At 36.7% G+C, this 57671-nt stretch carries 52 protein-coding genes (2 of these 52 cut by a window edge); 17 read left to right on the top strand and 35 right to left on the bottom strand.

Features of this window, described 5'->3' with window-relative positions; translation table 11 throughout:
* The 5 genes from ACMA47_RS11625 to ACMA47_RS11605 all read right to left on the bottom strand — a co-directional run.
* Positions 1 to 1158, bottom strand: the 5' portion of a protein-coding gene (locus tag ACMA47_RS11625; RefSeq protein WP_413929912.1) for an MFS transporter. The gene continues 246 nt to the left of window position 1, outside the view; the window shows 1158 of its 1404 coding nt (coding positions 1–1158); its start codon is at positions 1156 to 1158; its stop codon lies beyond the left edge, outside the window.
* A 139-nt stretch (positions 1159 to 1297) separates the two neighbouring features.
* A complete protein-coding gene (locus ACMA47_RS11620) occupies positions 1298 to 2140 on the bottom strand; it encodes a hypothetical protein (RefSeq protein ID WP_034697012.1) in 843 nt (280 codons plus the stop codon).
* 265 nt (positions 2141 to 2405) lie between these two features.
* Positions 2406 to 4073 carry an asparagine synthase B gene (gene asnB / locus ACMA47_RS11615; RefSeq protein ID WP_413929911.1) on the bottom strand — a complete coding sequence of 556 codons (1668 nt, stop codon included), beginning with the start codon at positions 4071 to 4073 and terminating at the stop codon, positions 2406 to 2408.
* A 320-nt stretch (positions 4074 to 4393) separates the two neighbouring features.
* On the bottom strand, positions 4394 to 6061 hold the full coding sequence (locus ACMA47_RS11610; protein WP_413929910.1) for a GLPGLI family protein: 1668 nt from the start codon (positions 6059 to 6061) through the stop codon (positions 4394 to 4396).
* 188 nt (positions 6062 to 6249) lie between these two features.
* Complete coding sequence (locus tag ACMA47_RS11605; protein ID WP_413929909.1) at positions 6250 to 7455, bottom strand: RsmB/NOP family class I SAM-dependent RNA methyltransferase; 1206 nt, start codon at positions 7453 to 7455, stop codon at positions 6250 to 6252.
* Positions 7456 to 8062: 607 nt separating this feature from the next.
* Here ACMA47_RS11605 and ACMA47_RS11600 point away from each other — a divergent pair.
* Entirely contained in the window at positions 8063 to 8407 is a 345-nt protein-coding gene (locus ACMA47_RS11600; protein WP_034697018.1) for a zinc ribbon domain-containing protein YjdM, read from the top strand.
* 301 nt (positions 8408 to 8708) lie between these two features.
* Here ACMA47_RS11600 and ACMA47_RS11595 read toward each other — a convergent pair whose 3' ends face one another.
* Entirely contained in the window at positions 8709 to 9644 is a 936-nt protein-coding gene (locus tag ACMA47_RS11595) for a sulfate/molybdate ABC transporter ATP-binding protein (protein WP_413929908.1), read from the bottom strand.
* Between the two features lie 75 nt (positions 9645 to 9719).
* On the opposite strand from ACMA47_RS11595, the gene ACMA47_RS11590 reads away from it, so the two are divergent.
* Both ACMA47_RS11590 and pheS read left to right on the top strand, forming a co-directional pair.
* Complete coding sequence (locus ACMA47_RS11590; protein ID WP_034697022.1) at positions 9720 to 10379, top strand: YceI family protein; 660 nt, start codon at positions 9720 to 9722, stop codon at positions 10377 to 10379.
* Positions 10380 to 10505: 126 nt separating this feature from the next.
* The gene (pheS, locus tag ACMA47_RS11585; RefSeq protein WP_129041812.1) at positions 10506 to 11516 is read left to right on the top strand and encodes a phenylalanine--tRNA ligase subunit alpha; all 1011 of its coding nucleotides are present in this window, start codon (positions 10506 to 10508) and stop codon (positions 11514 to 11516) included.
* A 279-nt stretch (positions 11517 to 11795) separates the two neighbouring features.
* Here pheS and ACMA47_RS11580 read toward each other — a convergent pair whose 3' ends face one another.
* Positions 11796 to 12566: a DUF3108 domain-containing protein gene (locus ACMA47_RS11580; protein ID WP_120233515.1), complete on the bottom strand. Its 771-nt coding sequence runs from the start codon at positions 12564 to 12566 to the stop codon at positions 11796 to 11798.
* Between the two features lie 153 nt (positions 12567 to 12719).
* Between ACMA47_RS11580 and ACMA47_RS11575 the strand changes: the two genes are divergently transcribed.
* Both ACMA47_RS11575 and ACMA47_RS11570 read left to right on the top strand, forming a co-directional pair.
* A complete protein-coding gene (locus tag ACMA47_RS11575) occupies positions 12720 to 13775 on the top strand; it encodes an NAD(P)/FAD-dependent oxidoreductase (protein ID WP_034697025.1) in 1056 nt (351 codons plus the stop codon).
* Between the two features lie 12 nt (positions 13776 to 13787).
* Positions 13788 to 14117, top strand: a complete 330-nt coding sequence (locus ACMA47_RS11570; RefSeq protein ID WP_034697026.1) for a 2Fe-2S iron-sulfur cluster-binding protein — start codon at positions 13788 to 13790, stop codon at positions 14115 to 14117.
* A 76-nt stretch (positions 14118 to 14193) separates the two neighbouring features.
* Here the strand turns inward: ACMA47_RS11570 and ACMA47_RS11565 are convergent, their stop codons facing one another.
* From ACMA47_RS11565 to ACMA47_RS11550, 4 genes are all read right to left on the bottom strand, one after another.
* Positions 14194 to 14775 carry a TIGR00730 family Rossman fold protein gene (locus ACMA47_RS11565; RefSeq protein WP_413929907.1) on the bottom strand — a complete coding sequence of 194 codons (582 nt, stop codon included), beginning with the start codon at positions 14773 to 14775 and terminating at the stop codon, positions 14194 to 14196.
* 219 nt (positions 14776 to 14994) lie between these two features.
* Positions 14995 to 16437 (bottom strand): aminoacyl-histidine dipeptidase, encoded by a 1443-nt coding sequence (locus tag ACMA47_RS11560; RefSeq protein ID WP_413929906.1) that lies wholly within the window; start codon positions 16435 to 16437, stop codon positions 14995 to 14997.
* Positions 16438 to 16519: 82 nt separating this feature from the next.
* Positions 16520 to 17011 carry a hypothetical protein gene (locus ACMA47_RS11555; protein ID WP_413929905.1) on the bottom strand — a complete coding sequence of 164 codons (492 nt, stop codon included), beginning with the start codon at positions 17009 to 17011 and terminating at the stop codon, positions 16520 to 16522.
* A 23-nt stretch (positions 17012 to 17034) separates the two neighbouring features.
* Entirely contained in the window at positions 17035 to 17640 is a 606-nt protein-coding gene (locus ACMA47_RS11550) for a hypothetical protein (protein WP_034697031.1), read from the bottom strand.
* A gap of 238 nt (positions 17641 to 17878) precedes the next feature.
* On the opposite strand from ACMA47_RS11550, the gene recR reads away from it, so the two are divergent.
* The gene (gene recR, locus ACMA47_RS11545; protein WP_034697032.1) at positions 17879 to 18490 is read left to right on the top strand and encodes a recombination mediator RecR; all 612 of its coding nucleotides are present in this window, start codon (positions 17879 to 17881) and stop codon (positions 18488 to 18490) included.
* Positions 18486 to 19325, top strand: coding sequence for a glycosyltransferase family 2 protein (locus ACMA47_RS11540; protein WP_413930123.1), 840 nt, complete (start codon positions 18486 to 18488; stop codon positions 19323 to 19325). Before recR ends, ACMA47_RS11540 begins: the two co-directional genes overlap by 5 nt.
* A gap of 53 nt (positions 19326 to 19378) precedes the next feature.
* Here the strand turns inward: ACMA47_RS11540 and secG are convergent, their stop codons facing one another.
* From secG to ACMA47_RS11525, 3 genes are all read right to left on the bottom strand, one after another.
* Positions 19379 to 19729, bottom strand: coding sequence for a preprotein translocase subunit SecG (gene secG / locus ACMA47_RS11535; RefSeq protein ID WP_413929904.1), 351 nt, complete (start codon positions 19727 to 19729; stop codon positions 19379 to 19381).
* A 133-nt stretch (positions 19730 to 19862) separates the two neighbouring features.
* Positions 19863 to 21908, bottom strand: a complete 2046-nt coding sequence (locus ACMA47_RS11530; RefSeq protein WP_413929903.1) for a M16 family metallopeptidase — start codon at positions 21906 to 21908, stop codon at positions 19863 to 19865.
* A 52-nt stretch (positions 21909 to 21960) separates the two neighbouring features.
* Positions 21961 to 23274: a M16 family metallopeptidase gene (locus ACMA47_RS11525; protein WP_079240632.1), complete on the bottom strand. Its 1314-nt coding sequence runs from the start codon at positions 23272 to 23274 to the stop codon at positions 21961 to 21963.
* Positions 23275 to 23717: 443 nt separating this feature from the next.
* Between ACMA47_RS11525 and ACMA47_RS11520 the strand changes: the two genes are divergently transcribed.
* Positions 23718 to 26048 carry an ATP-dependent helicase gene (locus tag ACMA47_RS11520; RefSeq protein ID WP_413929902.1) on the top strand — a complete coding sequence of 777 codons (2331 nt, stop codon included), beginning with the start codon at positions 23718 to 23720 and terminating at the stop codon, positions 26046 to 26048.
* 328 nt (positions 26049 to 26376) lie between these two features.
* Here ACMA47_RS11520 and ACMA47_RS11515 read toward each other — a convergent pair whose 3' ends face one another.
* The gene (locus tag ACMA47_RS11515; RefSeq protein WP_413929901.1) at positions 26377 to 26592 is read right to left on the bottom strand and encodes a hypothetical protein; all 216 of its coding nucleotides are present in this window, start codon (positions 26590 to 26592) and stop codon (positions 26377 to 26379) included.
* Positions 26593 to 26909: 317 nt separating this feature from the next.
* Here ACMA47_RS11515 and ACMA47_RS11510 point away from each other — a divergent pair, with 317 nt between their 5' ends.
* On the top strand, positions 26910 to 29678 hold the full coding sequence (locus ACMA47_RS11510; protein WP_413929900.1) for a TonB-dependent receptor plug domain-containing protein: 2769 nt from the start codon (positions 26910 to 26912) through the stop codon (positions 29676 to 29678).
* Between the two features lie 225 nt (positions 29679 to 29903).
* Here ACMA47_RS11510 and ACMA47_RS11505 read toward each other — a convergent pair whose 3' ends face one another.
* The 5 genes from ACMA47_RS11505 to ACMA47_RS11485 form a co-directional block, all read right to left on the bottom strand.
* Entirely contained in the window at positions 29904 to 31745 is a 1842-nt protein-coding gene (locus ACMA47_RS11505; RefSeq protein ID WP_413929899.1) for a carbon starvation protein A, read from the bottom strand.
* A gap of 194 nt (positions 31746 to 31939) precedes the next feature.
* Positions 31940 to 32977, bottom strand: coding sequence for an alpha/beta hydrolase fold domain-containing protein (locus tag ACMA47_RS11500; protein ID WP_413929898.1), 1038 nt, complete (start codon positions 32975 to 32977; stop codon positions 31940 to 31942).
* 21 nt (positions 32978 to 32998) lie between these two features.
* Positions 32999 to 33382 carry a DUF3037 domain-containing protein gene (locus ACMA47_RS11495; RefSeq protein WP_034697434.1) on the bottom strand — a complete coding sequence of 128 codons (384 nt, stop codon included), beginning with the start codon at positions 33380 to 33382 and terminating at the stop codon, positions 32999 to 33001.
* Positions 33369 to 34142, bottom strand: coding sequence for a HipA family kinase (locus ACMA47_RS11490; protein ID WP_114820789.1), 774 nt, complete (start codon positions 34140 to 34142; stop codon positions 33369 to 33371). Before ACMA47_RS11490 ends, ACMA47_RS11495 begins: the two co-directional genes overlap by 14 nt.
* Before the next feature lie 15 nt (positions 34143 to 34157).
* Positions 34158 to 35414 carry a PKD domain-containing protein gene (locus tag ACMA47_RS11485; protein ID WP_413929897.1) on the bottom strand — a complete coding sequence of 419 codons (1257 nt, stop codon included), beginning with the start codon at positions 35412 to 35414 and terminating at the stop codon, positions 34158 to 34160.
* A gap of 61 nt (positions 35415 to 35475) precedes the next feature.
* On the opposite strand from ACMA47_RS11485, the gene ACMA47_RS11480 reads away from it, so the two are divergent.
* Entirely contained in the window at positions 35476 to 36318 is an 843-nt protein-coding gene (locus ACMA47_RS11480) for an alpha/beta hydrolase family protein (RefSeq protein ID WP_413929896.1), read from the top strand.
* Positions 36319 to 36366: 48 nt separating this feature from the next.
* Complete coding sequence (locus ACMA47_RS11475) at positions 36367 to 36876, top strand: hypothetical protein (RefSeq protein WP_413929895.1); 510 nt, start codon at positions 36367 to 36369, stop codon at positions 36874 to 36876.
* Between the two features lie 54 nt (positions 36877 to 36930).
* On the opposite strand, the gene ACMA47_RS11470 is transcribed toward ACMA47_RS11475, so the two are convergent.
* The 9 genes from ACMA47_RS11470 to ACMA47_RS11430 form a co-directional block, all read right to left on the bottom strand.
* Positions 36931 to 37530, bottom strand: coding sequence for a hypothetical protein (locus tag ACMA47_RS11470; protein ID WP_413929894.1), 600 nt, complete (start codon positions 37528 to 37530; stop codon positions 36931 to 36933).
* Between the two features lie 13 nt (positions 37531 to 37543).
* Positions 37544 to 38365: a flavin reductase family protein gene (locus tag ACMA47_RS11465; protein ID WP_123278851.1), complete on the bottom strand. Its 822-nt coding sequence runs from the start codon at positions 38363 to 38365 to the stop codon at positions 37544 to 37546.
* Between the two features lie 201 nt (positions 38366 to 38566).
* Positions 38567 to 39814, bottom strand: a complete 1248-nt coding sequence (gene fahA, locus ACMA47_RS11460) for a fumarylacetoacetase (protein WP_413929893.1) — start codon at positions 39812 to 39814, stop codon at positions 38567 to 38569.
* A 52-nt stretch (positions 39815 to 39866) separates the two neighbouring features.
* Positions 39867 to 40328: a hypothetical protein gene (locus ACMA47_RS11455; protein ID WP_413929892.1), complete on the bottom strand. Its 462-nt coding sequence runs from the start codon at positions 40326 to 40328 to the stop codon at positions 39867 to 39869.
* A gap of 71 nt (positions 40329 to 40399) precedes the next feature.
* Positions 40400 to 41530, bottom strand: a complete 1131-nt coding sequence (gene hppD, locus ACMA47_RS11450; protein WP_034697426.1) for a 4-hydroxyphenylpyruvate dioxygenase — start codon at positions 41528 to 41530, stop codon at positions 40400 to 40402.
* A 237-nt stretch (positions 41531 to 41767) separates the two neighbouring features.
* Positions 41768 to 42559: a hypothetical protein gene (locus ACMA47_RS11445; protein ID WP_413929891.1), complete on the bottom strand. Its 792-nt coding sequence runs from the start codon at positions 42557 to 42559 to the stop codon at positions 41768 to 41770.
* A gap of 140 nt (positions 42560 to 42699) precedes the next feature.
* Positions 42700 to 43974, bottom strand: a complete 1275-nt coding sequence (locus tag ACMA47_RS11440) for an acetyl-CoA hydrolase/transferase family protein (protein WP_079240644.1) — start codon at positions 43972 to 43974, stop codon at positions 42700 to 42702.
* 220 nt (positions 43975 to 44194) lie between these two features.
* Entirely contained in the window at positions 44195 to 45706 is a 1512-nt protein-coding gene (locus ACMA47_RS11435) for a succinate CoA transferase (RefSeq protein WP_413929890.1), read from the bottom strand.
* 172 nt (positions 45707 to 45878) lie between these two features.
* Positions 45879 to 47030, bottom strand: a complete 1152-nt coding sequence (locus ACMA47_RS11430) for a homogentisate 1,2-dioxygenase (protein WP_413929889.1) — start codon at positions 47028 to 47030, stop codon at positions 45879 to 45881.
* Between the two features lie 123 nt (positions 47031 to 47153).
* Between ACMA47_RS11430 and ACMA47_RS11425 the strand changes: the two genes are divergently transcribed.
* Positions 47154 to 49223 (top strand): TonB-dependent receptor plug domain-containing protein, encoded by a 2070-nt coding sequence (locus ACMA47_RS11425; RefSeq protein ID WP_413929888.1) that lies wholly within the window; start codon positions 47154 to 47156, stop codon positions 49221 to 49223.
* On the top strand, positions 49220 to 49681 hold the full coding sequence (locus ACMA47_RS11420) for a thioredoxin family protein (RefSeq protein WP_121490016.1): 462 nt from the start codon (positions 49220 to 49222) through the stop codon (positions 49679 to 49681). The genes ACMA47_RS11425 and ACMA47_RS11420 overlap by 4 nt, the downstream gene beginning before the upstream one ends.
* A gap of 484 nt (positions 49682 to 50165) precedes the next feature.
* On the opposite strand, the gene ACMA47_RS11415 is transcribed toward ACMA47_RS11420, so the two are convergent.
* Both ACMA47_RS11415 and ACMA47_RS11410 read right to left on the bottom strand, forming a co-directional pair.
* Complete coding sequence (locus tag ACMA47_RS11415; RefSeq protein ID WP_413929887.1) at positions 50166 to 50642, bottom strand: cupin domain-containing protein; 477 nt, start codon at positions 50640 to 50642, stop codon at positions 50166 to 50168.
* Positions 50643 to 50645: 3 nt separating this feature from the next.
* Positions 50646 to 51635, bottom strand: coding sequence for an NADP-dependent oxidoreductase (locus ACMA47_RS11410; RefSeq protein ID WP_413929886.1), 990 nt, complete (start codon positions 51633 to 51635; stop codon positions 50646 to 50648).
* A 92-nt stretch (positions 51636 to 51727) separates the two neighbouring features.
* On the opposite strand from ACMA47_RS11410, the gene ACMA47_RS11405 reads away from it, so the two are divergent.
* Positions 51728 to 52105 (top strand): winged helix-turn-helix transcriptional regulator, encoded by a 378-nt coding sequence (locus ACMA47_RS11405; protein ID WP_034697438.1) that lies wholly within the window; start codon positions 51728 to 51730, stop codon positions 52103 to 52105.
* A gap of 307 nt (positions 52106 to 52412) precedes the next feature.
* Here ACMA47_RS11405 and ACMA47_RS11400 read toward each other — a convergent pair whose 3' ends face one another.
* From ACMA47_RS11400 to ACMA47_RS11385, 4 genes are all read right to left on the bottom strand, one after another.
* Complete coding sequence (locus ACMA47_RS11400; RefSeq protein ID WP_413929885.1) at positions 52413 to 53267, bottom strand: glycine betaine ABC transporter substrate-binding protein; 855 nt, start codon at positions 53265 to 53267, stop codon at positions 52413 to 52415.
* 1 nt (position 53268) lies between these two features.
* Positions 53269 to 54096, bottom strand: coding sequence for an ABC transporter permease (locus tag ACMA47_RS11395; protein WP_110367868.1), 828 nt, complete (start codon positions 54094 to 54096; stop codon positions 53269 to 53271).
* 1 nt (position 54097) lies between these two features.
* Positions 54098 to 55348 (bottom strand): quaternary amine ABC transporter ATP-binding protein, encoded by a 1251-nt coding sequence (locus tag ACMA47_RS11390; RefSeq protein ID WP_413929884.1) that lies wholly within the window; start codon positions 55346 to 55348, stop codon positions 54098 to 54100.
* A 530-nt stretch (positions 55349 to 55878) separates the two neighbouring features.
* Positions 55879 to 56244, bottom strand: coding sequence for a DUF1304 domain-containing protein (locus tag ACMA47_RS11385; protein WP_047429381.1), 366 nt, complete (start codon positions 56242 to 56244; stop codon positions 55879 to 55881).
* A gap of 64 nt (positions 56245 to 56308) precedes the next feature.
* Here ACMA47_RS11385 and ACMA47_RS11380 point away from each other — a divergent pair, with 64 nt between their 5' ends.
* The 3 genes from ACMA47_RS11380 to ACMA47_RS11370 form a co-directional block, all read left to right on the top strand.
* Positions 56309 to 56881 carry a Crp/Fnr family transcriptional regulator gene (locus tag ACMA47_RS11380; RefSeq protein ID WP_413929883.1) on the top strand — a complete coding sequence of 191 codons (573 nt, stop codon included), beginning with the start codon at positions 56309 to 56311 and terminating at the stop codon, positions 56879 to 56881.
* A gap of 63 nt (positions 56882 to 56944) precedes the next feature.
* Entirely contained in the window at positions 56945 to 57379 is a 435-nt protein-coding gene (locus ACMA47_RS11375) for a DoxX family protein (protein ID WP_413929882.1), read from the top strand.
* A gap of 4 nt (positions 57380 to 57383) precedes the next feature.
* Positions 57384 to 57671, top strand: the 5' portion of a protein-coding gene (locus ACMA47_RS11370) for a carboxymuconolactone decarboxylase family protein (protein WP_062675364.1). The gene runs 156 nt beyond the window's last position; the window shows 288 of its 444 coding nt (coding positions 1–288); it begins with the start codon at positions 57384 to 57386; the stop codon falls past the right edge of the window.

Here is a 57671-nt window from a genome sequence, read left to right as displayed (position 1 = left end):
TCGAAGATCAGCAATAGAAATGGTGTTCATAGAGGTAAACTGTATCGAGTTGAAAAAACCTAATACAGCAATGATGGGAACAAACCAATATAGGGAAGTGTGAATGTTAGGAATGGCAAGAAGGCAGATCAGTGTTCCGATAATGAAGGTGTTCACCATTAAGGTCTGACGGTAGCCATATTTATCTAAAATCTTAATAACGGATGATTTCCCGAAGATAGCCGTCAAAGCCATTGGAGCAATGATCCAGCCTGAAGTTACTGCAGATTGTTTGTAAGCAATCTGAATCATCAGCGGAAGCAATAACGGAACAGAGCTGATTCCTAATCTGGTGGCCAGATTTCCCACAATACCTACTCTGAAAGTTCTTACCTGAAACAAGTTTAAAGGAAAAATAGGATGTCCTCCTTTTTTTGCATGTTTGTAGTAATAATAAAGGAATAAGAACCCAAGGATAAAGACCACAAGAACCGGCGTAATATTCTGCATATCACCAAAAAGTTCCAGGGAAACGGAAAGTAGGAGAGAGGCTGCTGCAAAAATCAAGAAGCCTTTTAAATCAAAATCAACATCATCGGATTTATAATTGGGCATAAATTTTAATCCTAAAAGAATTCCCAGAACTCCAATAGGAATATTGATCAGGAATATCCAGTGCCATGAAAGATAATCTACCATATAACCTCCTACCAAAGGCCCGAGTACTGGCCCGATAAGAGCAGGAATGATGGCAAAGTTCATCGCTTTGAGCAGTTCATTTTTGTCAAATGTTTTAATGAGTGCTAGTTTTCCGACTGGGGTCATCAGACTTCCTCCCACTCCCTGAACGACTCTTGAAATAACGAGATGGGTAAGGTTCTGGGATAAAGAACAAAACAGCGAGCCCAGACTGAACAATACCAGAGAAAATATAAATATTTTTTTTGTTCCAAACCGGTCTGCCAGAAATCCACTGGCGGGCATAAAAACAGCTAATGTCAGAACATAACTGATAATGGCGTTCTGCATATTAAGCGGAGACTCTTTCAGGTCTTTTGCAATGGAAGGCAGGGAAGTGTTCAGAATGGTTGAATCCAGCATCTGCATGAAAATAGCAGTGGCCAGAATTAAGGGAAGTATTTTCTTTATGGAGGTCTGTTGTGGGCTTGTTTCTGTCATTTTGTATAGGCTGGACATAGAAAATATCCAGGCTTATTTTTATTTGAAGAACTTGCTTGCTTTAAGCGGTCTGATCCTTAGATCATGAAATCCATATAAAATTAAAAAAGTCCTGCGAGATTTCACAGGACTTTTTGATTTATTTTCTAGGTTTTTCTACTCCTTTCCATTCATCGCCGGCTTTTCTATACTGGCTTAAGGTGAAAGTTTTGAAATCCTTCGTTTTATATTCGATGTTATCGGTATTCTGTTCAAACGGCATGATGTAGTAGTATTCAATATCCGTTTTATCAGATTTGTTCCCTTTTTTTACAGAAGGAACGTATTTTGAGAATTTATAGCTTGGAAGATACTGTTTCAATCTTGTGTAGAAAGCTTTGTCTTCTTTTTCGCTAGGAATGATATCTACAATATTCAGATCATCTTTTTTCTTGTCAATCCAAAGATAATACGTCTTTTCTTCTCCTATATTTCTGTTGAATGAGTTGAAAGCAAATAATTCCTTCGGTACAAGTTCCTTGATTTTCTCCGGATCAACCTTCGTATAATACTGACCTTTTGAAGGATCTACATACGTTTCAAGGTTATACATTAAAACAGAATTGTTCTCGAATTTTTTATTTTTAAAATATTGATTTAAAGATAATTCTGCAGTTGCTCTCAGCTCTTTACCTCTTGCATCCAGTTTTTTTGTAGGATTCTGTGGGTTTACATATTTTACAAATTCATATAAAACAACAGGTTTAATGTCTTTAAGGTGAGGATAAGTTTTCAGTTGCTCTGCCTTTACAAGCCAATAGAATTGTTGATAATAGTCATCCTTATCTTGGTCTTTCACACTCTTATAAGCCAAAGCAAGCTTCTTTGAATTCAGATATTTGCCATATTTTCCTTGTCCAAAAGCAAAACTTATGGCTAATAAGGCAAATAAAACAGTAAGGTTTCTTCTCATTTTTTTATAATTGATATTTTCGTTTTCCAAATATAATTATTTATTAGATATTATTTTGGATTGTGAGTTAAATTATGCCATATTGTTATTGTTAATTCAAGAAAAAATCCTGTATTGCTACAGGATTGATAAATTATAACTGAGGGAGTTATATGTTTGAATGAAAAAAATATACATGTCATTAGTGAATTTTGCTTCGCAAGTGAATAATAAACCTGTAATCCCGTAACCCGAATCCCGCAACAAATTGACAAGCGAAACGAATTGACGATTGACTATTCATCAATATCCCTTTCTAGTACGAAGTCTCATGTACCTTCACAGCTCTTCCGCTCGGATCATTCATTTTTTTGAACGCTTCATCCCATTCCAGAGCAATAGGAGTGGAGCAGGCAACTGATGGAACCGATGGAACGGTAGCAGCTGCGGTCTCACTTGGGAAATGTTCTTCAAAAATAGTTCTGTATCGGTATTCTTCTTTGTTCTGAGGTGTGTTTAGCGGGAATCTGAATCTTGCGTTAGTCATCATTTCGTCTGTCACTTCTTTTTCAGCCACCTCTTTTAAAGTGTCAATCCATGAATAGCCTACACCATCCGAGAACTGTTCTTTCTGTCTCCATACAATTGAATCAGGAAGTAAGTCTTCAAAAGCTTTTCTCAATACCCATTTTTCAATTTTCCCTTCAGCAGTGTTAATCATTTTATCCTGAGGGTTAACAGTCATAGCAATATCCATGAATTCTTTGTCAAGGAAAGGGACTCTACCTTCAATTCCCCAGCTCATCAACGCTTTGTTGGCTCTTAAACAGTCATAAAGGTGAAGTTTGCCCAGTTTTCTCACAGTTTCATCGTGGAATTCTTTTGCGTTAGGAGCTTTATGGAAATATAAATAACCTCCGAACAATTCATCGGAACCTTCTCCTGAAAGAACCATTTTAATCCCCATCGATTTGATGACTCTTGCTAAAAGATACATCGGGGTGGATGCTCTGATAGTGGTTACATCATAGGTTTCAAGATGATAAATGACGTCACGTACAGCATCCAGTCCTTCCTGAACAGTGAAGTTAACTTCGTGGTGAACAGAACCGATGTGCTCTGCTGCCTTTTGTGCAGCTGCCAGATCCGGAGAGCCAACCAATCCTACTGCGAAACTGTGAAGTCTTGGATACCATGCTTCCTGAGTATCGCCACTTTCAATTCTCTGGCGGGCAAATTTTGCCGTGATTGCTGAAATAACGGATGAATCTAGTCCTCCTGAAAGAAGTACTCCATAAGGAACATCACTCATCAGTTGTCTGTGAACGGCATCTTCAAGACCTTTTCTCAGTTTTGAGATATCGGTTTCATTTTCCTTTACATGATCAAAGCTGTCCCATTCCCTTGTATACCATTGCTGAAGTTCGGCTCCGTCCGGGCTGTACATCAGATGCCCTGGTAAGAAAGTTTCTATTTTTTTGCAGATTCCTTCAAGAGCTTTTAATTCAGAAGCAACATAGTAGTTTCCGTTTTTATCCCAACCCTGATAAAGCGGGCAGATTCCCATATGATCGCGGGCAATAAGATAAATATCGTTTTCGGTGTCGTATAAAGCGAATGCAAAAATTCCGTTAAGTTTCTCTACGAAATCTTTTCCGTATTTTCTGTAAAGTGCAAGAATCACCTCACAGTCCGACTGAGTCTGAAACTCATAATCCGGAAATTCTTCTTTAAGTTCTCTATGGTTATAGATTTCACCGTTCACCGCTAATACTACTTTTCCATCTTTAGTAAATAGAGGCTGTTTTCCAGAAGTAGGATCTACAATGGCAAGTCTTTCATGAGAAAAAATTACTTTCTCGTCCTGAAAAACTCCACTCCAATCCGGTCCTCTGTGACGGATTTTTTTTGACATTTCCAATACCTGAGGTCTTAATACTTCAGTTTTTTGCTTGGCGTCGAATAAACATACAATTCCACACATGATTTTTATTATTTATGGAACAAAAGTAGAAGGGATGTTTATAAATAACAATGAAAAATATTTAAAAACGAAAATTTTTAATCAATTAATATTTTAAAGTTAAAAATTTTAACTATTTATTGAAATTGGCATGTTTTTGATTAATTTTTTTCGTTGAGCCGAAATGAATGTGATTTCCATACGAAATAAAAATGACATATTTATTAATCTATGGTAATTAATTATATGAATTTTACCCCTTACTTTGTGGCTCGAAATAATTTTTTTTCATCATTTGTGTTTTTACCTTCTTGCAATTCTCATGCAAGAAGGTTTTGTTTTTATTGTACTCCCAGTAATGTTCCAGAAACATTCCATGAGCTGAAACTTGTTCCTTCTGTAGGTCCCTGCGGAATTTTTACCTGTATCGTGTGTTTACCTGCTTTCAAATCTCCCAGAGGAATGAAGTTAGGATTGGTAACCGTTCCCGGGCACCAGTTTGATCTGCTGAGGTCTGAGGATGAAAGCCCATCCTGGAAATTTCCAGAGGCAGGATTGTATAAACGGTAGGAGCCACAATCTGTTCTCCAGGGTACAAATGAAAATACAGCATTTCCATCCATGAATATAGAATTCGCTTTAGGAACAAATTCATCACCATTTTCCCAACCGCCGTGTCCTGTTGTGGTATATCTTAGCTGTGCATTTTTCAGATCTTTATCCAAAGTGAAAGTAACAAGAAGCCCTTTATCCTGATTGAACATGGTAGAGTAATCCTGTCCTGCCATTTCCATAATATTTAACGTATTGAATAAAGGAATAGCGATATTGTTTTTATTAACGGTCTGATCACTTTTATGAATCGTAATATCAAGGCTCACTTTATGTCCTCCTTTATCATAATTGCCGATAAATGTACCTATCCAAAGTTCTTTTCCTGATAAAGCTGGTTTCAATTCTGTGATATCCTGTCGGTAAGGACTGCTGGTCTGCCAGTCTTTTCCTTTAAGCTGAATATGATTGAATTTCTGGATGCCAAAAGCAGTAAAGAATCTCATCATTTCCATGGCAGGACTATAATTGTTGGTAGCGGTTACTCCGTAATATTGCTTTCCATTTCCGTTTTCGTAAAGAGGAAGTGTTTTTGCTCCCTTTTCCAGGCCGTCAAAAAAAGACTTTTCTTTATCCTGTGGAATGAAAAATACAGTTCCGGTTCTGTCATAGGCATCTCCGTTGGATTGTTGTTTCAATTCAACAAAAATATTTTCTCCTTCTGTGATGGCAGGAAATTGTATTTTTTTCAGAATGATGGTTCCGTTGGCGTATCTTTTTATTTTGTCATCAGATTTTGAGGCATCAGAGAAATTGATGGTTTCATTTTCAAAAACATTCAGTGTGGTAAATCTGCTTTTCCAAAGGAGGTCTTTATATCCCAGCTGATCGGTTGTCTGTATGTTTCCTTTTACAATGCTTTCAATTCCGGTATTTTTGATTTTTTTGATTGAACTGGCTGTAACTAAAGAATTTTTATTTCTCTCTACTTCCAGAACCAACCCTAAATTCTGTCCTAAAACAGAAGGGCCACCTTTCAGTTTTAAATCATTCGTGTACCAGACTTCAATAGTATTTGAATTGACTTTTGTAACCGCTTTTTTACAGTTGTATCCTAAGATCTTTTTTGTTTCATTGGTGAGTTCAAAATTTTGTTTTCCCACCGACTCTGCATCTGATGCTGAAATAATGGATGCCGGTTTTAAGAATGCATAAGAAACAATCGTGTTAGACGGCTTTTCTACCTTAGTAATCTCATAAGGATAGCTGCTTTTTTGTTCTTTGATGGTACTGTTGAGAATGAAATTTTCCTTCTCATTGACCCAAACGATGGTAGAAGGCTGATCCGTTGATACCTTTCCGTTATAAGAACTGGTGTACTGGATTTCATAGGTCTGTGCAGAAAACAGACAGTACGCGAAAACAGCCAGAAAATTGAAAATGATTCTTGTATGCATAAATAAGTGAGTTTGCTGCAAAGGTATTCTAAACTTTCTACAGCATCAAACCGGTTTTAATCTATACAGTTAGTAGACAATGGGGTTGAAATGTTACAAAAATTGTTACATTTTTTCGGAAAGGGTTTAAAATAAAAAAACTACTCCAGAAAATAGAGTAGTTTAATGTATTGTTTGTGGGGTTTGGATTAAGAAACTCTCTCAATCAAAGCCATATAGAATCCGTCATAGCCTTCGCTAGGCATTACTTTTTCATCTTTAACCATCTTGAATCCAGGATTATTTTTGATGAACTCATCTACCTGAAGATTGTTTTCAGATGGAAGGATAGAACAGGTAGCGTATACCATTTTTCCTCCTTTTTTAAGCATTTTAGAGTAGTCCTGAAGGATTTGTTGTTGCTCCTTTTTAATTCTGTCAATAAAGTCCTGGTCAATTTTCCACTTACTGTCCGGGTTTCTTTTCAAAACGCCAAGACCAGAACATGGTGCATCAATCAGAAGTCTGTCAGCTTTTTCATGAAGACGTTTGATTACCTTGTTGTCAGAAATCATACGGGTTTCAATATTGTGCGCTCCCGCTCTCTTGGCACGACGCTTCAGTTCGGCAAGTTTCCATTCGAAGATATCTAATGCTACAATCTGACCTTTGTTTTTCATTAATGCTGCCAGGTGAAGCGTTTTTCCACCAGCACCAGCACAAGCATCTACTACTCTTTGTCCTTCTTTTACATCAAGGAAATACCCGATTTTCTGAGAAGAAGCATCCTGAACTTCAAATAACCCTTCTTTGAAAGCCGTAGTAAGGAAAACATTTTTCTTCTCTTCCAGCTGAACGGCATCAGGATAATTTTTAATAGGATAAGAAACAACTCCTTCATCTGAAAGGTCGGAAATAAGTTCTTTAGTTGTTGTTCTTAAAGAGTTTGCTCTTAAAACCGTAGGAGCCTGCTCATTCAAAGCAGCCATTTCTTTTTCCCAATTAGCACCTATTTCTTTTTCAAGAGTTTCAGCTAGCCATTCAGGAATAGAGTGTTCTATTGCTTTTGTAGGAACAGTGTTCTTTTTAAGTTTGGTAAGAATATCGGCGATTTTGATTCCGTCAAATTCTTCGAATTTCTTATAATTGGTTTTACTCCAAAGTAAATACGCAATGATCAGTTTGTAGATATTGTTGGGTTTCACGCCTTCACCCATATAGTATTCAAGGCGTTTTTTCCAACGGATAATATTGTAAAAAATTTCAGAAACAACGGCTCTGTCCTGGCTTCCCCATTTTCTGTTTGCTTTCAAAAGTCTTTCAATAACTTTATCGGCATATTTGTTTTTCTCAAAAAATGTCTCCTGTAAGGCATCGTGAATTCCGATTGCCAAGTTTCTGTGAATAAGTTCCATAAATTTGCTTCGCTGTTTGAATCTGCAAAAATACGACTTTTAATTGAGAGTTGAAGATTTGGGTGGGAGAGTTTGAGAATAGGAGCGATGAAGGAGGATTGTGGATGGTGAATGGTGAATCCACTTCGCTTGTGAATTTTGGGGTTTGGGTTTCCGGTTGAGAGGTTATGACTAATTATATATTATACAGATCAGTTTTCTAATGGAAGGCTGCGCCTTCACCATTCACTTTGCAAAGCAAAAATTGACTATTGACAATCTGAGATTCAGTAGTGAATGGTCCATCTGTTTATTGATTTTTTAAAGGGTAGAAATACATTTTAATGCTGAATTTGTAAAGATTTTCCGAATATTTATATTTTTTATTTGTTGACAATAGCCTTTCCCTTTCAAATGAATAAGCCTATGTTTTTGCTTAATGAAAAATATTTGCTGACAAAATATACACTGTTCATTACTATACTTTATTTTCTTTGTGGCAAGTTTATTTAATTTATGTTAATTCACCATGTCGTGTTATAGTAATGTACGCTTATTATCTACTATACTGAACTTTATCTCTTGACTTCAACCTCTAAAAATTTCTACCTTTGCGAAAAATAAGAATATGAGTGATACAATACTTTGTCCAAAATGCAGCTCCGAGTTTACTTATCCGAGCGATAATATGATGGTATGTTCCCAATGTTTCTATGAATGGGATCCGGCAGAAGTAGCTGCTGAGGCTGCCAATGAAGGAAAAATTCTGGACTCCAACGGAAATGAACTTCAGGATGGAGATTCTGTAGTGGTAGTAAAAGATCTTCCGGTAAAAGGAGCACCAAAACCGGTAAAAGCAGGGACTAAAGTGAAAAATATCCGTCTGAGACCGGGAAGTGATCACAATATTGACTGTAAAATTGATGGTTTTGGAGCAATGGCTCTTAAGTCAGAATTTGTAAAGAAAGCGTAAGAAAACTTCGTTTTTTTATGCCTAAAAATAAGAAAAGGAAAAAATTGGACAGTGTAATCTTTCGAAAGACTTAATTGCAAGATTGCTAATGTCCGTCCGGAAGGCAGAAAGAGAATTAACCAAAAATTTCCTTATACTTTAGAAATACAAATGTAAGAAAAAGTTTCATATACAGATTCTTATGTTTGTATTTTTTTATTGATAAGTGTAAGTAAATGTATAAGTTATGCAACGAATATTGAAAGTTAAAACGGGCTCATAGAGAATGGTCTGTTTCACTTTTACTGCTAAGTCTTTTCGCTTAAATAAACGAAATATTTATGGTTCCTGAAATTTTCTCATACGTATACACAACAAGCTCCTTTCCTTTTGCTCTTAATTTATTCCAATAATAATTTCCTGCAAATCTGCTTTCCAGAACTTCGGCTTCGAGACCTGCTTCTGTAATTTTGATTTCTTTTGGATAATAAGAGAACTTTTGAAGCTGGAAATCTTCCGCTTCAGCCTCACTGAAAATATTCACTTCTCCGAATAATTTAGCAACATAAGAGTTGTAAGGATTTCTGTAGGTCTCTTCCGGGCTGTCATTCTGAATCAGTCTTCCGTCCTGCAGAATAACAATCTGATCCAGCCATGGCATAATATCCTGAAGTTCATGAGTGGAAATAATCAGAGAAACGCCATGCTGTTTTACATATCTGAAAAGCCTTTCCCTAAGTTCAATTTTTCTCGGAAAATCCAGATTACTGAAGGGTTCATCTAAAATAAGAAGCTTGGGAAGTACGGACAATGCTCTGGCAATCGCGACTCTTTGCTGTTGTCCGCCGCTTAGGTATTTTGGAAGTACATTCGCAAATTCCTGAAGCCCTACTACTTCAAGAAGCTCCGTTACGGTTTCTTTTTTTTGTTTTAAATTGATATTAGAAATAAATTTTCCTACGTTTTCAGCCACTGTAGCGTAAGGCATAAGATCAAAATTCTGTGCTACGAATTTCATTTCAGGCTCTCCTGGAACAAGATTTCCTTTAGGTCCCAAAAGCTTTGTTCCGTTAAAAATAATCTCTCCGCTTTCCCAATCCAAAAGACCATAAATAAGGTTAAGAAGAGTAGATTTTCCACATCCGCTTTCACCTGCAAGAGCTATAATTCTGTTTTCTTCAAACCTTAGGTTAAGGTTCTGAAACAGGGGATTTTCTTTGTTGTGAGAGAAAAATAAATTGTTTATTTCTAATAGCATATTACAAATGTAAGGTTTTTATGAAAACATAATTTTTTTTATTATATTAGCGGAACTAATAAAAATAAATCAAAAATGAGAAAAAAACTGTTTTCGTTAGCTATTCCTGCATTATTTATTGCTGCTGTAATGGTTTCTTGTAAAAAAGACAAACCACTTACCAGTGAAAGTAATGAGGTGACGACTACTAAAGAAGGTAGCCAGTTCACTTTGGATACGCTAAACAGTAAGGTTGAATGGAAGGGATATAAAGTATTTAAATCTGAGAATACAAGTCATTTTGGAACAATCAGGTTTGAAAGTGGAGATGTGACGGTGAAAGACGGAAAACTGGAAAGCGGAAAATTCGTTGCTGATATGAACTCTTTAACTTCTGTGGATTTGAAAGACAGCCCGGAAGATTTAGGAAAATTAAATGGCCACCTGAAAAGTGGAGATTTCTTTGAAGTTGAAAAATTCCCAACAGCTTCTTATGAGATTACAAAAGTTACTCCGGCTACAGAAGGTGATTATAATACTCTTTTAGATGGTAATTTAACGATTAAAGGAATTACAAAACCTGTTCAGTTTAAGGCTAATGTTTCTGTGAAAGATGGAGAAGTAAGTGTAGCTACTGAACCGAAAGATATCAAGAGAGAAGAGTTTGGAGTGAAGTTCCAGGCTCCGGCTGAAAACGGCGTGATTAAAGACGAGGTAACTCTTCAGATCAGCGTTAAAGCTTTAGAAAAGAAATAATTTTTTTATTTAAGTGAAATAAGTGATTGAAGTCTGCCTCCCGAAAAAGAGGCAGATTTTTTTTTGACGGACTTATTATTCAACTTAAAATCGTATTTTTGCAAAACATTTTGAAAGGGTAAAACAATGATAGAAAAGATAGAAGAATTACTGGTCGAAGTAAATGGCTTCAATGCTACCTCTAAGGAAGATATCGAAAACTTCCGAATCAAGTACAATGGTAAAAAAGGGGTTCTTAATGATTTTTTTGAAAAATTTAAAGAAGTTCCTAACGACCAAAAGAAAGAATTCGGACAGAAGATCAACACTTTAAAACAGGCAGTTGCTGTAAAACTGGAGGATTTGAAAAATGCTTCAGCATCTTCTGTTGTGGTTGAAAAAGAAGATCTTACAAGACCCGCTTTTCCATTGGAATTGGGTTCAAGACATCCGATCAATCTGGTAAAAAACAGAATTATTGAAATCTTCAAATCTATTGGCTTTGCTGTGGCAGACGGTCCAGAGATTGAAGATGACTGGCATAACTTTACCGCGCTTAACCTTCCGGAATACCATCCGGCAAGAGATATGCAGGATACATTCTTTATTGAACAGAATCCTGATATTCTTTTAAGAACGCATACTTCTTCCGTACAGACCCGTTATATGGAAGAAAATCAGCCGCCTATTAGAATTTTATCTCCGGGAAGAGTGTTCAGAAATGAAGCAATCTCTTCACGTTCTCACTGTATTTTCCATCAGATTGAAGGATTATATATTGACGAAAATGTAAGCTTTGCAGATTTAAAGCAGACTATTCAGTTCTTTACAACTGAGCTTTTTGGAAAATCTAAAATCAGAATGAGACCTTCTTTCTTCCCGTTCACAGAGCCAAGTGCTGAAATTGATGTGTATTGGGGATTAAACTCTGAAACAGATTACAGAATTACGAAAGGAACAGGATGGCTGGAGATCATGGGATGTGGAATGGTAGACCCTGCCGTACTGAAAAATGTGAATATTGATTCTGAGAAATATTCAGGATATGCATTCGGAATGGGTATTGAAAGAATTACCATGCTTCTTTACCAGATGAGTGACATCAGAATGTTCTTCGAAAATGATATCAGAACACTGGAACAGTTCAAAACACTATAAAAAATCAAACCTCCGGAGCTCCGGAGGTTTTTTGTTTTTAATTACTGACCTAAGAAACAAAACGTAATTAAAAACTGATCTTATTGAAAAATTTACACGTGCCTGTTTCTTATGCCCATACTTCGGTTCGAATCCGCTAGGTACCTCAAATGAAGTATTGACATGCTGCAGCTCTTTGTCTGCCTCTATTATAAAGACAATCTGTATTAAGAATATATTACATAAGAAATAAAAAAAGCCTGTAAAATTTACAGGCTGTATCTTTAAAACTGACGATTGTTAATTACTGAACTTTAAAGGATATTTTACATTCTTATAATCATCGATACTTGCTTTCAGTGATCCTACTGCAAGTTCTGCTTTCAATAACATAGGAACGTGGTTGGCATCATTGGAAACCCACATGGTTACGCCTTCTTTTTCTTTGAATACTCTTCCGCTTTTTACCGATGGAATAATCTTCAAACAATTGATCGTCCCAAATTTTGTCTTTAAATTTTCTGTTCCTGTTACCTTCAGCTGAAAAGGAAACATTTCATCATCAATCCATACATTCATATTAATAACAGTTCCCACTTTCAGTTCATCCGGGCTTTTACTTCTTAAATAATAGAAGCAGGAAAGCATATCCTGAACGCCTTTTACTGATTTTAAAACCTTAGAACCATTGGCCGGAGTCTTTTTATCAGTTAATATTAAAGTATTATTATCGTGATTAAAAACCGTTTCAAAATGCTGGCGGTAACTTCCTTCACGTACATTTCTGACATAAAAACTTGGTAATCCCGTCTGTGTATTGATGAAACTTTCATATAAGTCTTCTACTTTGAAGAACGCTTTTACAGCACCTGTGGTCTGTCCTGTTCCTTTTACATAAAGATGAGGAACTCCTTTGTAGGTGGTTTGCTTAGTTGTAAGATTGGCTGTTCCGGCATTAAGGAAGCCGTAATGGATTCTTAAAGTAATAGATTCGCCATCCGCGATATTATCAATCTGGGCTGAGCCAAAAAAGAATATTAATAATGCAAAAAGGATTGAAATTTTCTTCATAACAAGACATTTACAAAAACATTGCCAAATTTAAAATCTTAATTGATAGATATTTGACAAATCTCAGGTTTTTATTTAGAATCAATTAAATATGCTTCGCATTAAAATTAGTAAATTTGCAGTTACATGTATAATTAAATTATCTTAAAGATTATGATAACCACTGATATATTGATCATAGGTGCGGGACCTACAGGACTTTTTGCAGTTTTTGAAGCTGGTTTATTAAAAATGAAGTGTCATATTATTGATGCGCTTCCACAGCCGGGAGGGCAATTGGCGGAACTTTATCCTAAAAAACCGATCTTCGATATCCCTGGTTATCCTTCAGTAAATGCTGGAGAATTGGTGGATAATTTAATGGAGCAGATCAAACAGTTTCAACCTGGATTTACTTTAGGAGAAACAGCTGTTTCCTATACAAAAGTAGATGATGAGTGGTTTGAAGTGATCACAAATAAAGGAACTGTTCACAGATGTAAGGCGATTGCCATTGCAGGTGGATTAGGAACTTTTGAGCCTAGAAAGCCTACTTTCGATAATCTTGCTGATTATGAAGAGAAAGGTCTTGAATATTTCGTTAAAGAACCTGAACATTTCAGAAACAAAAAAGTAGTGATCGCCGGAGGTGGAGATTCTGCTTTGGACTGGAGTGTTTTCCTTTCAAACGTTGCAAGTGAAGTGACTTTGATCCACAGAAGAAATGAGTTCAGAGGAGCTTTGGATTCTGTAGAGAAAGTTCAGGATCTGAAAAACCAGGGGAAAATCAAATTAATTACTCCTGCTGAAGTTACCGGTATTAAAGGGGACGGAAAAGTAGAAGCGATCACTGTAGAAGTAGAAGGGCAGGAAGCTTACGATATTGAAACAGATTATTTTATTCCATTATTCGGATTGACTCCAAAATTGGGAGAGATCGGAAACTGGGGACTGAATATCGAGAAAAATGCAATTGTTGTAAACAATGCTCTTGATTATCAAACCAATATTGATGGTATCTACGCTATCGGAGATATCAACACATACCCTGGAAAACTGAAGTTAATCCTTTGTGGTTTCCACGAAGCTACTTTAATGTGTCAGAGTGTGTATAACAGACTAAATCCTGGTAAAAAATTCGTATTAAAATATACAACGGTAAGTGGTGTTGACGGATTTGACGGAAGCCGTAAAGAAGCAGAGAAGGCAGTTGTGAAAAAAATTGACTAATTTTGCAGAATTATGTCAGACGTTAATATTAAAATCACCGACAGAGAAGGTGTAACCCACGATGTCGTAGCTCCTACGGATATGTCCATGAACTTAATGGAAATTATCCGTTCCTACGAATTGGCAGAAGAAGGTACTATTGGGGTATGTGGAGGAATGGCGATGTGTGCTTCATGCCAGGTATATGTAATCAATGATCCCGGTTTGGAACCGATGGGAGATGAAGAAGATGCCATGTTGGCTGAAGCTTTCCACGTGAAAGACAACAGCAGATTGGGATGTCAGTTGCATATTGCCGATGCCATGGAAGGACTCGAAGTGGAAATTGCTCCTTATCCTTAGAAAATATTTTTTAATCTTAATAAGAAACCCGTCCGGATTATTCGGACGGGTTTTGTTTTTTATAAAACTTTACCATTTAAATCTCTTCCTTAGAAATCCACTTTCCAACCGTAGGAGCCTGATAATTTCTCATCTTTTCCAACAGATCACCAATGGTATCGCTGATCAGTAGCATATCTCTGTTTACCTGTTTTAAAAATCCTTTATCGACCATGGTTTGAACAAGTTTGATAAGATCATCGTAAAATCCGTCAATATTCAAAATTCCTATCGGTTTTTTGTGCAGTCCGAGCTGTGCCCATGTGATCATCTCGAAAAACTCTTCCAGCGTTCCATAACCACCGGGAAGAACGATAACTCCATCACAAAGTTCATTCATTTTGGTTTTTCTTTCATGCATAGTTTCAACGATGATGAGTTCTGTCAGATTTTTGTGAGCAATTTCTTTGGATTGTAAAAAGTGGGGAAGGACTCCAATGACCTTACCTCCTTCGGCTAATGCTCCGTCTGCAATGGTTCCCATTAAACCAACATCAGCACCGCCATAAATAAGCTGTATACCTTGTTGAGCTAAAGTTTGTCCCAATAAAAATGCCTGTTCTTTGTAAATGTCGTGCGAACCAAAACTTGAGCCGCAGAATACGGTGATACTTTTCATTGTATAAGATTTGTTTTTTTATGCTATTGTTGGGATGCTTCGACAAGCTCAGCATGACGCTGCTAAAAATTGATCTCTAAAAAAGCAGTTAGTATTAGAGAGGTCATGCTGAGCCTGTCGAAGCACTTTTTATTTCAATTAAATAAATATTTTCAGATTAAAACTAAAAATATCCAAAATCATAAGACTTTGGATATTCAATATAGTTATTTTAATGTTCTATTTCTGAGGAATATTCGCTAAAATATCTTTCAGGAAGCTCCAGAATTTCTGAGTAGAAGGGATGTTTGCCTTCTCATCAGGAGAGTGAGCTCCTCTGATGGTTGGTCCAAAGCTTACCATTTCCATTTCAGGATAGTTGGCACCGATGATTCCACACTCAAGACCAGCATGACAAGCTACTACATGAGGTTTTTCAGTGAATTTTTCAATATAAAGCTTCTCCATTAGTTGTACAATCTCTGAACCTGGTTTTGGTTTCCATCCTGGGTAAGAACCACTGAATTCAACATTCATTCCAGCTAGTTCTGCTACAGATTTTAATTGTTCTGCTACTGAATATTTGGAAGAATCTACAGAAGATCTTGTAAGGTTTAAAATCTTAAGTTCTCCGCCTTTCAGTTCTACTCTTGCTACGTTGTTGGAAGCTTCTACAAGATCAGCTACATCCGGACTCATTCTGTATACTCCGTTGTGAAGAGCTTTTAAAGTAAAGATCACTTTTTTGGAATCACCTTCTGAAATAGTTTTATCAGAAGAAGTAGAGTTCTCAATATTGATCTGAAGTCCCGGTTCTACAGTCGCGAATTCTTCTAAGATATCTTTTTTAAGAGCCGTTGCATGGTCTATAAATTCCTGAGCATTTCTCACAGAAATAACAGCAGCTCCTTCTCTTGGAATGGCATTTCTCAACCCTCCGCTATCGATAGAGATTAATTCAATATTCTGGTTTTCCAGTCCACTGTAAAGAAGTCTACCTAAAATAATATTGGCATTTCCAAAACCTTTATGGATATCCATTCCGGAGTGTCCACCCTGAAGACCTTTTACTTCAAGTCTTACAATTTGTCCTTTTGAAGCTTCTGTTGAATACGTTTGAGTAATGGTTACATCTACACCTCCTGCACAGCCGATATCAATTTCATCATCCTCTTCAGTATCAAGATTCAATAGGATTTGTCCTGTCAATTGTCCTGGCTTTAATCCTAAAGCACCTGTCATTCCTGTCTCTTCATCAATCGTGAAAAGAGCTTCCAATGCAGGGTGTGGAATATCTGAACTTTCAAGGATAGACATAATGGTAGCTACTCCTAAACCGTTATCAGCTCCTAAAGTAGTTCCTTTAGCCTTTACCCAGTCACCATCAATTTCCATTTTAATTCCTTCCGTTTCAAAATCGAAATTCACATCATTGTTTTTCTGGCAAACCATATCAAGGTGCGATTGAAGCACGATAGATTTACGGTTTTCCATTCCTGCAGTGGCAGGTTTTTTAATAATAACGTTTCCTACTTCATCTACCGTAGTTTCCAGTCCTAAATCTTCACCAAATCCTTTGATGAAAGCAATCACTTTTTCCTCTTTTTTTGAAGGCCTTGGAACTGCATTTAATTTGGAGAAGTTTTTCCAGATAATCTGCGGTTCTATATTAGATAATTCCATTGAATTTTATTTTTCTCAAATTTACGAAATAAAAAATGCTTCTGTTGAGTTACAGAAGCATTTTTGTATGATTTCGCTTTTATTAACATCCGCATTCTCCATAGATGGGAGTGGTAAATGTAGTTCCGTCTGGTTTCTCTATAGTCAGAGTACCTTCAAACAGTAAAGCTTCCTCGCCTTTTATTTTTTTACCTTTTACAGAAATTTTGTAATCGTCATTTTCTATTTCCTTGGTAAGCAATTCATCTACTTCCATATCACTTGATGAAATAAGATTCATAGCCAGTCTTTTGCCATCCAGCATCATATAAGCTGTTTTTCCGGCATCATCTGCATAAATGTATCTCTCATTTTCAAAATCAGTTTTGCTTGCTGCAAAATAGCAGGAGCATTCTTTGATTTCTTTTGGAAAAGGGATTGTTCCCACCAGAATATTTCCTGAAGAATGACCTGTTGATGCAGTATCTTTAGCCACATGCAAAGAATCGGCAGTAGCAGAAGTTGAAACCGTTTCTTTTTCCTTTTTACAGGCTACCAGTAGAAATGCGGAAAATAAAATGATTAAATATTTCATGTGTTTGTGGTTTTATTATTTGTTTATCCTCTTGCTCTTTCAAGAAGTGTCATCATTAATAGAGAAAGGATTACTAAGCTTTCTTCCTCGTCATCAATATCGATCAGTCTGTCCAGCTGGAATCTTCTTCCAAAGAATGAAGGCATTTTTTTCAGTTTAAAATAAGCCTTTCCATCAATTCCTGTTACTGTGTAAGATGGATTTAGGAAATACCCGGTGAACATTCCGATGATAGGAAGTTCTCCTACAAAGCTGTCCCAGAATCTTACCCATGCACTGTCTTCCTGAATTTTAAACTTAGGCTGATCGTGTGCATCCAGAATATCATAGCTTGCTTTCCAGATAGAACGCATTCCTTTTCTCGCCAGTCTACCGAAGTTTTTATTATCGATAAGATCATTCAAAGAGTAAGACGCATTGAAATCAATCCATTGATTCGCTCTGATTCTGAAAAGTTCTTTAGACTTGCTTTCATCATTAAAAACGATAACATCCTCTTTCAACTTGAACATTTTCTGACGAACATACGCTACATAATTTCCGTTTTTGTCAGTAATGTTGAAGTCTCCTGCTAAAGTAGTGATTTTGAATTTGAAATCCAGAGGATAATTAAGATTGTTAAGTACCATGTCAGTTTATTTTTTTCATATTTAATTTAAGCCGCAAATATAAAGGTTTTTTTTAGTGTTCTCAGGTATGGGAGAAATTTAAAATATCATCATGAGACATTAATCTCATAGTCAATTGTCAATTTTTGCTGCGCAAAGTCAATTGTCAATAATCACTTTATACAAATTCATAATCGAAGCGAATTGACGATCCACTATTCACTATCAATTATCAACTTTAATCCTTATTTTTGTACCTATGGATTACCCTAGTAAAGTATTGGCAAAAGCAGTAGATGAGATTTCGGGATTGCCTGGGATTGGACGAAAAACGGCTTTGAGGTTAGCACTCCATTTGTTGAAGCAGCCCAATTCAAGAGCTGTAAGCCTTGGAAACTCCCTGATTAACCTTGTCAATGAAATAAAGTACTGTAAAGAATGTCACAATTTTTCGGATTTTGATATCTGTGAAATATGCAGTAATGAAAAGAGAAATGGTGAACTGATCTGTATCGTTGAAGATGTACGTGATGTGATTGCGATTGAAAATACGGGAAAGTATACAGGGAAATATCTTATTCTTGGTGGGAAAATTTCTCCTATGGAAGGAGTAGGGCCAGGTCAGCTGAATATTCCAAGTATTGAAAAGAAACTGAATGACGGAAAGGTAAAGGAATTTATTTTCGCACTGAGCGCCACCATGGAAGGGGACACCACAGCTTATTATATTTACAAGAAATTTAAAAGTTTCAATGTGAATTTTTCAAGCATTGCAAGAGGAATTTCGGTTGGGGATGAATTGGAATATGCGGATGAAATTTCTTTAGGAAGATCTATTATCAACAGGTTGCCGTACAACGAAAAGGATTAATATGAAGCTGTCCGTTATTATTGTTAATTACAATGTTACCCAATTGCTCAGAAGCTGTCTCCTGTCGCTCCAGAAGTATATACAGGACATAGATTACGAATTGATTGTTATTGATAATGCTTCTACAGACGGTTCATGGGGAGACCTTATTTCGGAATTTTCCGATGTACATTTTATATCATCTGCAACGAATGGCGGTTTTGCAAAAGCCAATAATCAGGCTGTCCAGATAGCAAAAGGAGAATATGTATTGCTTTTGAACCCTGATACGGAGTTGGAAGGGTTTTATATGAAAGAGCTGTTAGATTTTGCAGATGCTCAAGCTTCATTCGGATGTCTGGGAGTGAGAATGCATGATGCAGAAGGGAATTTCCTTCCTGAAAGCAAACGCTCGGTTCCGGATATGTTCAACTCGTTTGAAAAGCTGTTTACCAATTTTAAAAAGAACAATTCGAAATCCTATTACAGGAACGACATAGAAGAAAATGTCATTGCAGAGGTGGATGTGATCACCGGAGCATTTTTATTGGCTAAAAAAGAGGTCTATGAAAAAATAGGAGGATTGGATGAAGCTTATTTTATGTATGGAGAAGATATTGATCTCTGCTATACATTTTTAAGAAACGGATATAAGAATTTCTATTATGGAAAAGTTTCTATCCTTCACCATAAAGGAGAAAGTACCATCAAAGATGAAGTCTATCTCAACAGATTTTATGGAGCCATGCAGATCTTTATTGATAAATATTATAAAGAATCTAAGCCTATGCAATACTCATTTTTAAAGGCAGGATTAAAACTTCGGCATCAGATTGAAAAGATCAAACTAAAATAAAAAAGCAACTCAATTTGAGTTGCTTTTGTTGTATGTAAGATAATATTCTCTTCTTATTTTGCCGGAGCTACAGGAGTCTGTGCCGGAGTTGTTGTAGAAGAAGCAGGAGCTGACTGTTTAGCTGGAGCTTCTTTCTTAGCAGGTTGTTGTGCAGGAAGTGTCTGAGACGGCTTACCTGTAATAACAACGCTTAAAAGGATAAGAACGATGATAGTTCCGCCTAGAGTCCATGTTGCTTTTTCCATGAAATCATTGGTTCTCTGTACTCCGAACTGTGCAGATGATGCACCTCCGAATGTACTGGAAAGGCCTCCTCCTTTTGGGTTTTGTGCCATAACGATAATTACCAATAAAACACTGGCAACCATAACAAGAACCATTAGTAGTGTAAATATAGTATCCATTAATTCTTATATCTTTTTGAATGGGCAAATTTAATCTTTTTTTACTGAATGACAAAGAAAGATGTCGCCAAATGTTGATAAAAATAAAAACGGCAACAATTGTTGCCGTTTTTTCTATAAAAATAGGATGTTCTTATTTAAAATCAGCATCTGTAGCCTTATTGATCTCATAAGACTTTACCGTCATCGTCATGTCCATTCCCATTTGGCTTACAGAAATTGTGTAAGGCATTTTCACTCCGTTTACCTCTTTGTAATTAGAGAATGTTGTTGGGATGGTCATTTCCTGACCTTTAGCTTTTACTTTTTTAGTTTCTCCGGTTTTTAATCCCGTTGCAACGCTGTAGTAATAGGTTGTATCTCCACCTTTAATAGCATAAGAATCTTCCCCTCCGATTTTCTCAATTCCGCCTAATGTATAATCAGCAGATTTTGCAAAACCTAGTTCTTCGAAAAGCTCAGGATTCTTTTGTTTTTCAGCAATTTCTTCCGGAGTGATATCCACTCTTTGTCCCATTTGCATAGAATAACCGGTTTTTCCATCGAAAACCTGCTTCTGAACAACCTGTCCCATTGCTGTTACAGTGGTAAGTTCCTTTCCACCTTGTGCTTTAACGATTTTAAAATCGATGTTCTGTCCTTGCATAGACATTGAAGCGTTGGTAGTATAAGAAGTGATCTTTGCCAGATTAGCTTTTCCTCCGATAGCATTGATGTATTTATCAACTACAGAAGCTACCGTTACGCTAGCATCCACTTTTTGTACAGTTGGTTTCGCAACAGGATTCGCTTCTTTATCGAAATATTTTACAGGGTAACCTAATTTTTCCAATCCTTCAGAAATGTCAGATGCTTTACCAGCAATGAAAATTCTGCTTTGGTTAGGTAAAATAGTAGCTTTTACAGCATTGGAAACATCTGCAGCAGTTACCTTATCGATAGATTTTAAGTAATTGGTGTAGAAATCAGCAGGAAGATCCTGAACTTTTTGGTTCAAAGCAAATCTTGCGATTGTAGCCGGCTGCTCCAAAGACATAATGAAAGATCCTTTCAGTTTAGCTTTAGCATTGGCCAATTCTTCCGGTTTTACTGTAGAAATAGCGTTAAGTTCATTCATGAATTCTTTAACAGCTTTGTCTGTAACCTCGTTTCTTACGCTTGCACTTGCAGAGAATTGCGGAGAATATTTGCTGGCAACCATACTTGAGTAAGCCCCATAGGTAAATCCGTTTTTCTCACGAAGGTTCATGAAAAGTCTTGCTTCACCACCACCACCAAGGATGTAATTGGCAATTGTTGCAGGGAAGTAGTTGGCATCTTTCATTTTCAGGGTGTTCAGGTTGTTTAATGAAACAACAGACTGTACAGCTGAAGGGACATCTACTACATTGATTTCCGTTTTAGCAACATTGGAAGCAGGTTCTAATTGTGCAATAGGAGTGTTTGCTTTTTTCCAACCTCCGAAAGCTTTCTCGATCAAAGGTTTTACCTGGTCAAACTTTACGTCTCCAACAATTACTAAATAAGCATTATCCGGAGCGTAGTATTTTTTGTAAATATTTTGTACGTCAGCTAACTGAATTTTGTTGATAGATTCAACCGTTTCAAATTCTCCTCTTGAAGTATTTTTTCCATACATCAAAGCGTTAGAAACTCTTTCTGCAATAGAAGAAGCATTTTTTTCTTCAGACTTTAATCCCTCGATTGCTCTTTCTTTAGAGTTTTGAATTTCTTCAGCAGAGAATTTAGGATTAATCATAGCATCAGCCATTAAACCTAAAACTTCAGGGAAATATTTTGAAAGTGAATTGGCAGAAGCACCTCCTGAAGAGAAATTAAGGTTCGCTCCAAGGTAGTCTACTTTTTTGTTGAAATCATCTTTGCTGATGTTGGTCGTTCCGTTTTCGAACTGTTCAGCCATAATTTCGCTTACTCCGGTTACTGCTCCTTCGTTGTATGGAGGTCTGTCCATAGAAAGACTCGCGCTTACTCTTGGTAATTTGTTGTTCTCAACCACCATTACCGTAAGACCGTTGCTTAGCTGGAAAGTTTTTGGCTTCGCAATGTTAATCGCAGGAGTAGGTCCCGGTTTCGGCATTGCATTAAGATCTATTTTTTGTGCTGAAACCATTCCTGTAAAGAAAAACGCTGCAGCTATATATGTTAATTGCTTTTTCATTTGTAAAAATTTAATTTTTAATAATCATGTTATCACCTAAAAAGTTGAATGATTACTTTTTCTCAGGTACGTAATTGATGATTATTCTTTGGTTGGAATTAAGATACTTTTTAGCTGCATTTTGAAGATCCTGTCTGGTAATAGATCTGTAAATGTCAATTTCTTTGTTGATCAAATTCGTGTCACCCATCAATACGTGGTTGGTTGCCAATGAAGCAGCAATTCCCTGAATGCTTGAGTTTGCATTAACAAACTGGTTCTCGTATTGGTTTTGAAGTTTCTGATAATCTTCTTCAGAAATCAGAGTAGTCTGTACTTTTTTGATTTCAGCATCAATGTCAGTCTGTAAAGTCTGTTTTGTAGTTTGTCCCATTGGAATTGCGAAGAAGGCAAAAATACTGTAATCTTCAAGTCCCTGATTGAAAGCAGCTACCTGAAGTGCTTTTTTATCCTGGTCAACTAATTTTTTATATAAAACTGAAGATTTACCGTTGCTCAGATAAGAAGAAAGCATATCCAACACATAAGCATCTTTTTCCTTGTTAGCTGGAGTTCTGTACGCGAATACATACGCCGGAAGTTGAATGTTCGGATCCGTAGCAGTCACTTCTTTTTCCTGTGTGATAGGAGCATCTTTCGGGAAATCTTTTGGATAAAGCGTTCCTTTTGGAATTCCTCCATAATAGGTTTCAATCCATTTCTTAGTCTGCTCAGGTTTGATATCTCCGGCAACCACTAAAGTAGCGTTATTAGGAACATAATACTTTTTGTAGAATGCCTGAAACTCTTCTAATTTAGCAGAATTCAAATCTTCCATAGAACCAATTGTTGGCCAGTTGTATGGGTGATTGGTAAATAAATTTTTCTGAATAGTCGTGAAAAGATTTCCGTAAGGTTGGTTATCCATTCTTAATCTTTTCTCTTCTTTTACAACCTCTCTCTGTGTATCTACACCAATCTGGTTGATAACAGCGTGACGCATTCTTTCCGCTTCCATCCAAAGTCCAAGCTGTTCGTTGTTGGAAGGAAACGTTTCGTAATAATAAGTTCTGTCATTGGTGGTGTTGGCGTTGTTTTGCCCTCCGTTTGAAGAAACGATTTTGAACCAGTCTCCTCTCTTGATGTTAGGAGTTCCTTCGAATAAAAGGTGTTCAAAGAAGTGAGCAAAACCTGTTCTGCCTTTTACTTCATCTTTTGCACCTACATGGTACATTACACCTGTTGTTACAACCGGTGCAGAGTTATCCTGATGAAGAATTACGTGAAGACCATTGGGAAGGTCATACTCTTCGAATTTGATTTGCTGTGCGTTCAGCATTAGCCCGAAGAAAGCTACGGCAGCAGCAGAAAGAAGTCGCTTTTTCATAAAATTTAGAAATTGTTTATCAATTAGTATGAAAAGTGAATTAAATGTTACAGAGTTTATAGAAAAATATGATCGCTTGGGGAAATTTCCAGAAATTAAAAGTGAAAATATGGGAGATAGATATTGATAAATTATCAATTCGTATTTTAACGCAAAGTTCGCTAAGAAATTTTATAATTTTTAAGCACGATCGCAACGGCGTTTCACTCAGCAATAGGCATTATGGTTTTCTAGCTGAACGAAGTGCCTTTGCGAACGAAATAGATAAGTTTAGAGATAATCATTGCGAACATTAGCGTTTAATGTATTTTTTATATAAAATTAAAGGTTAATATATAGTTTTCAGGATTCACACTTTAAGTATACAATTTCTAACTTCTCTATGAAAGTTTGAATTCTCCTCCGAATACCTTAATTTTGTGTTCCCAAAATTTTTTTGCTGTATGGACTATTTGAAAGGACTCAACGAATCACAATATGAAGCCGTTACCTCTTTACAGGGACCTCTGATGGTGCTTGCCGGAGCTGGTTCCGGGAAAACGCGTGTGCTTACCATGCGTATTGCCCATTTAATACACAACGGAATAGATCCTTTCAATATCCTGGCTCTTACCTTCACCAATAAAGCGGCACGTGAAATGAAAGACCGTATCGCCAAAGTAGTAGGAGACAGCAATGCAAGAAGCCTTTGGATGGGAACATTTCACTCGGTTTTTGCAAGAATTCTGAGAATTGAGGCTCATTATCTTGGATATCCTTCCAATTTTACCATTTATGATCAGCAGGATGCCCTGAATGTGATTAAAAAAGTTCTGAAGGATATGAATATTGATGCAGATCTTTATAAACCTAAGAAAGTTCAGGCAAGAATCTCAACCTACAAGAATAACCTGATTACGGTAAAAGCTTATTTCAACAATCCTGAACTGATGGAAACGGATGAAAAAGCAAATATGAAATTCATCGGACAGATTTACCAGAAATATGTGGATCAGTGCTTTAGAAACGGATCTATGGATTTTGATGACCTGTTGTTGAAAACCAATGAATTATTGACACGTTTTCCGGAAGTACTGGCAAAATATCAGGACAGATTCCGATACATTATGGTAGATGAGTACCAGGATACCAACCACTCTCAGTATCTTATTGTGAAAGCTTTGGCTTCAAAATTTGAGAATATCTGTGTAGTAGGAGATGATGCACAGTCTATTTATTCTTTCCGTGGAGCGAATATTTATAACATCTTAAACTTTAAAAAAGATTATACGGATGCCAAAACAGTATCCTTGGAGCAGAATTACCGTTCCACACAGAATATTGTAAATGCGGCTAATGTTGTTATCGCTAAAAACCTGCAGCAGTTTAAGAAAAATGTATTCAGTGATAATGAAGAAGGAGATAAGATTAAAATATACCGATCTCTTTCCGATGCTGATGAAGCCAATTTCGTGGCAGGAAATATCTGGGAACTTCGTAACCGTGACCAGAGAAAGTACAGCGATTTTGCTATTTTATACAGAACCAACTCTCAGACACGTGCTTTTGAAGATGCGCTGAGACGTAAAAATATTCCGTACAAAGTATATGGAGGTCTTTCTTTCTATCAAAGAAAAGAAGTAAAAGACCTTATTGGATACCTTCGTCTTCTGATCAATGAAAATGATTCTGAAGCATTAATGAGGATTATCAATTATCCAGCAAGAGGAATTGGAGAAACAACACAGAATAAACTGATTGTTTTTGCTGATGCCCACAATATTGCGGTTTCAAAAGTATTAGAAAATCTTCCAATGTATGCTCCTCAGTTAGGTCTGAACAATGGTGTTTTAAACAAATTGAACGATTTCTGGTCCATGATCAAAGCTTTTCAGGTATTGCTTAAAACAGAAACAGCTTATAGTGTGGCTATGGAAGTAGCAAAACGAAGCGGCTTAATCAAATTTTTAAAAGATGATCAGACTCCTGAAGGAATTTCCAGAGTAGAAAACGTACAGGAATTGATGAACTCTATGCAGGGATTCATTGAAGAGCAGATGCAGCTTGAAGATGGTGATCCGAGTCTTTCCAATTTCCTTGAAAACATTGCACTTTCTGCAGATACTCAGGATAAAGAACTGGAAGATGATATGGTTTCTTTGATGACCATTCACCTTTCTAAAGGACTGGAATTCCCGGTAGTACACTTAGTAGGACTTGAAGAAAACCTTTTCCCAAGCTTTATGAGTTCGGCAACCAGAGAAGATCTGGAAGAGGAGAGAAGATTATTTTATGTGGCATTGACAAGAGCAGAAAAGCAAGCCTTCTTCTCCTATGCTGTTTCCCGTTTTCAATGGGGAAAAATTACCGATGCTGAGCCTTCAAGATTCTTAAGCGAAATTGATGATGAATATATTGAATTCCTTAATCCTGCTTTGGAAAAAAGGTTTATCAATAATTCAGGAGTGAAATCCAATATCTTTGATGAGCATCCTTCAGAAATGAAATCTTTCAAAAAGGTTGAAAAGAAAACTATTGACAGAGGTGATACTTCAAAACCTGCTCCTGAAGTCAGAAAGCTGAAACCAGTAAGTACGGCTAAAATTATCAACCCAAGCGGAGCTTCTTCTCAGGATATTGAAGTAGGAGATAAAGTGAGACACGATCGTTTTGGAATAGGTGAAGTTACTTTCTTAGACGGAACAGATCCTCAGAACATCAAAGCAAAGGTTGTTTTCATGCATGAAGGAGAGAAAAATCTGATCCTGAAATATGCTAAACTGACTAAGATTTAACTTCAAAATAAAAATATAAAAGAAACGGATTCAATTTTTGGATCCGTTTTTTTATTTAAACACGAAGTTCGCAATGTGATTATTTGAATTTGCTATTTTTCGTTCGCAAAGGCGTTCCACTTAGCTAAGCTTTGCGTGCGTAGTGTTTTTGTTGCATTCATTTTAACGGGAAGTTCGCAAAGTTTCTATTAAGATCTGTTTCATTTTTGTTCGCAAAGGCGTTCCACTTAGCTATGACAAATGTTCTGTTGAGCGAAGTGCCGTTGCGATCGAAAAAAATAATCAATAAGCAAGTCATTTCTTTGCGTGCGTAGCGTTTTTGTTGCATTCATTTTAACGGGAAGTTCGCAAAGTTTCTATTAAGATCTGTTTCATTTTCGTTCACAAAGGCGTTCCACTTAGCTAAGATGAATCCTCTGCTGAACGAAGTGCCGTTGTGATCGAAAAAAATAATCAATAAGAAAGTCATTCTTTGCGTGCGTAGCGTTTTTATTGCATTCATTTTAACGGAAGTTCGCAAAGTTTCTATTAAGATCTGTTTCATTTTTGTTCGCAAAGGCGTTTCACTTAGTATAGATGATTTTCCTTGCTGAACGAAGTGCCGTTGCGATCGAAAGAATAATCGATAAGCAAGTCATTCCTTTGCGCACATAGCGTTTTTTAATATTTATTTTACTGTTAACCTTCTATAAAACAATGTTTTTTATGAATGTTTCCTTAATTTATCATAACTTTAAATGAGGGATAGAAAGAAACGATAATAGTTTTTTACAAAAACAAAGTCTATCTGTTTTGTAGACTAATAAATAAATTTTACATTTGCACCTTGTAAAAACATAAATGTTAATCAAATTCTAAACTATGAATAATAAGAAAACTATTCTTTCGGCCTCAGTTTTATTTTTCCTCGGCGTATTTACTTACGGACAGGAAAAAGACAGCATACAAGCACATAAAGACACCATAAAAACCAATAATGTAGAAGAAGTAGTAGTACTGGGTTCAAGAGCTGGTGCCAGATCTAAAGTAGACAGCCCTGTTCCTGTAGATGTATTCAATGTAAAAGAATCTTCAATTATTCTTCCACAGACTAATATCGGACAAATTCTAAATGCGGTTGCCCCTTCATTTACTTCTACCATTCAAACGAATTCAGATGGAACAGATCACCTGGATCCTGCACAGCTGAGAGGTTTGGGACCAGATCAGGTGTTGGTTTTGGTGAATGGAAAAAGAAGACATACTTCAGCATTGGTGAACGTCAACGGAACACCAGGAAGAGGTACGGTAGGAACTGATTTGAATGCTATTCCCTCTTTTGCTTTAAACAGAATTGAAGTATTAAGAGATGGAGCTTCCGCACAATATGGATCTGATGCCATTGCCGGCGTAATCAATCTTGATCTGAAAAGAGATACAGGAAAACTGGCAGGACAGATCAGCTATGGAGGAAATCTTACGCCAACAGCAAATGATCATACCGGAGATTTTGACGGACAAAATATTCAGCTGGATTTAAACTATGGGAATAAAATTGGAACCAAAGGAGGTTTCTTTAATATTACCTGGTCTTCACAATTCAGAAACCCAACGTATAGAGCAGGAACAGAAAGTGGTCCTATTTACAATGCTTACAATGCCATCGAACAGCGTGCATTGAATGACGGTGTGAACCTTTCTTCTCTTTTTACGAATATCAACAATACTCCCAATTCACAACAGATTGTAAATTATATCCATCAGTATGCACAGAATGTAAGTTATTTTTCTCAGGGTTTACAAAATGATATTCAGGCAGCGAATACCATCTCTGCGCTACAGAATGTTTTGAAATCTGCAAACTTCACTAGAGATCAGCTTAATTACTTTACGGATCAGGAATTGGCTTACAGAGGGCAGGAAAGGAAGGATTTTAATATGCAGGTTGGACAGTCTAAGCTTAACAATCATCAGCTTTTTGTGAATGCTGAGATCCCTGTAAGTGACAACTGGAAAGTATATACTTTTGGTGGTTATAGCATAAGACACGGAACTTCCGGAGGATTCTACAGAAGACCAACTGAAAACAGAACTTTTACAGGATTATATCCTAATGGTTACCTTCCACAGATTGGAACAGATATTCAGGATATCTCATTAGCTGCTGGAATTAAAGGAAAATGGGAAGGTTGGAATATTGATTTCAGTAATACGTACGGACAGAATTCATTTACCTATAACATCCAGAATACAGGAAATACCTCTTTGCGTTTTGCCTCTCCAAGAGAATTTAATGCAGGAGGGCTAAGATTTTCTCAAAATACGATCAATTTAGATTTCTCTAAAAAATATGACGTATGGGAAGGAATCAACGTAGCGTTTGGAGCAGAACACCGTTATGAGAATTTTAAAATTACTCAAGGGGAGCAAGCTTCTTATGCAACCTATGATGCTTCCGGAAATATATGGAACGGAAATTCTGTGAGACCTACGGATTTCTTCGGAGTAGCACTTCCGGGAGGATCGCAGGTATTCAATGGATTTAAACCTGAAAATGCGGTAGATAAAAACAGACAGTCGGTAGCAGCATATGCAGATGTAGAATTTAACTTTACCAACTGGTTGTTAGTGGATGCTGCAGCGAGATATGAAAACTATTCAGATTTCGGATCTACATTCAATTATAAATTGGCTTCAAGAATCAAAGTAGCGCCTAATTTCAATGTGAGATTTGCTGGTTCTACAGGATTCAGAGCGCCATCTATCCACCAGATTTATTATAATGTAACGTCTACATTGTTCACCAATAATCAACTTTTGGAAGTAGGAACTTTTAGCAATGATTCTCAACTTGCGGGATTACTGGATATGCCAAAACTGAAACAGGAAACATCAAAATCAGCAAGCGTAGGATTTACGTACAGAATTCCTTCGGCTAGTCTTACCTTTACAGCAGACGGATATTTCACGAGAATTGATAACCGTATTATTCTTACAGACCAGTTCTTAAAAGCGAATGTTCCTCAAAAAGCACAGGAAGCTTATGACCAGCTTGGAATTAATGCAGCGCAGTTCTTTACGAATGCCATTGATACAGAAACAAAAGGTTTAGATGTAGTGATTTCACACAATGCCAGATTCTCAGGATTTAAGTTGGATAATAACTTTGCCATTAATCTGAATAAAACAAAACAGGTTGGGGATATCCATTCTGCAGGTCTTTTACAGTCGCCACAATTGGAGAAAGTGTATTTTTCTGAGAAATCAAGAGTGTATCTGGAAGAAGCCGTACCGAGAGTGAAAGCCAGTCTTTCTCATACGCTTTCATGGAAGAATGCAAGTTTATATCTGAGAAATACCTATTTCGGGAAAGTAACAGGCGCTGATATTATTGATGTGAACGGAGACGGAATTATTGATTTTAATGAACACCAACAGATCGGAGATAAGATCATTACGGACTTATCTGCTGCTTATCAGTTTACTAAAAATGTAGGATTGACTTTGGGAGTAAACAATTTGTTTGATATCTATCCAACGAAAAACCTTACTGCTTCTACCAATAATGACCAATTCATTTATTCAAGATCGACTTCACAGTTTGGACAGAACGGAAGGTATGTTTTTGCAAGATTGAATTTCAATTTTTAAATAAAACAAAAGATAATGCTATAAAAAAACAGTTCAGAAATCCTGAACTGTTTTTTCTTTATGTAATATGAATTAAACTTTTATTTTTGAACCATTAAGATGTAATAAGAGTTTAAGAGTATTAAGATAAGCTTCGCTTTAAGCTTAAAAATCAGAATGATTTATCTTAATTATACTCTATTTCTTCAATATTTCTTAATGGTTTTTCTTTATAAAATTTGAATTTTATCTTTCTACCAGTTCTTTCACTGGTTCACCATAATGGTCAATTTCAGTTGTTTTGATTTGAAGAAGCTGATACCACTTTCTGAAAGCTCCTGCAAATACAATAAGCATCAGAACCATGGCTGTTACGGCTAAAGCTGCCAGTAAATACTGTCCTTTAGGAATGTAAATGGCGGTCACCTGAATATAACCCGCCCAGAAGGTAATTCCAGCCATGAATACACCCGGAATAGCTGAGCATAAAGCATATTTTCCTCTGTTCATTCTGATTAGCATTGTTGTACAGACGATAAGTCCGCAAGCTGCCAACAGCTGATTACTGATCCCGAATAATGGCCAGATACTGTTTACATTTCCGGTATACACCAGATATCCCCAGGCAAAAGTGAAAATAAGACTGCTGATAATAATCCCCGGAATCCAGTTTTTATCATTGAATTTTGGAACTACAGAACCCAGCATTTCCTGTAAAAAGAATCTTCCAACTCTTGTTCCCGCATCAATGGCAGTAAGAATAAATACCGCTTCAAACATAATCGCAAAATTATACCAATAAGCCGTCAGCTGATCCATATACGGGATTTTATTAAAGATATGAGCCATTCCTACAGCCAGAGATACCGCACCTCCGGTTCTGCCGTAAAGATCAATACCTATTTTTTGTGAATAATAATCTATATCTACTCCGTGCAGGGAAGGATGTGCTGCCAGAAATGAATCATAGGCTTCTTTGGGAGTGTTGATGGCAAAATAATCACCCGGCATCAACGTACAAGCCGCAATAAGTGCCATTAATGCTACAAATCCTTCTACTAGCATTGCTCCGTAACCTACAAAAAGAATTTCTCTTTCTTTATTAAGCATTTTTGGAGTGGTTCCTGTAGCAATCACAGCATGGAATCCGGAAATCGCTCCACATGCAATTACAATGAAAATAAAAGGAAGTACCGGACCACCAATAATAGGGCCGCCACCGTTAACAAAAGCTGTAATAGCAGGCATCTGTATCGTAGGATGAATAACAATTACCCCTATAGCCAGCATGATAATAGTACCGATTTTTAAATAAGTCGAAAGATAATCTCTTGGAACCAAAAGAAGCCATACCGGTAATACAGAAGCAATAAAGCCATACAAAGGTATTGCAATAGAAATCGTTTTAATATCCCAGGAAAACAAACCATTCATCGTAGGATTCTGCATCAGAGTGTGTCCCCCGATAATCCCTGCCACGAGAAGAATACCTCCCAAAATACTGGCAAACAGTACACTGTTCTTTTTATAGCGCATAATCAATCCCATAATGATTGCAATAGGCATAGTAATCACAACGGTAAAAAGAGACCATGAAGCTTCATGCATCGCGTTGATACAAGCCAATGATAAACCTGCCAGTGTAAGAATCAAAATGAAGAGGATCGCAAAACCCGCCACAGTACCCGTTGCTTTCCCGATTTCTTTGGAAGCAATCGTCGCAAGGCTTTGTCCTTTATGTCTCACAGAAGCAAAGAGCACAATCATATCATGAACGCCACCTCCCAGTACGCATCCTATCAATATCCATAAAGCTCCCGGAAGATATCCGAACTGCGCAGCAAGAACAGGTCCCACCAAAGGCCCGGCAGCAGCAATAGCCGCAAAATGATGTCCGAAAAGTACATTTTTATTGGTAGCCACATAATCTTTACCGTCTGTAAATTCTACAGCAGGTGTTGTATTCTGATCATTGAGCCGGAGAACTTTATTGGCAATGAAAATACCATAAAAACGGTAAGCTAGCGCAAAAAGAAGAACAGATACAAAGATGAGCGTAAGCGCATTGATATTGTTTAAAGATTCCATATTGCTTATTTTTATTGATAAAAAATTAAAGTATTGGTGTTTTTGTTATAAATAATTTAAACAAAGACCAAGGTAATTAATTCTCAATGAAAAAATATCAATATGTATATCAATCTAGCAAATTTGTGATTTGTTTTTTATTTATCGTTATGATTAATAGTTGTTTGTGTTATTGTTAAATAGGGATATGTATATTATTTCTTCAGTGAAAGAATGAATTCCACCATCTGATCCGTAAGTTGATCCAGATAAGCTTTATCAGTCGTGCCAAAGCCATGCACTCCGCCATCTACGATAATGAGTGAGTTCTGTACTTTGGCTCTGTTTAATTTTCTGTGGAGCTTTTTAGACTGGTTTAAAGGAACAATTTTATCATTATTCCCCTGAACAATTAAAGTTGGTACACCTCCGGAAACAAAATAGACAGGAGACATGGTTTTAAGATAATCAATAGCGCTGTCCTGATCTTTTCTGATATCATATCCGGAAATTCCTTTGACAAGATTTTCCTGTAAACCGACAATTTTTTTGGACATTAATCCGATGAGTGCTACCGGGATGGTACCCAATTTTGTATGAAAAAGCTTGTTGAGGTCTGTAGGGCCATAGTGATCAATCACATAATTCACTTTAGCCGAATAAGAAGAGAGTTCCGGATTACCCAGATAAGTATTGTCTGGAGTATAGGCTGCCATCAGGGATAGGTGAGCTCCGGCAGAAGCCCCGAATAACCCGATATTATTCGTGTCGAAATGATATTGTCCGGCATTTTTTCTTACCCATCTTACAGCATCTTTCGTATCTTCCAAAGGCAACGGGAAATGAGTGCTGTCATTCAAAAGGGTGTAATTAATACTGATTACAGCATATTGCTTGGCCATCAACTTTGCAATGGTTGTTTCAACATAATTATCAGAATGAATTATTTTATCTCCTTCTATCCATCCACCTCCGTGAACATAAATCAGTACAGGAAGCAGTTGGTCTGCAGCCACATTTTTAGGTGTGAAAACATCCAGCTTTACAGCATCTCCTTTTCTGTTGGTTTTATACACAATGTCCTCAGATAAATTGGCTATTTCCGGAAGTAATGTACTTTTTACAGGAGGAGTTTTAACCTGTACCTGTGAGAAGTTCTGTGAAAAAAATAAATTAGAAAAACCTATTATTAAAACAAAAAACAGGTTTGTAAAAAACCTGTAGATTGATATGTTGTTTGTCGATAAATTCATAATAAATTTTTTAAGGAAGTGTTACTTTACTAACTCCTCAAAAAGCTTACCAAAAGTAGCATTCAGATCCTTTGATTTTCCCGGATGAGGTCTTGAGGTCTGTATCACAGAACTTCTTACCGCTGTCAACCATCGGAAGCGCTCCGGAATATCAAAAAAAGCAATAGGACCGCCATCTTTCTCCCCATTAGCAATTTTTTTAAAGCTTTCCAGATTGTGGATAATATCATCGTAATCCAGTTTGCTGTGCATCAGTTTGAATTTGTCCGGACACAAATAGAATTCCACTCTGATGAATTTCTCCTTCTTGGAAAACATCACCAGCCCGATATTGAAAAACTCTTCTCTTTCAACTTTAGGCACCAGGCGTATTACCGCATATTCATATATTTTATCCTCTTGCATTTTTCGCTTCGTTTACAAAGATTTGAGAATTTTCTAATCTGGTTTTCATAAACTGAAAATAGATTTCACGAATTTCATCCGGTGTTTCATCCGCATCATTCCAGTGTAACCAGTCTTCAGGAATCATGTTGACAATGTCTCTGAAGAGCGTATCATTCAAAATTTCATGGGCAAATTTATCAGCTTCGTCAAGCATTTTCGCCTTAGGAAGGAGCACATGGTCTTTCACATATTTGAAAGGTGTTTTGGCCGCTGCATCAAAATTCTGCCATGAGTGGTGGAAGTAGAACGAAGCACCATTATCGATGATCCAAAGTTCTTTATGCCACATCAGCATATTTGTATTTTTAAAAGTACGGTCGATGTTGGTAATGAATGCATCCAGCCATACTATTTTTGAAGCCAGAAGCGGATCCACACTTACTCCCGGATCATACGTAATAGAACCGGAAAGATAATGTAACCCGAGATTCAGACCTTCAGAAAACTTCAGAAGATCCTGGATTTCCTCATCGGCTTCCGTTCTTCCGAAATCAGCATCAAGATTAACGAAAACAAGTTCAGGAATTTTAAGTCCCAAAGCTTCGGTAATTTTCCCACCCAAAAGTTCGGAAATCAGCATTTTTACCCCATGGCCTGCACCACGGAATTTTAATACATATTTGAAATCATCATCAGCTTCTGCCAGAGCCGGAAGAGATCCTCCTTCTCTCAGGGGCAGAATGTAACGCATCACGGTTACAGTTCTTAAATTCTGCATGCAGCAAAAATAAGCTTATTTTTTAATAATTTTTTTAGTGAATTCCTTTTCTCCTGTTTTATATTGCAGGAAATAAACTCCGCTGGTCAAATGTTGAAGTGAAATACTGTAGCCAGTCTCTGTTTTATTCAATTGATAAGGAATGATTTTTCCTGATACATCTGTAAGAGAAAGTATCTCAATTTTATTTTTAGAAGCAATGTTGATAAGATTTTGAACAGGATTTGGATAGATTTGAATTCCATTTTCTATCGTTGTTTCTGCTGTATGTAATGTGCTGACAACAACCAGCTTTGTTTTGGCCGTAGTTGCTCCGCAAGCATCTGTTGTAAGCTTTACATTATAATTTCCTCCCGTAGTATAAGTATGGGCAGGGTTTTGTAAAGTAGAAGTCGTACCATCACCAAAATCCCATGAATAGTTGGCTGCATTCTGGGTTGTATTCGTAAATTGAACAGTTCCTGCTCCGGTAAGCTGATAGGTAAATCTGCTGTGAACATCATTGTTGGTTACATACCATTTACCAGGTTGGTTATAGACCTCTGTTTTCACAATATCTTTGATCAGTTGAGCCTGTGCAGGAGTAAGATTTCCATTAAAAGGAATCTGTGTAGGATCTTTCTTGAATATAATAGTATAAAATGTATACGCAGCAGCCATAGAACCAATATAGCTCGGGTGCGATTCATCCTGATCATACAATTCAATTGCCGGGTTTTGCTCTCTGATCGTTCTCCATACTTTGCCTACCGGAGAAACAATTCCTTCATTGTTCATGGCCATTTCCATGTAACGGTTATAAATTTGAGTGTCCATTCCCTGATACGTGCAGACTGTGGGAAGTCCCGGGCAATTGGTTGCATCACCATTTTTACGGCCCCAGGTCATATAGAAAATAACATTTCCACAAGGATTGGCTGTTTTAATTAAATTGGAAAGCTGAAGAGCATAAGGATACACCTGATTTTGTACCTGTGAATCGGGAAACGAAGGAAGCTGGCTCTGTTCCTGTAATACCACGTAATCCCAGTTTCCCTGATTAATGTCTGAAGTGATATTCGGATTGTTGGCATGATCCTGCAGGGTAGCGCCTCCCGGAGTCTGACTGTGATGTTCGAATACGTCGCCATTAGATGTGGCAATACTTTGAATAAGGCCGGGTAAATTGTTAACGTAAGTATAGCTGTTTCCAATAAAAAAGACCCTTTTGGTCGTCTGGCTCAGGATGAAAGAAAAAGTAATTAAAAATAAAAAAAGTAGAGTTTTTTTCATAAATTTCAGTTTGAATTAATCCTATAAATATAAATAATATTAAGTAAAGCCCATTTGTTTTATGAATTTGATTATAGAAAAGAATATATACTTAGAAAATAAAGAAACAAAAGGTTTTCTTGCTGATGTTTTTTATAAAGACAGTCAAAAAAAACTTCCTTTGGTCATATTTGTTCACGGATATAAAGGGTATAAAGATTGGGGAGCCTGGAATCTGATGGCTGAAAAGTTTGCGGAAGCAGGTTTTTTCTTTGTCAAGTTTAATTTTTCTCATAACGGAACCACAACAGATGATCCGTTTAACTTCGGAGATCTTGAAGCTTTTGGGCAGAATAATTATTCTAAAGAACTTTCAGATCTTGGCGTAGTGATTGATCATTTTAGTAAAGATCCCCATGTGGATGATGAAAAGATTGTCCTGATCGGGCATAGCAGAGGAGGAGGAATTTCTATTATTAAAACTTTTGAAGACGAAAGAATCAACGGTTTGATTACATTGGCCAGTGTGGATACTTTAGATCGTTTCCCAAAAGATACTGCTTTTGAAAACTGGAAGAATAATGGTGTCTATTATGCTTTAAATGGACGTACCCAACAGGAAATGCCTCATTATTATCAGTTTTATGAAGATTATGAAAAAGATATTCACCGTTTTGATGTAGAACGAGCTACAGAAATGGCTAAAGCTTATATGCTGATTATTCATGGAACAGAGGATGAAGCGGTAGAGGTGAAGCAGGCAGAACATCTTCATATCCTTCACCCCAATTCTGAACTTTTTCTGATTGAAAATGCCAACCATACTTTCGGAGCAAAAGAACCATGGGAAGGAAATGATTTACCAAAAGATCTCAATACTGTAACTGAAAAATGTATTGATTTTATCAAAGAAAAATTGAAATAAAACGTTTAAAACTACGTTATTATACATTAACCACCATAAAATATATTTATGAAAAAAATTATTGCAGGCGCATTTGCGCTTTCACTATGTGTTGTTTCATGTAAAAAAGAAACAAAAACAGAATCTTCTGTAAGCAGTGATACTTTGGCAACCGTAATGCCTAAGGATTCCGTAACAACTCCAAAAACAGATTCAGCAGCAACTGCAGCTCCTTCTGCTCCTGCTCCGGATAATGTTATTACCAAAAACGCCGGAAAATATCCTCATGATATTAAATTCTTTGAAGATAAAGGTATTTCAGAAAGATTAAAAAAACTTACTGGAGCTCAGTATGATGAAATGGTAAAGAATTTCAACGTAGAGAGTCCTATTGTATCTGAAAATGGAATCTACAAACTGACCGGATGCAAACAGCACGACTGTCCGGGATATGCGACAAGCATTTACTACGATGCTAAAAATGACAACCTGAATGTTTCTATTGATAAAAACGGTAAAGCAACAGAATTTGCTGAAAAAGGAAAAATTACTGTTTCAGAATCGCTTAAATCCAAATAATAAAAAAGGAGTGAAACTTTCACTCCTTTTTTTATTGATGATCAATAGATATTTTTAGTTCGTTTTAACAGCATTCTTTTTTACTGCCTTTAAAAGACTTCGAAAGTTTTTCATAGTCATCATTTCTGTTGAAGGATCGAAGATAGTCACCTTTTGATCTTTCTCCACCGAAACTTCTGAGTATGCTTTGAGTGAATATATTTTCTTCATAGTGCTGATATCATAGACATCCATCATTGCAAAAGTTTCATTTTTTTTATATTCATATTGCGTTCCAATTGAATTGTCTAAACCGTTTCGCACTTTCATGGTGTAGATGTTTACCAGGAAATTGAAATCAGAGTTGCTTTTCAATACCTCAAGATCTTCAGTTTCCGGATCAAAAGGAATACTATTTTGAATTATATTTTCTGCTTTTGCTGTTTTTAAGTCAAAGGCATTGCCGTTGCTTAAATTCTGGAATAGTTGAAATGCTTCCTTGCTCATCATTTCCCGGTGGTGCGAATCTACATCTGTTTTGATGTTGTTAATCAGCCACTTTTTGTCCTTTGAAAATACCAATGACTTGCTGTAGATCCCATAATCTTTTTTTACAGGATAATAGCATGATTGTAATGTGATGAAGAGAAAAAGGAAGAAGATGTATTTTTTCATCAATAAATTCAGTTTATTTAATTAAAATCTTCCAGGCTTCTTCAATTTTGCTTTCCAGAAGTAATTTCTGGGCATCAAGATGGATATTTTCATCGGCATGAAAGTCTCCGGCAGGTAATACTTCCGTATTGGCAAGCATTCCAAGGTCATTTCCTGTAAACACTTTACTGTACTTAATAGAATCTGGTAGCAGATCGAAACCGATTCCTTTTGTTACCAAAGGTTTGGGTACTTCAAAAAGACTGTTTTCATTGCTTCTGGAATACCAGTTGCTGCCTAAACGGGCTACCATATCCAGCTTTTTCTGATCCAGATTTCCGGCTTCATTCAGATATTCTTCTCTGATATGGATTTTCTGAACCTCACAGATCACCAGATTTCCGGCACCACCCTGATCTCCCAATGATTTTACCTCTAAAACTTTACATTCAAAGTTAACAGGGCATTCTTCAATAAGCTTAGGTTGTACAAGATCTGCATCTTTCATGGTAAGACCGGATTTGATAAATTCATTGACTCCGGTTTCGTATTCTGTAGAAGCTAAAGAGATCTGTTGTACAATCGGAAAATTTACCGTTCCGATTACCACTTCAGGTACTTCAAGAACATTTTCCAGTGTATGTTTTGTAGTATTGTCACGTACCCTTCTCGATGGTGAAAAAATCAAAATCGGAGGAACTGTACTGAACATATTAAAAAAACTGAACGGAGATAAGTTATTATTACCGTCTTTATCCACTGTAGAAGCCAATGCAATGGGACGTGGTGAAACGGCTGTCTGCATAATGGTCTGCAATTGTACGGAGGTTATCTCGGAGGGGATTACTGTTTTCATGTTTTTCTTTTTAACACTTAATTCAACTTAAGTATTCAAATGATATTAAAAGATGCTTTGACTCGGCTCAGCATGACACGTCTAATACTAACTGTTTTACAGCATATTTCTAGCGATGTCATTCACCACCAAACCTTATAGGTTTTCAAAACCTATAAGGTTTAATAGTAGTATTGTGCAGAGTTAAAATTCAGATAAAAATTAAAGTGTTGGAATGATTTTACCGGAAACTTCCCCGAAACCTACTCTCACACCGTCTTTTTCTGCCCAAGCTTTCATGGTAACGGTATCATTGTCTTCAATGAATTTTCTTTCTTCACCGTTGCTTAATGATAAAGGATTTTGTCCTCTCCATGTAAGCTCAAGCATAGAACCGAAAGACTTTGGATCACTTCCTGAAATGGTACCGCTGGCATATAGGTCACCTACTTCCACGTTACATCCGTTCACGGTGTGGTGTGCCAGTTGCTGAGTCATATTCCAGTACATGTGTTTGTAATTGCTTTCACAGATCAGGTTATGATCTCCGTTTTCAGGTTGGATATATACTTCAAGGTTGATATCGTAATTTTTATCACCTTCAAATTTTAAATATTCTAAAACTTCAGGATCCTGAGTTGGAGAAGCTGTTCTGAATGGATCCAAAGCTTCAAGCGTAACCACCCATGGAGAAATGGAAGAACCGAAATTTTTCGCAAGGAATGGCCCTAGCGGAACATATTCCCAGGATTGAATATCTCTTGCAGACCAGTCATTGAAAACAACCATTCCGAAGATCGCATCTTCTGCATCTTTGGTAGAGATACTTTCTCCCATCTCTGTATTTTTATTGATGATGAAAGCCATTTCCAGTTCGAAATCCAATTGTTTAGATACTCCGAAAACCGGTTTGTCTGCATCTGCAGGTTTTGTCTGACCTTTAGGACGGTTGATTTCTGTGCCGGAAACTACGATAGAAGATGCTCTTCCGTGGTAACCTACCGGTAAATGTTTCCAGTTGGGTAATAAAGCGTTTGCCGGATCACGGAACATTTTTCCTACGTTGGTAGCATGTTCGATGCTGCTGTAGAAATCGGTGTAGTTCGGGATGTGAACAGGCATCATCATTTTTACTTTATCCAGGTCATAGAAAGCCTCTTCAATGGTTTTCTGATCTTTTGATAAAGTTGATCCTTCCTGTAATAAAGTTTGGATTTTAGTACGAACAGCATTGGTAACAGGTTTACCCAGTTCGATAAATTCGTTGATGGTATACGCTTCAAAAACATTGTCGTCTAATCCTTCAATATCTTCAAAATAACCAAGATCGTACAACGTAGCAAGATCAATGACCTGATCTCCGATTCTTGTACAGCATCCGATATATTCTTTGTTAAAAACTGCGACTCCGAAAGGAATATTATGTATAGAAAAATCCGAATTTGAGGAATAGTCTACAAATGATTTCATAAGTTTAGATTTTAGTTAGATTCAATATCATCCGGAGAATTCCCCGGAACATTTATTTGGTCTTTTTTGAGTAAGAGGCTTCATCAATCCATCTGTCTCTGGTATTGACATCGATAAGGTACAAAATATTGTCCTGTTGCGTCAGCAATAAAGTCTTGGTGACAGGCATTGGGATTTTTTTGTTTTCAAGCATATCTGCTCTTAAAGAAATAATATTTTTTTTCCTGATGATATCACCGGTAAAAACATTGGAACTGCTTTCTCCAGTTGCTTTATCATCGAAAACTTCTACATAAGTGGCATTATTCCCTTTGATAATAATAAAGTCCCTCTCCGTATGGTCGGCTTCATCTTTAATGAGAACAAACTTTTTGTTATCAATATTTATATTTTCAAGATGTTGATTGATGCCTTTTCTTTGTTCAAGTCGGTTAAGGATTTCATTCAAAGTTCCATATTGAGCTTTAAGCCCTAAGGTTCCCAGAAGAAAAATCCCGATTAAAAGTTTTCTCATATACTGTGTTTTATAAAAAAGTTTTGCCAGAATACTGTATTCTGACAAAACTTATATTTTCTAATGTAAAATTAAAGATTACCTCTTCTTTCCTGCTCTCTTTCTAATGCTTCGAACAATGCTTTGAAGTTTCCGGCACCAAAACTCTGTGCACCGTGTCTTTCAATAATTTCGAAGAATAGAGTAGGACGGTCTTCTACAGGCTTCGTAAAGATCTGTAATAAATATCCTTCTTCATCATGATCAATAAGTATACCTAACTCCTGAAGTTTTTTAAGATCTTCATCAATATGACCTACTCTTTCAGGAACCATGTCGTAATAGGCTTCCGGTGGAGCAGAAAGGAACTCTACACCACGTTTCTTCAATTCAGTTACAGTGTGGATAATATCCTTTGTTGCCACAGCGATGTGCTGTACTCCTTCACCTTCATAGAAATCAAGGTATTCTTCTACCTGAGATTTCTTTTTACCTTCTGCAGGTTCGTTAATAGGGAATTTTGCATATCCGTTTCCGTTTGACATTACTTTAGACATCAATGCAGAATATTCTGTGTTGATCTGCTTGTCATCAAAAGAAAGGATGTTTACAAATCCCATTACTTTTTCATACCATTCTACAGTTGGGATCATTCTGTTCCAGTCAACATTTCCTACGCAGTGGTCTACGTATAATAAACCTGCTTCTTCAGGCTTATAATCACTTTCCCACTTTTCATAACCAGGCATGAAAGCACCGTTATAATTTTTTCTTTCCACAAACATGTGAACAGTTTCTCCGTATGTATAGATACCGGACATTCTTACCTCACCATGCTCATCAGTTAACGTTACAGGCTCTAAATAAGGTTTTCCGCCTCTTTTAGTTGTTTCTTCGAAAGCTGCATAAGCGTCATCTACCCAAAGTGCCAAAATTTTTACTCCGTCACCATGTTTTTTTACGTGCTCGCTGATAGGAGATTCAGATTTAAGTCCTGTTGTTAATACCAATCTGATTTTTCCCTGTTGAAGCACATAAGATGCACGGTCTCTTACTCCTGTTTCAGGACCCGCATAAGCTACAGACTGAAAACCGAAAGCGGTTTTGTAATAATGGGCAGCCTGTTTTGCATTTCCTACATAAAACTCAATATAATCTGTACCGTTAATCGGTAAGAAATTTTCTGCTTGAGCTATTTTCTCGGCAAATGTAAGTGTTGACATATTTTCTCTTTTACTTTTATTTTATTGGTATGCAAATTACAAAATTCTTAGATATGGCGAAAATATTCCCAAGGATTCATTGAATATATTTAACATAACGTTAAAGAAGAGTTTACTTAAGTATATTTAAGTTTCATAAGTCTAAAATCATCTGCCTACATTTGTTATACAAAAGACAAGTGAAAAAAAATATTTCGAAACATGAAAGCCGTAGATACTCTCTACGGCTTTCTTATTTTAGGTTGTTTCAATTTTTCTGTTGAGCATTCCCGCGTCGGGATTATAGTTGTCCCAGATCTTCCAGGTGTTATTTATTTTTTTGATAAAATAAATTTGTGTACTCAGTTGATTGACAAAATGTTCCTCTCCGGTTTTTCCTACTTTGAACAGAAGGTTCCAGAATTCCTGAGATTCTAATATTTTTTTGTCTGGTTCGTCAGTAACAACGTGAATATCAAATACCTCGTAATTGGATCTGTTGTTTTTGGTAACCAGATGGAAATCCTTTTCACACAGTTCCTTACTGAATTGTGATGCTCTTTCCAGGAAAGGAGAATCATCAAATACCAGATCTTTTAACAGCTCGGTGTTGTGAGTGGGAAAAAGTTTATAAAACTCAAAAGCGGATGCACAATAATCATAAACCATCTGCGTAAGATAAGATTGATCATCCGTTTCCTCTTCTTCCTGTTTCTTATATCTGATGGTAAGGATGTAATCATTAAGATCTTTATATCCTAAGAAGATGCATATTTTATCAAGTGTTTTAAGAAATCTGAGGTCACTATGGGTTTTATCCTGATAATCATTTTCAAAAAAACGCTGAAGAGTAACATGAGAAATGGTATTTCCGATTTCAAATTTTTTTCCTCCTTTCAGTTCTTCAGCTTCAGAAAGCTCGTCTTTAATAATTTCGGAAAGAATAATATAATGGCTTCTCTTCCATTCATTCACATTCCCCAAAACAGAATTCCTTACCTTGGAATGTTTTACCACTTCGTCTCGTATCGAATTATATATAGTTTTCAATTTCCTTGTTTTTGAAAGAGTTTTATCAAATATACTGCCAAAAAATTAATATTTTTTTATCATTTTATGATGATGAGTTCAAAATTTGTTTTAAAGTTTCAATTAAAAAAGGAAGTTGTAAGGAGTTTATAATTTGATTATCAGTGTTTAAATCTTTCAAAAGCAGCTCTTTCCAGCATCTCTCTGTCATCAGGATGGGCAATACTGATCAGTTCCTGTGCTCTCTGGCGGAGATTTTTACCATAGAGATAAGCAGTTCCATACTCGGTTACTACATAATGAATATGGCCTCTTGTGGTCACTACACCCGCTCCCTGTTTAAGAAAAGGAACAATTCTGGAAATTCCTTTTTTGGTTCTTGCGGTGATAGCTATGATAGGTTTTCCATCATCACTTAAAGCTGCGCCACGCATAAAGTCCATTTGCCCTCCAATTCCACTGTACTGCATCGTTCCGATGGAATCGGCACATACCTGTCCTGTAAGGTCTATTTCAATGGCAGAGTTGATGGCTACCATTTTTTTGTTTCTCATGATATTGATCGGGAAATTGACTTCACTTACATCTCTGAACGCAAAAACTGTATTGTCATCTACATAATCATACAACTTTCGAGTCCCGAAACAGAAACTTGTGATGGTTTTATTGTCGTTGTAACCTTTGTATTTATTATTGATGACATCATCCTGAATCAGGTCAATGACACCGTCGCTCAGCATCTCTGTGTGAATTCCAAGGTCTTTGTGGTTGGTAAGGCATTTCAAAACAGCATCAGGAATGGTTCCGATTCCCATCTGAAGGGTAGATCTGTCTTCAATAAGCTCTGCTACATTCTTTCCTACGAGCATTTCTTCAGGGCCTACTTTAGAACCATAGTCTACGGTCGGGAGTTCCTCTTCATGCCAAACCAATTTATGAATTCTGCTGATGTGGATCATCCCGTCTCCATGGGTTCTTGGCATTCTTGGATTAACGATGGCAACGATGATTTTTGCTGTATCTACAGCGGCTCTTGCAATATCTACAGAAGTTCCCAAAGTACAAAAACCATGTTTGTCCGGAGGGGAAACTGTAACAATAGCTACATCAAGAGGCAGGATGTTTTTTCTGAATAAAATAGGAATTTCACTTAAGAAAACGGGAACAAAGTCTCCGCGGTCAGAATTCACAGCATCACGTACAGGAGTGGAAACAAATAAAGAGTTGATGAAAAAGCTGTCTTTGTACTCAGGTTTTGCAATTTCCACATTTCCCTGCTGGGTAATGGAAACCATTTCCACATTTTGCAAGCGATTAGACTGTCTTGCCAGTTCATCAATAAGGTAATTTGGGGTACAGGCACTACCGTGGAAAAAGACACGGTTACCACTTTTTATCGTATATATTGCTTCTTCTGCGCTGATGTAATTATTCATATTTTGTCTTTTTTAAAAGGTGTTAAGAGTATTGAGGAGAGCTCATAAAATACTTCTATTCTTTCAAAGATAATCTTTATAATTTTATATTCATCTAAATATTTTGAGGATATTGAACAGACTTTTATCATATGAATAAACCAGCTTAGGTTTAAAATAGGAAGGACTGAATGTGTTGGCATTCAGTCCTTTCGTTTTATCTGTTATTTTGATGAAAATCTTAATTAGCAGTTTCTACAGCTGTTTTCTGCTTCATACTTCCTGTTTCTGCAAATCGTAAATGCCAGCTGAATGCTTCTTGAAGTAAATGTGGAGTATGGCCTCCTTTTTCACAAGCTCTGTCGAAGTAAGATTGTAGTTCTTCCTTATAATCCGGGTGAACACAATTATCAATGATTTTCTGGGCTCTTTCTCTCGGTGCTAATCCTCTTAAGTCAGCCAATCCAACATCTGTTACCAGAATGTCTACATCATGTTCTGTATGATCGGTATGAGATACCATTGGAAGAACGTGGGAAATATTGTTGCCTTTTGATGCTGCCTGCGTCACAAAAATACTTAAATAAGCGTTTCTTGCAAAGTCTCCGGAACCTCCGATTCCGTTCATGATTTTGGTTCCTCCGATATGGGTAGAGTTTACATTTCCATAGATATCGAATTCAATGGCGGTGTTGATGGCAATTACTCCCAGTCTTCTGATCAACCCTGGAGTATTGGAAATATTCTGAGGTCTTAAAACGAATTTGTCTTTATATTTTGAAAGATTTCCTAACACTCTTTCGTAGCATTCCTGAGAAACGGTAATGGATGATGCAGAAGCAAAGCTTAGCTTACCGGAATCGATCAGATCGAATGTACTGTCCTGTAGCACTTCGGAAAACATCGTCAGGTCATAAAAATTACTGTCTTTGAATCCTGTCAGAACAGCGTTGGCTACTTTACCGATACCTGCCTGAAGAGGAAGTAGTCTGTCGGTAAGACGTCCCAAAAGAACTTCATTTTCAAAGAAAGCAAGAAGATGTTTGGCGATGGCTGTTGTTTTTTCGTCCGGTTCTGCAATATCTGCCGGGCTGTCTTTACGGTTGGTAAATACGATAGCCTCAATTTTTTCAGGATCTACAGGAATACTTTTTCTCCCGATTTTGTTCCATGGCGCAACAATTGGAATCACATTTCTGTAAGGATAATCTTCCGCCTGGTAGATATCATGAATTCCGTAGACTTCTTCGGGAACTTCCGTATTGATTTCAATAATAACCTTTTTAGCTAAAGCAGCAAATGTCACTGAATTTCCTACAGACGTGGTAGGAACAATACTTCCGTCTCTTTCAATGTAAGCAGCTTCAATAATGGCTACGTCAATGCTCTGAAGATTTTTAGTGTGAAGAAGCTCGGCACTTTCACTTAAATGCTGGTCGATGAAGAGAATTTCACCGTTGTTGATTTTGTTTCTTAAGATAGGATCTACCTGGAACGGCATTCTTTTTTTCAGAACATTGGCTTCTGCCAGTTTTCCGTCGGTACCGTGTCCCAATGAAGCTCCGGTCATCAAAGTGACCTTAAGGTCTTCTGTTTTTCCTCTTTCTGCCAGTGCGGGCAAAATGGCTTTGCTGTCACCTGCTTTTGTAAAGCCGCTGGACCCGATGGTCATACCGTCTTTAATGATTTTTACAGCATTTTCAGCTGTGGTTACCTTTTGGTGTAAACTTTCTAATCTGATTCTTTCTAACATGTAATATTGATTTTGTTTTAAACCACCATTACTTAGGATGCGATATGAAAAATAATGATGGTCAATATGTTAACCATACCTCACAAATTTACGAAAAAAGACGCTTTAAATAAAGGATTTAAAGCGTCTTTTGTATGTATTCAGTAATACTTTATTGATAATTTTTACTGTTTTATTCTAACCATGAAGTTTTATAAGAAGGATCTTCTACTTTTAAAGCTTCTTCTGTAATTTTTAATGGACGGAAAGGGTCTACCATTACAGCATATTCTTCCGTGAATTTTTTACCGATACTTCTTTCCATAGCACCAGGGTGAGGTCCGTGTACAATTCCACCAGGGTGAAGGGTGAAGTCCATCAGGTCAATATGGTTACGACTCATGAAATCACCTTCTGTGTAGAACAGTACCTCATCAGAGTCAATATTAGAGTGGTTGTAAGGTGCAGGAATAGCCTGTGGATGATAATCATACATTCTTGCGCAGAATGAACATACCACGAAATTATGTCCTTCAAAATTCTGGTGAACCGGTGGTGGTTGGTGAATTCTTCCGGTAATCGGTTCGAAGTTTTTAATATTGAATTTATAAGGATAAAAATAGCCGTCCCAGCCTACTACATCAAACGGGTGTGTAGCGTAGATGAAATCGGTAATCTGGTTTTCTTTTTTTACTTTAATTAAGAATTCTCCTTTTTCATCAATGGGTTCTCTGTAAGTCGGAGCAATCATGTCTCTTTCGCAGAATGGAGAATGTTCCAAAAGCTGTCCGAATTCGTTTCTGTATCTTTTTGGAGTATAAATAGGAGAGTGGCTTTCCAGTACAAAAAAGACTGTATCATCAGATTTCAGTTCCACCTGATAAATGGTTCCTCTCGGAATGATCAGATAATCTCCGGTTACAAATTCAAGATCTCCTACAAATGTTTTTAAAATTCCGGTTCCGTTATGAACATACAAAAGCTCATCACATTCCGCATTTTTGTAGAAATAATCCATCGATTTTCTTGGCTTTGCCAATCCCATTTTCAGGTCGTTATTCATCAAAAGGATCTTTCGGCTGTCCATGAAATCGTCTTCAGGAGTGACATTCATTCCCTTAAACATTCTCGGAGCCACATTCTTTTCCACAGCGATTTTTGGAGTGACATCTTTCGGCTCACCGATAGATTTAATCTGCGTAGGGCGGTGGATATGATATAACAGAGAAGAAATACCATGGAAGCCTTCTGTACCGAAAAGCTGTTCATAGTAAAATTTATCTTCCGGAGACTTAAAGATCGTATGCCTTTTTGGTGGGATATTTCCCAAGTGATGATATCTCATTTTACTTTCATATGTAGTTTCTCAAATTTAATCATTTTTCATGAATTGGCTCAACCTATATTTTTTGGATTAAGTTTTGTATTTGAAAAATAATTGTTAGATTTGTCTAACAATTTTAATTTCATGAAGCGAATATTATTTTCTATTACTTTTTTATCAACCTATTGTTTTGCGCAGGAGACCGATAGTTTGAGTTTACAACAGACTAAAAATCTGGATTCTGCGAGAGTTACGAAGAGGGAAATCAAGACAAGTAACATTGAGGATGTAGTGGTTACCGGTACCATAAAACCGATGAGCAGGTCTAAAAGTCCTGTTGCCGTAGAGATTTACAGTCAGAAATTTTTTCAGAAAAATCCTACTCCCAGCATTTTTGAAGCCATTGCGATGGTGAATGGGGTAAAACCTCAGCTGAACTGTTCTGTTTGTAATACTGGAGATATCCACATCAATGGATTGGAAGGTCCATATACCATGATTCTGATTGATGGAATGCCCATCGTAAGTTCACTTTCAACCGTCTATGGACTAAGTGGAATTCCGAATAGTTTGGTTGACCGAATTGAAGTAGTAAAAGGGCCAGCTTCTTCAATCTATGGTTCTGAAGCCATGGGAGGAGTGATTAATATTATCACCAAAAATGCACTGACCGCTCCTAAATTAAGTGTTGATCTGATGACATCGAGTTGGTTTGAAAATAATCTGGATCTTTCAACCAAATTCAATGTAGGAAAGAATGCAGCTTCATTATTAAGTTTAAATTATTTCAGTTTTCAGGAAAGAATAGATCAGAATAAAGATAATTTCACGGATACCACTTTACAAAGCAGAATTTCCGTATTTAACAAGTGGAATTTTAAGAGAAAAGAAAACAGACAGGCAAGTTTTGCTTTGAGGTATCTGTATGAAGACCGTTTCGGGGGAGAAATGCAGTGGAATAAATCTTTCCGTGGCAGTGATGAAGTATATGGAGAAAGTATTTATACGAACAGAGCAGAGGTTTTCGGATTGTATGAATGGCCTATGAAAGAACATATCGTGACTCAGTTTTCTTATAATTATCATGACCAGAATTCATTTTATGGATCCAATCCATTCAATGCTACACAAAAAGTGGCTTTCGTACAGACGTATTGGGACCGAAACTTCGGGAAACATGATATCACGGCCGGACTTACTTTCAAAAGAACTTTTTATGATGATAACACTCCGGGAACATTAGCCTCAGACGGCATCACGAATGCACCGATGAAATCTCCTATCTGGGGAGCTTTTATCCAGGATCAGTGGGAAATCAACGATAAAAATACGTTGTTACTTGGTTACAGATATGATTATGATAAAGTACATCATTCTGTACATTCACCGAGGTTTGCATGGAAATTCAACCCTAATCCATATCACACTTTACGTTTCAACTTTGGAACAGGGTTCAGAGTGGTTAATTTATTTACAGAAGATCATGCGGCATTGACGGGTTCGAGGGAAGTGGTAGTAAAATCAGATTTGAAACCGGAAAGATCCATCAACGGAAACCTTAATTATATCTGGAAAATTCCGGTAGGCAGCCGAATGGTGAATCTTGATGCTTCTGCATTTTATACGTATTTCAGTAATAAAATTGTTGGTGATTTTGATTCCGATCCTAACAAAATTATTTATGATAATCTCCATGGATACGGAATTTCAAGAGGTGCTTCTTTAAATGTGGATTTCAGTTTTCAGTTTCCTTTGAGTGTTAATCTTGGAGTGACTTATCTGGATGTCTATCAGAAATTTGATAATGAAAATCAAAAAACACAACAGCTGCATGCCCCAAAATGGAGTGGTACCTATAACCTGACGTATAAGTTTGAAAATAACCTGACTATCGATTTTACAGGACAGTTTTACGGACCCATGCGACTTCCTGTTTTAGTGAACGATTACCGCCCTGAATATTCTCCTTTTTATTCTATGGCTAATATTCAGGTGTCCAAGAGTTTCAAATCCGGATTTGAAGTGTATTGCGGGATGAAAAACCTATTCAATTTCAGACCTAAAGATCCTTTGATGAGACCATTTGACCCATTTGATAAGCATGTTGATGATCCTATCAATAATCCTAATCATTATACTTTTGATACGGCATACGGCTATGCACCGATGCAGGGAATCAGAGGTTTCTTAGGAGTAAAATATACTTTAAAATGAAAAAAATAGCTTTATTTTTAATGTTAGTGCCCTGTTTTTATCTGTCTCAGATGAAGACAGGCACTTTTTCTGATCTTGAAGTTCAGCAGAAAGAAAATCCGAAGCCTGTTGTTATTCACCTTTACACAGACTGGTGCTCAGTTTGTAAGATTGAATCTTTCCGTATGAGTAAGGATAAAGAGTTGGTTGATATGATTAATGATCATTTTTATTTTGTCAATTTTGAGGCGGAGAAGACGAAAGAGAAAATTCATTTCCAAAATCAGGAGTTTGAATATCTGCAGAATGGAAATTCCGGAATTCATGAGTTGGCACTGGCTTTATCGAAGAATAAAAACCAGCCTGTTTATCCTTTGTGGGTATTCCTGGATAAGCATCAGAATCTGGTGTATTATCAGGAAGGACAGATGACACCTGAGAAAATGAAGCAGAAACTGTTGGAGATTTCTGCTTTGTAAGGTGTGAGATTTTTGTTGGAAAACGCAAAGCCGCAAAGTTGTTTTTGTTTGATGCTTTTTTAAGACGCAAAGATTTTATCTCCGATAAAATTGAATGCTGTTTATATTTTGTTTCCCGCAGATTGCGCAGATGTTTGTGTAAAATCTGCTAGATCAGTGGAATGTTTTTATGTTTCTGAGTTTTGTTGGAAAAACGCAAAGGCGCAAAGTTTTTTCTTTCTTATGTTTTAAGTCGCAAGGATTTTATCTTTGATAAAATTGTATATCCCTAATACTTTATAAATAATTCCTTGCTGAAAATCTTTGATTTTCTCGCGTCTTAAAAACAATATATTATTTATTTTTCTTTGCGCCTTTGCGTTTGTCAAACCTTAAAAGGTTTTATTTTTTACAGATTACACAGATTTTTTCTTTAATGTATTTTTGAAATTTGTGAGAACTATTCCAGTCTTTAAATTTTTAAATCATTAAATCTTTCAATTATTTAATGCTGACCATCAGCATCTATCAAAACAGCCAGCTGAATGCAAGGTTCATCAGACCGGTTACTCCATGCATGATTAGTTCCTCTTTGAATAACGATATCGCTCGGTTTCAGAAGGGTTTCTCCTTCTTCCATGATGAGATAGAGCTCACCGGAAAGAATAATGATATAATCCAGTGTGGGAGTTTGATGCATCATCGGATGAGGTTCATCCTTTTTCCATTCTATACCTAAATCTTTATCTGGTGGAACGACTACATATCGAAAGTAAGTACCATTTTTAGGTGTTTGCGGAAATCCGGTATTGGGAATTCTGGTTTCAAAGTCCAGGCTGGCTGGCATTGTCTGGGTATTCCACACATCGGAAATGATAAGCCCCGGGAAGTGTTCTACAGCATTTTCTACCTGCATGTCTTCAATAATGATAGATTTTCCGTCTTTCATTCCTGTTACGATTCGTCTTGGTATTTTGTTCATAGATTAATGTTTCATAATAAGTTTATGACCTTGGGTCTGATTATTTTTTAGAATGGAATGTGCCTCCAGAACAGTATCCAAAGAAAGGCTTCCAACGGTTTTATATTGTGGAGGGAGAATCGTTTCATTTTCAATGAGTGTTTTGATGGTAAGCAAACTGTTTTTATAGTACTCGTATTTTTTAACCATTCCATACGTGTAATTGGAGATATTCATGATTAAAGTTCCTTTGTTGAAGAGGGTTTCGTGAGCATCTTTTGTAACCAAAGCCGTTACATCCACATACATTCCGTTAATTTTCAAAACTTCTGCCGTCACTTCTGACATGGAGTTTCCCACCAGGTCAATTCCATATTCGAAAGGCTGGTTATTATTGGCTTTTACAATATTCTCAATAAGATTTTCTTCTTTATAATTGATGATCTGATGATGTTTCAATCCCAGATTGAGAAGAATCTGTCTGTTTTTTTCGCTGCCCACTGTGGCTGTGATTTGTTGGATATTATGTGCTAATAAAAGTTTGATCAGAAATGAACCGACGCCTCCGGTTGCTCCTGTTACCAAAACTGTATTTTCGGGGTTTAGTTTCAAACGGTTAAAGATTTGTAAAGAAGTAAGTCCTGCTGAAGGAATAGCAGCTGCCTGTTCAAACGAACTATTTTTGGGTTTAAAAGAAACAATGGTTTCAGGAACTGCAATATATTCAGCGTAAGTGCCGTTGCTTCCCATAGAACCGCTGCCGCAATAGACTTCATCTCCAATATTAAATTCTGTAACTTCTGAACCTTTATCCACTACAATTCCGGATAATTCTCTTCCTAATATAGGGGAACTGATCAGTTTCCGTTCCAATTCATTTTCCAGCATCTGGTAATCGATGGGATTGAAACCGCTTGCTTTAATCTGGATTAAAACTTCATTACTTTTGGGTTGAGGCTGCTCTGCCAGTCCGTTTTCCAGTGTTCCGTTCTTATTTAAAATAATTGCTTTCATTATTGTTAATTTGATACACAAATGTAAAAAGGGAATAGTTTATATTTGCTACTAGTTAACCAATGGTAACTAGTTACCTTCATGAAACTATTATGGCAAAAATCATTGAAAACGGTATCGAAAGAGAAGCGAGTTGCACGGAAGAATTGTTCGCAATGCGCGATAGTCTGGATGTTTTGGGAGGAAAATGGAAACTGATGATTTTACGGTATCTGACGAACAGACCGGATCAGATGATTCATTTTAAAAAGCTGGAACGCAGTATTGAAGGAATCTCTGCGAAAATGCTGAGCAAAGAATTAAAAGAACTGGAAACCAATCTTCTGATCACCAGAACCATTCAGGATACAAAACCGATTACAGTAACGTACGCTGTGACGGAATATGGAAAATCTGTATTTCCTGTAACGGAAACATTAGTCAATTGGGGAATAATCCATAGGGAAAAAATTAAAGAATCAATGGGATAGTTTGAGATATTGGAAAACGCAAAGACGCAAGAATTTTCCTTTAAATATGCCTTAAGGCGCAAGGATTTTATCTTTGATAAAATTTAATTCTGTTGAATTTTAACTGAAACAAACTTGCTGAAAATCTCCTATTGAGCGAAGTCGAAATGTTCTTGCGCCTTAAAGAAGTATATTATTGAATTTCTTTACATCCTAGCGATTACTAATAAATATTGCTTCATAGAGAAAAGATCAAATAATCTATATTGATAAAAAAATCCTCAGACCCGTTTAGAGTTGAGGATTTTAAATACTACCAAATTGTTTATTAATTTTTATCTAACCACGACTGTACCAGTTCAGCGTGATCTTCCACCCATTCTTTGGCGGTGGCTTCTTTATTTTTGCTCTGTTCCATTTTCATTAAAAGATCAGACATATTTTCATCATCAAAATGAACTTTGGAAAAGAATTTAGCCAACTCCGGATGATCTTTTGCAAAGCTCTTTCTGGAATAGGTTTTAATCTGCTCCGTTTCACCATATATCTTTTTGGGATCATCAAGAAACTTAAGCTTCATTTTTCCAAACATCCAGTGGGGTTGCCATCCGGTTACTACAATCCATTCTTTACGCTGTATGGCATTCTGTAATTCGGTGATCATAGCAATGGTAGAAGAGTTGATCTGCTGAAAATCCAGCTTATAATCAACGATTGCTTTATCTGTTCCGGTGGTTAATCCGGCCCCTTTTTCAATTCCAATAATTCTATGGTTGAATTGATCTTTATGCTGATTGAGTTCTTCAATGGAATTAATGGTAACATATTCCGGAACAACCAATCCTATACGGCCGTTGTCGTAATTGGTTCCAAGATGAGTCAGTCCCGGAAATTTAGCCAGTTTTTTAGCATGGGTGTAAGGTAGCCAGACTCCCATGAAAAGATCTGTATCTTCATTATTCATCGAAGCCAGAATCATATCTGTAGAAGCTTTTTGAATAATAACATGATAACCTTGTTTATCCAGAATAGCTTTAGCAACGTGCGTCATCGCCACATCTTCTGCCCAGCCATCTACCATTCCTATGGTGATGTATTTTGAGTTTTTTATGTTTTCACACGAACTTAATGCTGTAAATAGTAACATTAAAACGGGTAAAAACAGATATTTAAATTGTTTCATTTTATTGCTTTTTCTTTACAAATCCCTGGGTAATACGGTCGAGGATAATGGCTAAAATCACTACGGATAAACCACTTTCAAATCCTAATCCGATATCCAGATTATTAATTCCTTCCAGTACTTTTTCTCCTAAACCGCCTGCAGCAATCATTCCTGCAATAACAACCATGGATAATGATAACAATATGGTTTGATTGATTCCCGTTAAAATCGTTTTCATAGCTAAAGGAAGTTCAACTTTAAAAAGGATCTGACGGTTAGTAGCACCAAAAGCTCTGGCAGCTTCTACAATATCTTTTGGAACGGCTTCAATTCCCAGTGTCGTTAATCGAACCGCAGGTGGCATGGCGAAAATAATGGTTGCAAAAGCACCCGGTACTTTACCGATACTGAAAAACAGCACAGCAGGAATCAGATAGACAAATGCGGGCATGGTCTGCATCAAATCCAGTAAAGGACGGATGATTTTGTCTGCTATCTTGCTTTTAGCCGCTAAAATCCCCAAAGGAATAGAAAGAATAAGTGCCGTAATGGTGGACACAAAGATAAGCGCCAGAGTTTCCATGGTTTCTTTCCATAGACCCATTAAAAATATTAAACTTAATCCGGCAGCGGTTACAACAGCGATGCCTTTCCCAGCTTTCCATAATGCCAGCAGGGTAAAAAAGAGAATGATTACATAAAAAGGTGTGTTGGTTAGAACCCATTCAATCCCCATAATGGAGGAGTTTCCCAGATGTTTTATGACATCAAATACAGGCTTTCCGTTTTCTGTGAGCCAATTGATTGCAGTTTCTACATATTGGCCTATATCTATAGTTTTATTCATCTTATTGATTGTTTGCGATTTCTTTTAATTCTATGATCTCTTCTTCGTTAAACTTGGTGGCTTCTATGATGAGCGATAATTGGGTAATAAGACCTAAGAATTTATTATTTTCATCTACCACAGCGATGGACGATTTGTTTTCAGAGATCAGTGGTAGCATTTCTTCTACCGTCACTTCAGGATAAACCGAAGGAACATTACTGTTGATAATAGACTCTACCGTAGGTTCTTTCTCTTTGGCAATTCGGACAACATCTTTAAGCGTCACAAAGCCTAGAAATTTATTCTGAAAATCTACTACAGGTAGGTTTTCCAGTCCCGTAGTTCTCATTTTTCTTAAAGCTCCTTCAGGGCCGTCTTTTCTGAAACGTACCACTGTAGCTTTGTCGAACATTAAAGATCTTGCGGTGATAATCGTTTTACGGTCTACCTTCTCTACGAAAGCTTTTACATAATCACTTGCAGGATTGGTTAAAATATCTTCAGCCGTTCCTATTTGCTCTATCACCCCATCTTTCATAATGACGATACGGTCTCCGATTTTAATGGCCTCGTCCAAATCGTGGGTAATAAAGACAATGGTTTTTTGTAATGTATTCTGCAGTTCAAGCATCTGATCCTGCATTTCAGATTTGATCAAAGGGTCCAGTGCGGAGAAGGCTTCATCCATAAGTAATACTTCAGGATCATTTGCCAACGCTCTTGCCAATCCTACTCTCTGCTGCATTCCTCCGGAAAGCTGGGAAGGATATTGATTTTCAAATCCGGTTAATCCTACGATATCCAGTGCTTTCTGTGCTTTTTTATCACGTGAAGCTTTGTCTTCTCCTCTTATTTCCAGCCCGAAACCTGCATTGTCGAGAATATTGTGATGGGGAAGCAGGCCAAATTTCTGAAATACCATACTCATTTCCGTTCTTCTTACTTCCAGCAGCTCTTTGTTGTTTTTTCCAGTAATATCATCGTCATTGATGTATACTTTTCCGGAAGTAGGTTCATTCAGTCTGTTAAGACAACGCAGTAGAGTAGACTTACCGCTTCCCGAAAGCCCCATGATCACAAAGAATTCTCCTTCATAAATTTCAAAACTGGCTTTGTTGATTCCTATGGTACAACCTGTCTTTTCAAGAATTTCCTTTTTGGAAAAACCTTTGTCCAGAAGTTCCTGTGCCTTTTCTTTGTTTTTACCAAAGATGATGGTCAGGTCTTCCACTTTAAGTTTTACTTTTCTAGTGTTTTCATTTTTTTCCATATTCAGAATTTTTCAATTAATAATTTGATATAAGAAATTGTACACCAATTCATTATATCCATTTAGTTTTAGTTGTTCTGCTGATGACGATAGGATAAAATAATTTGCTAAGCCTTTAGTGATAAAAGCTTTAAACAAAAAAATAACAGCATAATGACCTGATGGCCTTATGTTTATTTTAAATATTTCAATAGATTATACTCTAGAAAAAGAGTGTATTATGTAAAAAGAAACTGATCTTTTACATAGATTCTACAATTAAATTACGGATGAGGTAATTAAAGATATGTGTACTGAACAACTTGAATGGCTACATTTCATCAAAATGCTTGCCAGCATCAAAAAACTGTATATCAATTTCTAATGACGGTGCAAATTTACGAATTTTATATTAAATGGATTTTTAAGGCTGTAATGTGTTGATTTTCAGTTTTGTTTTAAATCAGGTGTTTCACGGGATTTTTTCTCTTATCATTCAAGTTAAGAGAATATTGATGTGAGAAGAAACTTTGACGATATTATCCGTAAGACTATTTCAATAAAACGGCAATAATGGCAAGGATAGCGGGTAGAGCCTGAACGAAAAATATTTTTTTAGTAGCCGAAATTGCTCCATAGATTCCGGCAACGGCTACACATCCTAAAAAGAATAGTGCTACATTGGTCTGCCATTGCGGATCTTTAATCAAAAAAGACCAGATCAGTCCGGCAGCCAGAAAACCATTGTAAAGTCCCTGATTAGCAGCAAGTCCTTTCGTTGGTTTAAACATTTCTGCAGGCAAAGCAGCTTTAAAAACTTCTTTTCCTTTGGTTTCCCATGCAAACATTTCCATCCAAAGAATATAAAGGTGTTCCAGTGCAACAACAGCGATCAGAATTTTAGCAACGATTTCCATGATTCAATATTTTCTCATTGTAAAACTAAAAAAATAAAGTTAAGTTTGAGTATTAATTTGCAAGATGGACTCATTCAAATCACATTTAAATAAATTCATTACGATCAATGACGAGGAATTTGATTCCATTATTTCTTTTTTTCATGTTTTGAAAGTGAAAAAGAAAGAAAATCTGATGGTTGAAGGTGAGGTATGCAAATTTAAATATTTCGTTCTGGAAGGCTGTCTGAGGAAATTTTTTGTGAACGAAAAAGGAGTAGAACAAACCACTGAATTTGCTATTGAAACCTGGTGGATGTCCGATACTTTTGCTTTTGAGAAACAGTTGAAATCAGATTTTAATATTCAGGCTGTAGAAAATTCCAAAATTTTAGCTATTGATTTTCAGTCTCAGGAGCTTTTATTGGAAAAGCATCCCGTCATGGAACGCTATTTCAGAATGGTGTACCAAACAGCTTATGCGGCAGCTGAAAAAAGAATCCGATATATTTACGAGATGACGAAGGAAGAATACTATGTACATTTTAGCACTCTGTATCCTTGGTTTATCCAGAGAATTCCACAATATTTAATTGCTTCCTTTCTTGGTTTTACTCCGGAATATCTGAGTGAAATCAGAGCAAAATTACGATCTTAAACCAGTTTAAGTTTTTTACGGATCAGAAGCCGGAAATTTGTCATGTGATTAAAAGCTAATGCAATGACAGATCAAAAAAATCAATTTCCGCAACTTTTTTTAAGACTGGCTCTTGCCGTTACGATGCTTTCTGCAGTGGCAGACCGATTCGGATGGTGGAGCAAAGAAAATTCGACATGGGGGAATATGGAGAGTTTTAAAGAATATACAAGACAGCTTACCTTTTTTCTTCCGGAAGCTTTAAGTACAGTTTCAGCATATGCTGCTACTTTTTTAGAAATTCTTTTTCCTTTGATGCTGATTTTTGGATTTAAAACAAAAATGGCAGCCTATGGAAGCAGTATCCTGCTGTTAATTTTTGCGATATCCATGACTATTGCATCAGGACCAAAAGCCCCACTGAACTATTCTGTATGGGTGGGAAGTGCAGCCGCTCTTTTACTGGCGGTACAGCAACATTATTCTTTAAGTATAGATCAATTAACCAAAAAAATATAATATTATGAGCGCAAGATTAAATATTGCAACAGTAGATTCAGCAGCCTATAAAGCCATGCTGGGATTGGAAGGGTATTTACAAACGATTTCTTTAACACACATTCAGAAGGAGCTGATTAAAATCAGAGCTTCACAAATCAATAAATGTGCTTTCTGCCTTGATATGCACACCAAAGACGCTATCAAATACGGAGAAAATCCTCAGAGAATTTTTATTCTGAACGGATGGACGGAAGCAAAAGAATTTTTCACTGAAGAAGAGCAGGTGCTATTGGCAATGACAGAAGAAATT

The organism is Chryseobacterium sp. T20, from assembly GCF_047345655.1.
Lineage (GTDB): Bacteria > Bacteroidota > Bacteroidia > Flavobacteriales > Weeksellaceae > Chryseobacterium.
Note: the sequence above shows the minus strand (reverse complement) of the source record. Positions and strands in the feature narration are given on the sequence as shown.

What these genes read in the sequence shown, in the direction of transcription:
- hppD (WP_034697426.1), bottom strand. Translation starts at nt 41,530, where the DNA reads ATGTCAACACTTACATTTGCCGAGAAAATAGCTCAAGCAGAAAATTTC.
- asnB (WP_413929911.1), bottom strand. Translation starts at nt 4,073, where the DNA reads ATGTGTGGAATTGTATGTTTATTCGACGCCAAGCAAAAAACTGAAGTA.
- ACMA47_RS11380 (WP_413929883.1), top strand. Translation starts at nt 56,309, where the DNA reads ATGGACTCATTCAAATCACATTTAAATAAATTCATTACGATCAATGAC.
- ACMA47_RS11550 (WP_034697031.1), bottom strand. Translation starts at nt 17,640, where the DNA reads ATGGTACTTAACAATCTTAATTATCCTCTGGATTTCAAATTCAAAATC.
- ACMA47_RS11590 (WP_034697022.1), top strand. Translation starts at nt 9,720, where the DNA reads ATGAGAAAAAAACTGTTTTCGTTAGCTATTCCTGCATTATTTATTGCT.
- ACMA47_RS11485 (WP_413929897.1), bottom strand. Translation starts at nt 35,414, where the DNA reads ATGAAAAAAACTCTACTTTTTTTATTTTTAATTACTTTTTCTTTCATC.
- ACMA47_RS11435 (WP_413929890.1), bottom strand. Translation starts at nt 45,706, where the DNA reads ATGTTAGAAAGAATCAGATTAGAAAGTTTACACCAAAAGGTAACCACA.
- ACMA47_RS11515 (WP_413929901.1), bottom strand. Translation starts at nt 26,592, where the DNA reads ATGAAACAGATCTTAATAGAAACTTTGCGAACTTCCGTTAAAATGAAT.
- ACMA47_RS11420 (WP_121490016.1), top strand. Translation starts at nt 49,220, where the DNA reads ATGAAAAAAATAGCTTTATTTTTAATGTTAGTGCCCTGTTTTTATCTG.
- ACMA47_RS11525 (WP_079240632.1), bottom strand. Translation starts at nt 23,274, where the DNA reads ATGAAAAAGCGACTTCTTTCTGCTGCTGCCGTAGCTTTCTTCGGGCTA.
- ACMA47_RS11405 (WP_034697438.1), top strand. Translation starts at nt 51,728, where the DNA reads ATGGCAAAAATCATTGAAAACGGTATCGAAAGAGAAGCGAGTTGCACG.
- ACMA47_RS11500 (WP_413929898.1), bottom strand. Translation starts at nt 32,977, where the DNA reads ATGAATTTATCGACAAACAACATATCAATCTACAGGTTTTTTACAAAC.
- ACMA47_RS11440 (WP_079240644.1), bottom strand. Translation starts at nt 43,974, where the DNA reads ATGAATAATTACATCAGCGCAGAAGAAGCAATATATACGATAAAAAGT.
- ACMA47_RS11385 (WP_047429381.1), bottom strand. Translation starts at nt 56,244, where the DNA reads ATGGAAATCGTTGCTAAAATTCTGATCGCTGTTGTTGCACTGGAACAC.
- ACMA47_RS11430 (WP_413929889.1), bottom strand. Translation starts at nt 47,030, where the DNA reads ATGAGATATCATCACTTGGGAAATATCCCACCAAAAAGGCATACGATC.
- ACMA47_RS11575 (WP_034697025.1), top strand. Translation starts at nt 12,720, where the DNA reads ATGATAACCACTGATATATTGATCATAGGTGCGGGACCTACAGGACTT.
- ACMA47_RS11495 (WP_034697434.1), bottom strand. Translation starts at nt 33,382, where the DNA reads ATGCAAGAGGATAAAATATATGAATATGCGGTAATACGCCTGGTGCCT.
- ACMA47_RS11560 (WP_413929906.1), bottom strand. Translation starts at nt 16,437, where the DNA reads ATGGAATTATCTAATATAGAACCGCAGATTATCTGGAAAAACTTCTCC.
- ACMA47_RS11565 (WP_413929907.1), bottom strand. Translation starts at nt 14,775, where the DNA reads ATGAAAAGTATCACCGTATTCTGCGGCTCAAGTTTTGGTTCGCACGAC.
- ACMA47_RS11390 (WP_413929884.1), bottom strand. Translation starts at nt 55,348, where the DNA reads ATGGAAAAAAATGAAAACACTAGAAAAGTAAAACTTAAAGTGGAAGAC.
- ACMA47_RS11395 (WP_110367868.1), bottom strand. Translation starts at nt 54,096, where the DNA reads ATGAATAAAACTATAGATATAGGCCAATATGTAGAAACTGCAATCAAT.
- ACMA47_RS11400 (WP_413929885.1), bottom strand. Translation starts at nt 53,267, where the DNA reads ATGAAACAATTTAAATATCTGTTTTTACCCGTTTTAATGTTACTATTT.
- ACMA47_RS11490 (WP_114820789.1), bottom strand. Translation starts at nt 34,142, where the DNA reads ATGCAGAATTTAAGAACTGTAACCGTGATGCGTTACATTCTGCCCCTG.
- ACMA47_RS11610 (WP_413929910.1), bottom strand. Translation starts at nt 6,061, where the DNA reads ATGCATACAAGAATCATTTTCAATTTTCTGGCTGTTTTCGCGTACTGT.
- ACMA47_RS11465 (WP_123278851.1), bottom strand. Translation starts at nt 38,365, where the DNA reads ATGAAAACAGTAATCCCCTCCGAGATAACCTCCGTACAATTGCAGACC.
- ACMA47_RS11415 (WP_413929887.1), bottom strand. Translation starts at nt 50,642, where the DNA reads ATGAACAAAATACCAAGACGAATCGTAACAGGAATGAAAGACGGAAAA.
- recR (WP_034697032.1), top strand. Translation starts at nt 17,879, where the DNA reads ATGGATTACCCTAGTAAAGTATTGGCAAAAGCAGTAGATGAGATTTCG.
- ACMA47_RS11410 (WP_413929886.1), bottom strand. Translation starts at nt 51,635, where the DNA reads ATGAAAGCAATTATTTTAAATAAGAACGGAACACTGGAAAACGGACTG.
- ACMA47_RS11425 (WP_413929888.1), top strand. Translation starts at nt 47,154, where the DNA reads ATGAAGCGAATATTATTTTCTATTACTTTTTTATCAACCTATTGTTTT.
- ACMA47_RS11530 (WP_413929903.1), bottom strand. Translation starts at nt 21,908, where the DNA reads ATGAAAAAGCAATTAACATATATAGCTGCAGCGTTTTTCTTTACAGGA.
- ACMA47_RS11600 (WP_034697018.1), top strand. Translation starts at nt 8,063, where the DNA reads ATGAGTGATACAATACTTTGTCCAAAATGCAGCTCCGAGTTTACTTAT.
- ACMA47_RS11570 (WP_034697026.1), top strand. Translation starts at nt 13,788, where the DNA reads ATGTCAGACGTTAATATTAAAATCACCGACAGAGAAGGTGTAACCCAC.
- fahA (WP_413929893.1), bottom strand. Translation starts at nt 39,814, where the DNA reads ATGAAATCATTTGTAGACTATTCCTCAAATTCGGATTTTTCTATACAT.
- ACMA47_RS11605 (WP_413929909.1), bottom strand. Translation starts at nt 7,455, where the DNA reads ATGGAACTTATTCACAGAAACTTGGCAATCGGAATTCACGATGCCTTA.
- ACMA47_RS11555 (WP_413929905.1), bottom strand. Translation starts at nt 17,011, where the DNA reads ATGAAATATTTAATCATTTTATTTTCCGCATTTCTACTGGTAGCCTGT.
- ACMA47_RS11375 (WP_413929882.1), top strand. Translation starts at nt 56,945, where the DNA reads ATGACAGATCAAAAAAATCAATTTCCGCAACTTTTTTTAAGACTGGCT.
- ACMA47_RS11480 (WP_413929896.1), top strand. Translation starts at nt 35,476, where the DNA reads ATGAATTTGATTATAGAAAAGAATATATACTTAGAAAATAAAGAAACA.
- ACMA47_RS11520 (WP_413929902.1), top strand. Translation starts at nt 23,718, where the DNA reads ATGGACTATTTGAAAGGACTCAACGAATCACAATATGAAGCCGTTACC.
- pheS (WP_129041812.1), top strand. Translation starts at nt 10,506, where the DNA reads ATGATAGAAAAGATAGAAGAATTACTGGTCGAAGTAAATGGCTTCAAT.
- ACMA47_RS11595 (WP_413929908.1), bottom strand. Translation starts at nt 9,644, where the DNA reads ATGCTATTAGAAATAAACAATTTATTTTTCTCTCACAACAAAGAAAAT.
- ACMA47_RS11505 (WP_413929899.1), bottom strand. Translation starts at nt 31,745, where the DNA reads ATGGAATCTTTAAACAATATCAATGCGCTTACGCTCATCTTTGTATCT.
- ACMA47_RS11470 (WP_413929894.1), bottom strand. Translation starts at nt 37,530, where the DNA reads ATGAAAAAATACATCTTCTTCCTTTTTCTCTTCATCACATTACAATCA.
- secG (WP_413929904.1), bottom strand. Translation starts at nt 19,729, where the DNA reads ATGGATACTATATTTACACTACTAATGGTTCTTGTTATGGTTGCCAGT.
- ACMA47_RS11580 (WP_120233515.1), bottom strand. Translation starts at nt 12,566, where the DNA reads ATGAAGAAAATTTCAATCCTTTTTGCATTATTAATATTCTTTTTTGGC.
- ACMA47_RS11475 (WP_413929895.1), top strand. Translation starts at nt 36,367, where the DNA reads ATGAAAAAAATTATTGCAGGCGCATTTGCGCTTTCACTATGTGTTGTT.
- ACMA47_RS11510 (WP_413929900.1), top strand. Translation starts at nt 26,910, where the DNA reads ATGAATAATAAGAAAACTATTCTTTCGGCCTCAGTTTTATTTTTCCTC.
- ACMA47_RS11455 (WP_413929892.1), bottom strand. Translation starts at nt 40,328, where the DNA reads ATGAGAAAACTTTTAATCGGGATTTTTCTTCTGGGAACCTTAGGGCTT.